This is a genomic window from Streptomyces sp. NPDC008163 (assembly GCF_042956885.1).
Classification (GTDB): Bacteria; Actinomycetota; Actinomycetes; order Streptomycetales; family Streptomycetaceae; genus Streptomyces; species Streptomyces drozdowiczii_A.
Genome location: NZ_JBIBHG010000005.1, coordinates 398,435 through 454,405, shown reverse-complemented (window position 1 = coordinate 454,405; position 55,971 = coordinate 398,435). Strand labels below are relative to the sequence as shown.

At 73.3% G+C, this 55,971-nt stretch carries 53 protein-coding genes and 2 pseudogenes (1 of these 55 running past the window's edge); 41 read left to right on the top strand and 14 right to left on the bottom strand.

Going from position 1 to position 55,971, the window contains the following annotated elements; all coding sequences use genetic code 11:
* The 9 genes from ACFZAT_RS14705 to ACFZAT_RS14665 all read left to right on the top strand — a co-directional run.
* Window positions 1-615, top strand: partial view of a ParA family protein gene (locus ACFZAT_RS14705; protein WP_073968097.1) — the 3' portion only. Its footprint begins 504 nt before the window's first position; 615 of the gene's 1,119 nt are visible here — the last part of the coding sequence; its start codon lies off the left edge, out of view; it ends in the stop codon at window positions 613-615.
* The gene (locus ACFZAT_RS14700) at window positions 612-1,199 is read left to right on the top strand and encodes a hypothetical protein (protein WP_391264293.1); all 588 of its coding nucleotides are present in this window, start codon (window positions 612-614) and stop codon (window positions 1,197-1,199) included. Before ACFZAT_RS14705 ends, ACFZAT_RS14700 begins: the two co-directional genes overlap by 4 nt.
* An 80-nt stretch (window positions 1,200-1,279) precedes the next feature.
* Window positions 1,280-2,239, top strand: a complete 960-nt coding sequence (locus ACFZAT_RS14695) for a segregation/condensation protein A (protein ID WP_391264236.1) — start codon at window positions 1,280-1,282, stop codon at window positions 2,237-2,239.
* The gene (gene scpB / locus ACFZAT_RS14690) at window positions 2,236-2,877 is read left to right on the top strand and encodes an SMC-Scp complex subunit ScpB (protein ID WP_391264233.1); all 642 of its coding nucleotides are present in this window, start codon (window positions 2,236-2,238) and stop codon (window positions 2,875-2,877) included. Before ACFZAT_RS14695 ends, scpB begins: the two co-directional genes overlap by 4 nt.
* Complete coding sequence (locus tag ACFZAT_RS14685; RefSeq protein WP_391264231.1) at window positions 2,877-4,040, top strand: pseudouridine synthase; 1,164 nt, start codon at window positions 2,877-2,879, stop codon at window positions 4,038-4,040. The genes scpB and ACFZAT_RS14685 overlap by 1 nt, the downstream gene beginning before the upstream one ends.
* A gap of 126 nt (window positions 4,041-4,166) precedes the next feature.
* Window positions 4,167-4,820, top strand: coding sequence for a nicotinamide riboside transporter PnuC (gene pnuC / locus ACFZAT_RS14680; protein ID WP_391264228.1), 654 nt, complete (start codon window positions 4,167-4,169; stop codon window positions 4,818-4,820).
* A complete protein-coding gene (locus ACFZAT_RS14675) occupies window positions 4,817-5,896 on the top strand; it encodes an AAA family ATPase (RefSeq protein ID WP_391264226.1) in 1,080 nt (359 codons plus the stop codon). Before pnuC ends, ACFZAT_RS14675 begins: the two co-directional genes overlap by 4 nt.
* Window positions 5,893-6,627, top strand: coding sequence for an NUDIX domain-containing protein (locus tag ACFZAT_RS14670; protein ID WP_391264224.1), 735 nt, complete (start codon window positions 5,893-5,895; stop codon window positions 6,625-6,627). Before ACFZAT_RS14675 ends, ACFZAT_RS14670 begins: the two co-directional genes overlap by 4 nt.
* A complete protein-coding gene (locus ACFZAT_RS14665) occupies window positions 6,624-7,640 on the top strand; it encodes an ADP-ribosylglycohydrolase family protein (RefSeq protein WP_391264222.1) in 1,017 nt (338 codons plus the stop codon). Before ACFZAT_RS14670 ends, ACFZAT_RS14665 begins: the two co-directional genes overlap by 4 nt.
* A gap of 7 nt (window positions 7,641-7,647) precedes the next feature.
* Here the strand turns inward: ACFZAT_RS14665 and ACFZAT_RS14660 are convergent, their stop codons facing one another.
* Entirely contained in the window at window positions 7,648-8,349 is a 702-nt protein-coding gene (locus ACFZAT_RS14660) for a DNA polymerase beta superfamily protein (protein WP_391264220.1), read from the bottom strand.
* 129 nt (window positions 8,350-8,478) lie between these two features.
* Here ACFZAT_RS14660 and aroH point away from each other — a divergent pair, with 129 nt between their 5' ends.
* The 5 genes from aroH to der all read left to right on the top strand — a co-directional run bounded on the left by aroH (window position 8,479) and on the right by der (window position 12,957).
* A complete protein-coding gene (aroH, locus tag ACFZAT_RS14655; protein ID WP_330311449.1) occupies window positions 8,479-8,841 on the top strand; it encodes a chorismate mutase in 363 nt (120 codons plus the stop codon).
* On the top strand, window positions 8,838-9,923 hold the full coding sequence (locus ACFZAT_RS14650) for a prephenate dehydrogenase (protein ID WP_391264217.1): 1,086 nt from the start codon (window positions 8,838-8,840) through the stop codon (window positions 9,921-9,923). The genes aroH and ACFZAT_RS14650 overlap by 4 nt, the downstream gene beginning before the upstream one ends.
* Before the next feature lie 124 nt (window positions 9,924-10,047).
* On the top strand, window positions 10,048-10,764 hold the full coding sequence (gene cmk / locus ACFZAT_RS14645; protein ID WP_391264215.1) for a (d)CMP kinase: 717 nt from the start codon (window positions 10,048-10,050) through the stop codon (window positions 10,762-10,764).
* Entirely contained in the window at window positions 10,761-11,423 is a 663-nt protein-coding gene (locus tag ACFZAT_RS14640; protein WP_391264213.1) for a 1-acyl-sn-glycerol-3-phosphate acyltransferase, read from the top strand. Before cmk ends, ACFZAT_RS14640 begins: the two co-directional genes overlap by 4 nt.
* A gap of 64 nt (window positions 11,424-11,487) precedes the next feature.
* On the top strand, window positions 11,488-12,957 hold the full coding sequence (der, locus tag ACFZAT_RS14635; RefSeq protein ID WP_391264211.1) for a ribosome biogenesis GTPase Der: 1,470 nt from the start codon (window positions 11,488-11,490) through the stop codon (window positions 12,955-12,957).
* Between the two features lie 73 nt (window positions 12,958-13,030).
* Here der and ACFZAT_RS14630 read toward each other — a convergent pair whose 3' ends face one another.
* Window positions 13,031-13,366: a hypothetical protein gene (locus ACFZAT_RS14630; protein WP_391264209.1), complete on the bottom strand. Its 336-nt coding sequence runs from the start codon at window positions 13,364-13,366 to the stop codon at window positions 13,031-13,033.
* Between the two features lie 152 nt (window positions 13,367-13,518).
* Entirely contained in the window at window positions 13,519-14,301 is a 783-nt protein-coding gene (locus ACFZAT_RS14625; protein ID WP_391264207.1) for a hypothetical protein, read from the bottom strand.
* 621 nt (window positions 14,302-14,922) lie between these two features.
* On the opposite strand from ACFZAT_RS14625, the gene ACFZAT_RS14620 reads away from it, so the two are divergent.
* Window positions 14,923-15,138, top strand: a complete 216-nt coding sequence (locus tag ACFZAT_RS14620) for an I78 family peptidase inhibitor (RefSeq protein WP_391264205.1) — start codon at window positions 14,923-14,925, stop codon at window positions 15,136-15,138.
* Window positions 15,139-15,205: 67 nt separating this feature from the next.
* On the opposite strand, the gene ACFZAT_RS14615 is transcribed toward ACFZAT_RS14620, so the two are convergent.
* A complete protein-coding gene (locus ACFZAT_RS14615; protein WP_391264202.1) occupies window positions 15,206-16,231 on the bottom strand; it encodes a phosphatase PAP2 family protein in 1,026 nt (341 codons plus the stop codon).
* 466 nt (window positions 16,232-16,697) lie between these two features.
* Between ACFZAT_RS14615 and ACFZAT_RS14610 the strand changes: the two genes are divergently transcribed.
* Both ACFZAT_RS14610 and ACFZAT_RS14605 read left to right on the top strand, forming a co-directional pair.
* Window positions 16,698-18,422 (top strand): MFS transporter, encoded by a 1,725-nt coding sequence (locus ACFZAT_RS14610; protein WP_391264198.1) that lies wholly within the window; start codon window positions 16,698-16,700, stop codon window positions 18,420-18,422.
* A 39-nt stretch (window positions 18,423-18,461) separates the two neighbouring features.
* On the top strand, window positions 18,462-19,673 hold the full coding sequence (locus tag ACFZAT_RS14605) for an acyl-CoA dehydrogenase family protein (protein WP_391264196.1): 1,212 nt from the start codon (window positions 18,462-18,464) through the stop codon (window positions 19,671-19,673).
* Window positions 19,674-19,688: 15 nt separating this feature from the next.
* Here the strand turns inward: ACFZAT_RS14605 and ACFZAT_RS14600 are convergent, their stop codons facing one another.
* Complete coding sequence (locus ACFZAT_RS14600; protein ID WP_073968076.1) at window positions 19,689-20,132, bottom strand: cell division protein SepF; 444 nt, start codon at window positions 20,130-20,132, stop codon at window positions 19,689-19,691.
* Between the two features lie 365 nt (window positions 20,133-20,497).
* Here ACFZAT_RS14600 and ACFZAT_RS14595 point away from each other — a divergent pair, with 365 nt between their 5' ends.
* The 5 genes and pseudogenes from ACFZAT_RS14595 (at window position 20,498) to ACFZAT_RS14575 (ending at window position 25,882) form a co-directional block, all read left to right on the top strand.
* Window positions 20,498-21,667: a DUF5685 family protein gene (locus tag ACFZAT_RS14595; RefSeq protein ID WP_391264193.1), complete on the top strand. Its 1,170-nt coding sequence runs from the start codon at window positions 20,498-20,500 to the stop codon at window positions 21,665-21,667.
* Between the two features lie 437 nt (window positions 21,668-22,104).
* Entirely contained in the window at window positions 22,105-23,079 is a 975-nt protein-coding gene (locus tag ACFZAT_RS14590) for an LLM class flavin-dependent oxidoreductase (protein WP_391264191.1), read from the top strand.
* Entirely contained in the window at window positions 23,076-23,990 is a 915-nt protein-coding gene (locus ACFZAT_RS14585; protein WP_391264189.1) for an LLM class flavin-dependent oxidoreductase, read from the top strand. The genes ACFZAT_RS14590 and ACFZAT_RS14585 overlap by 4 nt, the downstream gene beginning before the upstream one ends.
* Window positions 23,991-23,995: 5 nt before the next feature.
* A pseudogene (locus ACFZAT_RS14580) lies at window positions 23,996-24,795 on the top strand (DUF1684 domain-containing protein).
* Between the two features lie 187 nt (window positions 24,796-24,982).
* A complete protein-coding gene (locus tag ACFZAT_RS14575; RefSeq protein ID WP_391264187.1) occupies window positions 24,983-25,882 on the top strand; it encodes an alpha-lytic protease prodomain-containing protein in 900 nt (299 codons plus the stop codon).
* 71 nt (window positions 25,883-25,953) lie between these two features.
* Here ACFZAT_RS14575 and ACFZAT_RS14570 read toward each other — a convergent pair whose 3' ends face one another.
* The 3 genes from ACFZAT_RS14570 to ACFZAT_RS14560 form a co-directional block, all read right to left on the bottom strand.
* Window positions 25,954-26,436, bottom strand: a complete 483-nt coding sequence (locus tag ACFZAT_RS14570; RefSeq protein WP_391264184.1) for a phospholipase A2 — start codon at window positions 26,434-26,436, stop codon at window positions 25,954-25,956.
* Between the two features lie 303 nt (window positions 26,437-26,739).
* A complete protein-coding gene (locus tag ACFZAT_RS14565; protein WP_391264182.1) occupies window positions 26,740-27,291 on the bottom strand; it encodes a hypothetical protein in 552 nt (183 codons plus the stop codon).
* Between the two features lie 11 nt (window positions 27,292-27,302).
* A complete protein-coding gene (locus ACFZAT_RS14560; protein WP_391264180.1) occupies window positions 27,303-28,325 on the bottom strand; it encodes a DUF3533 domain-containing protein in 1,023 nt (340 codons plus the stop codon).
* A 130-nt stretch (window positions 28,326-28,455) separates the two neighbouring features.
* Here ACFZAT_RS14560 and ACFZAT_RS14555 point away from each other — a divergent pair, with 130 nt between their 5' ends.
* The 4 genes and pseudogenes from ACFZAT_RS14555 to ACFZAT_RS14540 all read left to right on the top strand — a co-directional run.
* The gene (locus tag ACFZAT_RS14555) at window positions 28,456-31,977 is read left to right on the top strand and encodes a DNA polymerase III subunit alpha (protein ID WP_391264178.1); all 3,522 of its coding nucleotides are present in this window, start codon (window positions 28,456-28,458) and stop codon (window positions 31,975-31,977) included.
* Between the two features lie 14 nt (window positions 31,978-31,991).
* Entirely contained in the window at window positions 31,992-33,014 is a 1,023-nt protein-coding gene (locus ACFZAT_RS14550) for a hypothetical protein (protein ID WP_391264291.1), read from the top strand.
* Between the two features lie 276 nt (window positions 33,015-33,290).
* On the top strand, window positions 33,291-34,184 hold the full coding sequence (locus ACFZAT_RS14545; protein ID WP_391264176.1) for an alpha/beta fold hydrolase: 894 nt from the start codon (window positions 33,291-33,293) through the stop codon (window positions 34,182-34,184).
* Between the two features lie 81 nt (window positions 34,185-34,265).
* Window positions 34,266-35,342 (top strand): annotated as a pseudogene (locus ACFZAT_RS14540) (methyltransferase domain-containing protein); the annotation flags it as partial.
* 30 nt (window positions 35,343-35,372) lie between these two features.
* On the opposite strand, the gene ACFZAT_RS14535 reads toward ACFZAT_RS14540, so the two are convergent.
* Both ACFZAT_RS14535 and ACFZAT_RS14530 read right to left on the bottom strand, forming a co-directional pair.
* Window positions 35,373-35,870 carry a DUF402 domain-containing protein gene (locus ACFZAT_RS14535; protein ID WP_391264174.1) on the bottom strand — a complete coding sequence of 166 codons (498 nt, stop codon included), beginning with the start codon at window positions 35,868-35,870 and terminating at the stop codon, window positions 35,373-35,375.
* Entirely contained in the window at window positions 35,851-36,771 is a 921-nt protein-coding gene (locus ACFZAT_RS14530) for a GNAT family N-acetyltransferase (protein ID WP_391264173.1), read from the bottom strand. The genes ACFZAT_RS14535 and ACFZAT_RS14530 overlap by 20 nt, the downstream gene beginning before the upstream one ends.
* A 69-nt stretch (window positions 36,772-36,840) precedes the next feature.
* Here ACFZAT_RS14530 and ACFZAT_RS14525 point away from each other — a divergent pair, with 69 nt between their 5' ends.
* The 4 genes from ACFZAT_RS14525 (at window position 36,841) to ACFZAT_RS14510 (ending at window position 39,468) form a co-directional block, all read left to right on the top strand.
* A complete protein-coding gene (locus ACFZAT_RS14525; protein ID WP_391264170.1) occupies window positions 36,841-37,215 on the top strand; it encodes a GntR family transcriptional regulator in 375 nt (124 codons plus the stop codon).
* A 193-nt stretch (window positions 37,216-37,408) separates the two neighbouring features.
* On the top strand, window positions 37,409-38,191 hold the full coding sequence (locus tag ACFZAT_RS14520; RefSeq protein ID WP_391264289.1) for a GDSL-type esterase/lipase family protein: 783 nt from the start codon (window positions 37,409-37,411) through the stop codon (window positions 38,189-38,191).
* Window positions 38,192-38,375: 184 nt separating this feature from the next.
* Window positions 38,376-38,639, top strand: coding sequence for a hypothetical protein (locus ACFZAT_RS14515; protein ID WP_026171590.1), 264 nt, complete (start codon window positions 38,376-38,378; stop codon window positions 38,637-38,639).
* Window positions 38,640-38,805: 166 nt separating this feature from the next.
* Window positions 38,806-39,468 (top strand): TetR family transcriptional regulator, encoded by a 663-nt coding sequence (locus ACFZAT_RS14510; RefSeq protein WP_391264168.1) that lies wholly within the window; start codon window positions 38,806-38,808, stop codon window positions 39,466-39,468.
* Here the strand turns inward: ACFZAT_RS14510 and ACFZAT_RS14505 are convergent.
* From ACFZAT_RS14505 to hmgA, 3 genes are all read right to left on the bottom strand, one after another.
* A complete protein-coding gene (locus ACFZAT_RS14505) occupies window positions 39,429-40,718 on the bottom strand; it encodes a type ISP restriction/modification enzyme (protein WP_391264166.1) in 1,290 nt (429 codons plus the stop codon). The genes ACFZAT_RS14510 and ACFZAT_RS14505 overlap by 40 nt on opposite strands.
* Window positions 40,719-40,784: 66 nt before the next feature.
* Window positions 40,785-41,585, bottom strand: a complete 801-nt coding sequence (locus tag ACFZAT_RS14500) for a UTRA domain-containing protein (RefSeq protein WP_391264164.1) — start codon at window positions 41,583-41,585, stop codon at window positions 40,785-40,787.
* Window positions 41,586-41,613: 28 nt separating this feature from the next.
* Window positions 41,614-42,942: a homogentisate 1,2-dioxygenase gene (gene hmgA / locus ACFZAT_RS14495; RefSeq protein ID WP_391264162.1), complete on the bottom strand. Its 1,329-nt coding sequence runs from the start codon at window positions 42,940-42,942 to the stop codon at window positions 41,614-41,616.
* A gap of 119 nt (window positions 42,943-43,061) precedes the next feature.
* On the opposite strand from hmgA, the gene ACFZAT_RS14490 reads away from it, so the two are divergent.
* The 8 genes from ACFZAT_RS14490 to ACFZAT_RS14455 all read left to right on the top strand — a co-directional run bounded on the left by ACFZAT_RS14490 (window position 43,062) and on the right by ACFZAT_RS14455 (window position 53,027).
* Window positions 43,062-45,182: a right-handed parallel beta-helix repeat-containing protein gene (locus ACFZAT_RS14490; RefSeq protein ID WP_391264160.1), complete on the top strand. Its 2,121-nt coding sequence runs from the start codon at window positions 43,062-43,064 to the stop codon at window positions 45,180-45,182.
* Window positions 45,179-45,979, top strand: a complete 801-nt coding sequence (locus tag ACFZAT_RS14485; RefSeq protein ID WP_391264158.1) for a hypothetical protein — start codon at window positions 45,179-45,181, stop codon at window positions 45,977-45,979. Before ACFZAT_RS14490 ends, ACFZAT_RS14485 begins: the two co-directional genes overlap by 4 nt.
* Window positions 45,976-47,286: a hypothetical protein gene (locus ACFZAT_RS14480; protein WP_391264156.1), complete on the top strand. Its 1,311-nt coding sequence runs from the start codon at window positions 45,976-45,978 to the stop codon at window positions 47,284-47,286. The genes ACFZAT_RS14485 and ACFZAT_RS14480 overlap by 4 nt, the downstream gene beginning before the upstream one ends.
* Window positions 47,287-47,319: 33 nt before the next feature.
* Window positions 47,320-47,937, top strand: a complete 618-nt coding sequence (locus ACFZAT_RS14475; protein WP_391264154.1) for a TetR family transcriptional regulator — start codon at window positions 47,320-47,322, stop codon at window positions 47,935-47,937.
* Between the two features lie 137 nt (window positions 47,938-48,074).
* Complete coding sequence (locus ACFZAT_RS14470) at window positions 48,075-49,433, top strand: ATP-binding cassette domain-containing protein (protein ID WP_391264152.1); 1,359 nt, start codon at window positions 48,075-48,077, stop codon at window positions 49,431-49,433.
* A gap of 106 nt (window positions 49,434-49,539) precedes the next feature.
* A complete protein-coding gene (locus ACFZAT_RS14465; protein WP_391264150.1) occupies window positions 49,540-50,934 on the top strand; it encodes an aldehyde dehydrogenase family protein in 1,395 nt (464 codons plus the stop codon).
* A gap of 44 nt (window positions 50,935-50,978) precedes the next feature.
* The gene (locus ACFZAT_RS14460; protein ID WP_391264148.1) at window positions 50,979-52,058 is read left to right on the top strand and encodes a zinc-binding dehydrogenase; all 1,080 of its coding nucleotides are present in this window, start codon (window positions 50,979-50,981) and stop codon (window positions 52,056-52,058) included.
* Between the two features lie 9 nt (window positions 52,059-52,067).
* Entirely contained in the window at window positions 52,068-53,027 is a 960-nt protein-coding gene (locus ACFZAT_RS14455) for a hypothetical protein (RefSeq protein ID WP_391264146.1), read from the top strand.
* Here the strand turns inward: ACFZAT_RS14455 and ACFZAT_RS14450 are convergent.
* On the bottom strand, window positions 53,024-53,689 hold the full coding sequence (locus tag ACFZAT_RS14450; RefSeq protein ID WP_391264144.1) for a TetR/AcrR family transcriptional regulator C-terminal domain-containing protein: 666 nt from the start codon (window positions 53,687-53,689) through the stop codon (window positions 53,024-53,026). The genes ACFZAT_RS14455 and ACFZAT_RS14450 overlap by 4 nt on opposite strands.
* Window positions 53,690-53,753: 64 nt before the next feature.
* On the opposite strand from ACFZAT_RS14450, the gene ACFZAT_RS14445 reads away from it, so the two are divergent.
* The 3 genes from ACFZAT_RS14445 to ACFZAT_RS14435 all read left to right on the top strand — a co-directional run bounded on the left by ACFZAT_RS14445 (window position 53,754) and on the right by ACFZAT_RS14435 (window position 55,964).
* On the top strand, window positions 53,754-54,905 hold the full coding sequence (locus ACFZAT_RS14445; RefSeq protein ID WP_391264143.1) for an acyl-CoA dehydrogenase family protein: 1,152 nt from the start codon (window positions 53,754-53,756) through the stop codon (window positions 54,903-54,905).
* Between the two features lie 59 nt (window positions 54,906-54,964).
* Window positions 54,965-55,255, top strand: coding sequence for a YiaA/YiaB family inner membrane protein (locus ACFZAT_RS14440; protein ID WP_391264141.1), 291 nt, complete (start codon window positions 54,965-54,967; stop codon window positions 55,253-55,255).
* 85 nt (window positions 55,256-55,340) lie between these two features.
* Complete coding sequence (locus ACFZAT_RS14435) at window positions 55,341-55,964, top strand: TetR/AcrR family transcriptional regulator (RefSeq protein ID WP_161207180.1); 624 nt, start codon at window positions 55,341-55,343, stop codon at window positions 55,962-55,964.
* The last annotated feature ends 7 nt before the right edge of the window (window positions 55,965-55,971 follow it).

Sequence of the window (55,971 nt, the reverse complement as noted above, 5' to 3'; positions counted from 1 at the left end):
ATGGAGCTCGACCTCACCGTCTACAACCTGCTCATGGAGCGGGGCATGGCGGCCGACGAGGTCCTGCTGAAGACCGCGGTCCCCAACATGGACCTGCTCCCCAGCAACATCGACCTCTCCGCCGCCGAGGTGCAGCTCGTCAGCGAGGTGGCCCGCGAGTCCACGCTCCAGCGCGCCCTGAAGCCGCTGATGGCCGACTACGACTACATCGTGATCGACTGTCAGCCCTCGCTCGGCCTGCTCACGGTGAACGCGCTGACCGCCGCGCACAAGGTGATAGTCCCGCTCGAGTGCGAGTTCTTCGCGCTGCGCGGGGTGGCGCTGCTCACCGAGACGATCGAGAAGGTCCAGGAGCGGCTGAACCCGGAGCTGGAGCTCGACGGCATCCTCGCCACCATGTACGACTCCCGTACGGTGCACAGCCGCGAGGTCCTGGCGCGGGTGGTCGAGGCGTTCGACGACCACGTCTACCACACGGTCATCGGGCGCACGGTCCGCTTCCCGGAGACCACGGTCGCCGGTGAGCCCATCACCACGTACGCCTCCAACTCGGTCGGTGCCGCCGCCTATCGCCAGCTCGCCAGGGAGGTGCTCGCCCGGTGTCACGCCGAGTGAGTCTGCCCGGGGCCGACGAACTGTTCCGTACGACCGGGGGGATGGGGCTCCAGTCCTCGTCGCCCGCGGAGCGCAGGCGCAAGGCGAACGGCGAGGCCCGCGTCCCGGCTCCGGCCGAGGAGAACGAACCCGGGGTCGAGGCGCCGGGCGAGGCCGCCCCGGACTCCGGCACCGCACCGGCAGCCCGCCCGGAGCACGCGGCGGCCGGCGCCGACGCGGGCGATTCGCGCAGCCGGACCGCCGAGGGCGACCGGGTCGCCGTCGCCGCCCAGGCCGGCCGCCGCCCGCAGCAGCCCGCCGAGCCCACCCCGGCGCCCGTCGTGCAGCAGCAGCGCAGGCGCGGCGGCGGACGCGGTGCGAACCGGCGCCCCAGCGGGCGCGAGCGCCACGACGAGAAGATCACGGTCTACGTCTCCGCCGAGGAGCTGATGGACCTGGAGCACGCGCGCCTCGTCCTGCGCGGCGAGCACGGCCTCGCCGTGGACCGGGGCCGGATCGTCCGCGAGGCGGTCGCCGTCGTCCTGGCGGACCTGGAATCGCGCGGCGACGCGAGCATCCTCGTACGACGGCTGCGCGGCCGCTGACCGGTACGGCGCCGGTAGCCTGCCCGTACGTACGGGCCGCCGCCCGCCGCCGTAGCACGCCCCGCGCACCCTGGAACTCCATGCCGACACCCGACGAGCCCGCCCGCACCGCCCGCCGCCCCCTGGGCCGCGGGCCGGGGGCGGGGGGCGTGCCCGTGGAGGCGCCCGAGCCGGTCCCCGGGGCGCCCGCGCCGGAAGAGGTCCCCGAAGCGGCACCCGCCCCCGACGACGGCCGGTTCACCGTCCGGCTGGCGAACTTCGAGGGCCCCTTCGACCTGCTCCTCCAGCTGATCTCCAAGCACAAGCTGGACGTGACCGAGGTCGCCCTGTCCAAGGTCACCGACGAGTTCATGGCCCACATCCGGGCGATGGGACCCGACTGGGACCTGGACCAGACGACCGAGTTCCTGGTGGTCGCCGCGACCCTCCTCGACCTGAAGGCCGCCCGGCTGCTCCCCGCCGCCGAGGTGGAGGACGAGGCGGACCTCGCGCTCCTGGAGGCCAGGGACCTGCTCTTCGCGCGGCTCCTCCAGTACCGCGCGTACAAGCGCGTCGCCGACATCTTCAGCGGCCGGCTCGACGCGGAGAGCCGCCGCTTCCCCCGTACCGTCGGCCTCGAACCGCACCACGCCGAGCTGCTGCCGGACGTCGTCATCAGCATCGGTGCCGAGGGCTTCGCCCGGCTGGCCGTGAAGGCGATGCAGCCGAAGCCCGCGCCGCAGGTGTACGTCGACCACATCCACGCCCCCCTGGTCAGCGTCCGGGAGCAGGCGGGCATCGTGGTCGCCCGCGTCCGCGAGGCCGGCGAGATCAGCTTCCGGCTGCTCACCGAGGACGCGCCGGACACCCTCACCGTCGTCGCCCGCTTCCTCGCCCTGCTGGAGCTGTACCGGGAGAAGGCGGTCGCCCTGGACCAGGACGTGGCGCTCGGTGAGCTGATGGTGCGGTGGGCCGGTGAGGCGGGGGCCGAGCCCGTAGTGACGGACGAATTCGACCAGGAGGCGCCGGACGCCTCCGCAACCCCCGAGGAGACGCCGTGACGGAACCCACCGGCTCCGCGGTCGCGGACCTCGACCTCAAGCCCGCCCTGGAGGCCGTCCTCATGGTCGTGGACGAGCCCGCCACCGAGGAGCACCTGGCCAAGGTGCTGGAGCGCCCCCGGCGGGCCGTGGCCGCCGCGCTGCGGGAGCTGGCCGACGAGTACACCGCGCAGCGGCGCGGCTTCGACCTCCGGCTCGTCGCGGGCGGCTGGCGGTTCTACACCCGGCCCGAGTACGCGGCGGCGGTCGAGGGCTTCGTCCTGGACGGCCAGCACGCCCGGCTGACCCAGGCGGCCCTCGAGACCCTGGCGGTCGTCGCGTACCGGCAGCCGGTGAGCCGGTCGCGGGTCTCGGCGGTGCGCGGGGTGAACTGTGACGGGGTCATGCGGACCCTGCTCCAGAGGGGCCTGGTCGAGGAGGCGGGCACGGAACCCGAAACAGGTGCGATCCTGTACAGGACGACGAACTACTTTCTGGAGCGGATGGGCCTGCGTGGCCTGGATGAGCTCCCGGAGCTCGCGCCCTTCCTCCCCGAGGCGGACGCGATCGAGGCCGAGACGCCAGAGGGTGTGCCGTCGTTCGATCCGGACGCACCGGACACCCCGGGAACTCACGCAGACGACAAGACGGACTTTTGATGCGAAGCAGTGGCAGGAACAGCGGTAGCGGCGGCGGCAGGAGCGGCGGCAGCGGCGGGGGCCGGAGCGGCAGGAACAACAGCGGCACCGGCAGGAACAGCAACCCGAACGCGCGGACCCCCCGCTCGGAGCGCGAGGACCGCCGGAACGAGGAGCGCCCCCGCAAGCCCAGGCCCGAGGAGCGCCGCTACGACGTGGGCTCCGAGCGGCCCGGCACCGACGGCGGCGCCCGCAAGGGGCGCGGCGCGGCGGCCCGCGGCGGCGCCAAGGGCGGCCCGAAGAGCCCGCAGGGCGGCGGCGCGAAGGGCGGCCCGCGGCGCGGCCCGTACGGCGCCCCGGCGCGCCCGCGCGAGCTGGACGCCAAGATCGAGCAGCGCAACCGCGACCGGTACGCGAACAAGCCCGAGATCAAGACCCCCAAGACGCACCCGGGCGCCGAGCAGGAGGGCGAGCGGCTGCAGAAGGTCCTGGCCCGCGCCGGCATGGGCTCGCGCCGCGCCTGCGAGGAGCTGATCGACCAGAGCAGGGTCGAGGTCAACGGCGAGATCGTCGTCGAGCAGGGCATGCGCGTCGACGTGCACAAGGACGAGATCAAGGTCGACGGGCTCACCGTCGCCACCCAGTCCTACCTGTTCTTCGCGCTGAACAAGCCGGCCGGTGTCGTCGCCTCCATGGAGGACCCGGACGGGCGCCAGTGCCTCGGCGACTACGTCACCAACCGCGAGACGCGGCTCTTCCACGTCGGCCGGCTGGACACCGAGACCGAGGGCATCATCATGCTCACCAACCACGGCGAGCTGGCCCACCGTCTCACCCACCCCAAGTACGGCGTGAAGAAGACCTACCTGGCCGCCATCCAGGGCCCGCTCCCGCGCGACCTGGGCAAGCGGCTCAAGGACGGCATCCAGCTGGAGGACGGCTACGCCCGCGCCGACCACTTCCGCGTGGTGGAGAACACCGGCAAGAACTACCTGGTCGAGGTGACCCTGCACGAGGGCCGCAAGCACATCGTGCGCCGCATGCTGGCCGAGGCGGGCTTCCCCGTCGACCGGCTCGTGCGCACCGGCTTCGGCCCGATCGCGCTCGGCGACCAGAAGTCGGGCTGGCTGCGCCGGCTCACCAACACCGAGGTGGGCATGCTGATGCGCGAGGTCGGCCTGTAGCCCTTCGCCCGCAGCGCTCGAAGGCCCGCGGCCGGTTCCCCGGAATTCTCCGGACGGAACCGGCCGCGGGCCTTTCGCATACCCGGCCGCTCCTTTATAGTCATAGTGACCATTAAGGAGGCGGGCGTGAGTCTCGCGGACATACTCGATCCCTTGCAGCAGCCCCTGGTGACGGTGCTGGACACCCCGGTCAGCTGGACCGAGGTGCTGGGCTTCGGCAGCGGCGCGCTGTGCGTCTGGCTCGTGGCCCGCCAGCACCTCGCCAACTGGCCGATCGGCATCGCCAACAACCTCTTCTTCATCCTGCTGTTCACCCAGTCCGGCCTGTACGCCGACGCCGGACTCCAGATCGTCTTCATCGCCCTCGCCGCCTACGGCTGGTGGACCTGGACCCACGGGGGTGGACCAGGGACGGACCTGCCGGTGCGGCGCACCACGCGCACCGAGTGGGCCTGGCTGCTCGCGGCGGGGGCGGTGGGGACCGCGGGGCTGACCGTCCTGCTGGACCGGGCGACCGACTCGACCGTGCCGTTCTGGGACGCCCTGACGACCGCGCTCTCGCTCGCGGCGACCTACGGACAGTGCCGCAAGCTGGTCGAGTCCTGGTGGCTGTGGATCGCCGCCGACGTCGTGTACATCCCGCTGTACGCGTACAAGGAGCTGTACCTCACCTCGCTGCTGTACGTCGGCTTCCTGACGCTGTGCCTGATCGGCCTGCGCAACTGGCGCCGCGACCTGACCGCAGCCGACCCGCGACGACCCTCGAAGGCCCTGGCATGAAGCGCTACCCGCACGGACTCGTGCTCGGCAAGTTCTACCCGCCGCACGCCGGCCACCACCACCTCGTCCGCACCGCCGCCGCCCGCTGCGAACGGCTCACCGTCCTCGTCTGCGCCGCCTCGGTGGAGTCCGTCCCGCTCGCCGACCGGGTCGACTGGATGCGCCGGGCGCACCCCGACGTGACCGTGGTCGGCGCCGTCGACGACACCCGCATGGACCTCCACGACCCCGCGATCTGGGACGCCCACATGGCCGTCTTCACCACCGCCGTGCCCGAGCGGGTGGACGCCGTCTTCACCTCGGAGTCGTACGGGGACGAACTGGCCCGCCGCTTCGGCGCCGAGTCCGTCTGCGTCGACCCCGGCCGCACCGCGTACCCCGTCTCCGGCACCGCCGTCCGCGCCGACCCGGCGGGCTGCTGGGGCTTCCTCGAAGCGCCGGTGCGGGCGGCGCTCGCCCGCCGCGTCGTCGTCCTCGGCGCGGAGTCCACCGGCACCACCACACTGGCCCGCGCGCTCGCCGCCCACTACCGGCAGCGCGGCGGGATCTGGGCGCACACCGGATACGTGGCCGAGTACGGGCGCGAGTTCAGCGAACGGAAACTGGCCGAGCTGCGCGAGCGGTGGCCCCGGGCCCAGTGGGAGGACGTCACCCTCACCACCCACGACTTCCCGCACATCGCCGAGGTCCAGAACGCCCGGGAGGAGGAGGCCGCCCGCACCGGCTCCCCGGTGCTCTTCTGCGACACGGACTCCTTCGCGACGACCGTCTGGCACGAGCGGTACGTGGGCGGGCGCAACCCCCTGGTCGAGCGCATCGCCGACCGGACCGCCCACCACCTGTGGCTGCTCACCGGCCACGAGGGCGTCGCCTTCGAGGACGACGGGCTGCGCGACGGCGAGGAGCTGCGGCCCTGGATGACCGACCGCTTCCGGGCCGAGCTCACCCGGACCGGCCGGACCTTCATCGAGGTGACCGGCAGCCGTGAGGCGCGCCTCGCCCGCGCGGTCGAGGCCGTCGACGCGCTGCTCGCCGAGGGCTGGGACTTCGCCGCGCCCCTCCCGGAGCACCGGTGAGCGCCGCCGCCCCCGAGGGCTACGACCCGAGCGCCTTCGAGCCGTTCGCGGTCACCGTGGACCTCGCGGTCTTCACGGTCCGCGAGTCCCGGCTGCACGTCCTGCTCGTGGAACGCGGCGCGGAGCCCTACCAGGGCCACTGGGCGCTCCCCGGCGGCTTCCTGCTGCCCCGCGAGTCCGCGGGGGCCGCCGCGCGCCGCGAGCTGGCCGAGGAGACCGGGCTGAGCGACGACACGGTCTCCGGGCTCCACCTGGAGCAGCTGCGCACCTACAGCGACCCGGACCGCGACCCCCGGATGCGTGTCGTCTCCGTCGCCCACACCGCCCTCGTCCCGGACCTGCCCGAGCCGCGCGGCGGCGGTGACGCGGCGGGGGCGCGGTGGTGGGACGCGGCCCGGACGGGCCCGCTCGCCTTCGACCACGACCGCATCCTCGCGGACGCCCGCGACCGGGTCGGCGCCAAGCTGGAGTACACCTGCCTGGCCACCGCGTTCTGCCCGCCGCACTTCACCCTGGGCGAGCTGCAACAGGTCTACGAGACGGTCTGGGGCGTCGAGCTGGACCGCCCCAACTTCCGCCGCAAGGTCCTCGCGACCCCGGGCTTCGTACAGCCCGCCGAAGGCGCCCCCCGCCGCACCGGCGGCCGCGGCAAACCGGCCGCCCTCTACCGCGCGGGCGACGCCACCGCACTGCACCCCCCGCTCCTGCGACCGGAAGGACGGCAAGCATGACGACGACCCGCACGAAGAAGGCCGCGACCGGCGCGCTGACCGGGCTCGCGCTCGGCGACGCGCTGGGATTCCCCACCGAGTTCAACGACGTGCCGTCGATCCTCGCCAAATGCGGGCCCTGGCGGGAGATGGGGCTGCCGGAGCCGGCCTTCGTCACCGACGACACCCAGATGACCCTGGCGCTGGGCCGGGGCCTGCGCACCGCCATGGACCGGGGCCTGCTCACCGGGCTGCGGCTGGCCCGCCCGGTGCGCGAGGAGTACGTCGACTGGTACCACTCGCCCGACAACGACCGCGCCCCCGGCCGCACCTGCCTGGAAGCCTGCGAACTCCTCGACGGCGACCGCCCTTGGCAGGAGGCCAGCCGGACCGGCTCCAAGGGCTGCGGCGCCAACATGCGCGTCGCGCCCATCGGCCTCGCGCCCGGCCTCACCGACGAGCAGCGCTCCGGCGCCGCCCAGCTCCAGTCGGCCCTGACCCACGGCCACCCCACCGCCCTCGCCGCGTCCGACCTGACGGCCCGGGCGGTGCACCTGCTGGCCCATGGGACCGAACCGCTCGGCCTGATCGGCCAGTTGCGCTCGTACGCGTACGAGAACCGCGAGCGCTACCTCGACCGGTGGCTCGGCGACCTCTGGCGCCACACGCACGACGCCTCGCCCGAGGCCTACATCAGCCGGGGCTGGGACGAGTGCCTGGCCGCGCTGGAGACCGTCCAGGACGCCCTGCGCACCCCCTCGCCGGAGACCGACCCCTGCGAGCGGACGGGGGACGGCTGGATCGCCGAGCACGCCCTCGCCACCGCCCTGCACTGCTTCCTGCTCTTCCCGGACGAACCCGTCACCGCCCTGCGCCGCGCCGCCTGCACCCGGGGCGACTCGGACTCCATCGCCTGCCTGACCGGCGCACTGGCCGGCGCCCACCTGGGCCCGGACGCCTGGCCCGCCGCCTGGGTGGAACGCATCGAGTACCGGGACGAGCTGCTGGAGCTCGGGGCGCTCTGGGACGCCTGAGCCGCGCTCAGCCGGCGGACGCCCCTGCCGACGCCCGGCGCGTGCGGACGAGGAAGTCCTCCACGCGGGCCCGGTCCGGCTCGGCGGGCAGCGGGGACGTGGCGGCCGCCTCGTCGTTCTCGGTGGCGAGACGGGTCATGCGGCGTTCCACCTCCGGCCAGGGGACCTCGCCGCGCTTGACCGCGAGGAGGGCTTCGCGGGCATCGCCCACCTCGATCGTCAGTTCGCCGGTGCGCAGCAGGTCCCGGCAGCTCGCCAGCAGGCGCAGCAGGTGCATGGCGTGCTTCCAGCGCGGGGCGCCGTACTGGCGGACGTCCGCCTCCAGCTTGCGGCGCTGGGCCAGGGCATAGCGTACGAAGGAGTCGTGCGCCCGGCGGGAGAGGAAGGCGCCCCGCAGGGCCAGCAGCTCCCGGCCGGTGTCGTCCACGTGATCGACCAGCGGCGAGTGCAGGCACTCCAGCACGTTCGGGTTGGCGCGCAGGGCCAGCTCGCAGAAGCGTTCCAGCTCCCAGGAGAACTGCTCGTCCGCCGGGCCCTCGATGTGCGTGGGCGGCTTCTCGAAGCGCCAGAACAGCGGGGTCGGCGCCAGGAACACGCCCCGCCGGTCGGTGTCGCTGGTCTCGGTGGCGAGACCGAAGGCGCGCGACCCCATCACACAGGAGTACACCGTGTGGCGGCGCACCAGGTCCTCGTCGGTCGGCGTGATCATGCCGGGAGGCTACGCGAGGACCGGGCGCGGGCGCGTCTCATAAAAAGGGCGGGCGGGCACCGGACCCCGGCGCCCCTCTACGCTGATCGCACACGCACGAAGCGGTACGGAACGAGCAAGGAGCACGACGTGGCGGTACGAGCGGTCCGGGGCGCAGTCCAGCTGGACCGGGACGAGACCGGGCACCTGCACGAGCAGGTCGGTGCGCTGCTCACCGCCGTCCTGGAGCGCAACGAACTCGTCGCGGACGACCTGATCAGCATCTGGTTCACGGCCACGCCCGACCTGCACAGCGACTTCCCGGCCGCCGCCGCGCGCTCCATCGGGATCACCGACGTACCGCTGATCTGCGCCCAGGAACTGGACATCGAGGGCGCCATGCCCCGGGTGGTCCGCGTCCTGGCGCACGTCGAGACCTATCTGTCCAAGGCCGAGATCAACCACGTCTACCTCGGCGCCACCGCCGCCCTGCGCAAGGACATCGCCCAGTGAGAACCGCCGTCGTCATCGGTACCGGCCTCGTCGGGACCTCCGCGGCCCTCGCCCTCGCGGGCCGGGGCGTCACCGTCCACCTGGTCGACCACGACCCCGAGTCCGCCAGGACCGCCGCCGCGCTCGGCGCCGGTACGGACGAGCCGGCCGAGGGCCGCGTCGACCTGGCGGTCGTCGCCGTGCCGCCCGCCCACACCGCGACCGTGCTCGCCGCCGCCATGCGCGACGGGGTGGCCCGGGGCTACCTCGACGTCGCCAGCGTCAAGGGCGGCCCGCGCCGCGAGCTGGAGGCGCTGGGGGCCGACCTCACCCCGTACATCGGTACGCACCCCATGGCCGGCAAGGAGCGCTCCGGGCCGCTCGCCGCGACCGCCGACCTCTTCGAGGGGCGGCCCTGGGTGCTCACCCCGACCCGGGAGACCGACACCGAGGTGCTGAACCTCGCCCTGGAGCTGGTCGCGCTCTGCCGGGCCGTCCCGGTCGTCATGGACGCCGACGCCCACGACCGGGCCGTCGCGCTCGTCTCGCACACCCCGCAGCTGATCTCCTCGATGGTCGCGGCGCGGCTCGAGGACGCCGACGAGAGCGCGGTACGGCTGTGCGGGCAGGGGATCAGGGACGTGACCCGGATCGCGGCCTCGGACCCGCGCATGTGGGTCGAGATCCTTTCCGCCAACCCCGGTCCCGTCGCCGACGTCCTCGCGGGCGTCGCCGCCGACCTGGAGGAGACGGTCACCGCGCTGCGCGGGCTCCAGTCCGCCGACGAGGAGAAGCGCCGCGCGGGCACCGAGGGCATCCGCTCCGTCCTGAGCCGGGGCAACGCGGGCCGCGTCCGGGTGCCCGGCAAGCACGGCGCCGCCCCGGCCTCGTACGAGACGGTCGCCGTCCTGATCAGCGACCGGCCCGGCGAGCTGGCCGCCATCTTCGCCGACGCGGGCCGGTCCGGGGTCAACATCGAGGACGTCCGCATCGAGCACGCCAGCGGCCAGCAGGCCGGTCTCGTCCAGCTCATGGTCGAACCCAGCGCAGCCCCCGTCCTGGCGGCGGCCCTCCGCGAGCGGGGCTGGTCGATCCGTCAGTAGGACCGTGGGACAATAGCCGGTCGCACACTTGTCCACAGGGGTGACCGGACCCGTCCCCGCACTCGGTAACCTTGTGCGGGGCGGGTTCACGCGTCCCGTCCAGCCCGCCCCGAGCACCAGGAAGGTGTCCACCACCGTGGAAACCGTAAGCGCCGCCGTCCGGACCGCCCCGGCCGCAGTGATCGTCGCCATCGACGGCCCCTCCGGCACCGGCAAGTCCAGCACCTCCAAGGCCGTCGCCGCCCAGCTCGGCCTCAGCTATCTGGACACCGGCGCCCAGTACCGCGCCATCACCTGGTGGATGCTGAACAACGGCATCGACGTGCACGACCCCGCGCAGGTCGCGACCGCCGCCGCCAAGCCCGTCATCGTCTCCGGCACCGACCCGGCAGGCCCGACGATCACCGTCGACGGCGAGGACGCCTCCGGCCCGATCCGCACCCAGGAGGTCACCTCCAAGGTCAGCGCCGTCAGCGCCGTCCCCGAGGTGCGCACCCTGATCACCGAGCTCCAGCGCTCCATCGCCGCCGAGGCCGAGAAGGGCATCGTGGTCGAGGGCCGCGACATCGGCACCACCGTGCTGCCCGACGCCGACATCAAGATCTTCCTCACCGCGTCGCCGGAGGCCCGTGCCGCCCGCCGCAGCGGCGAGGTCAAGGGCTCCGATCTCGCCGCCACCAGGGAGGCGCTGATCAAGCGGGACGCGGCCGACTCCGGCCGCAAGACCTCCCCGCTCGCCAAGGCGGCCGACGCGGTCGAGGTGGACACCACCGAGCTGACGCTCCAGCAGGTCATCGAGTGCGTCGTCACCCTCGTCGGGGAGAAGCGGGCCGCGAAGTGACCGACGCCACGAGCGCGCCCTCGCCGCGTGGTGCGGCGGTCGGGCGCGGCATCGGGATCGGGCTGATGTACGGGCTCTTCAGGCCCCGCGTCCTCGGTGCCTGGCGGGTCCCGGCCTCGGGACCCGTCATACTCGCGGTGAACCACTCGCACAACATCGACGGGCCGATGCTGATGGGCACCGCGCCCAGGCCCGTCCACTTCCTGATCAAGAAAGAGGCGTTCGTCGGCCCCCTCGACCCGTTCCTGCGCGGAATCGGGCAGCTGGAGGTGGACCGTACGACCGCCGACCGCACCGCCATCACCCGCGCGCTCGGCGTGCTGGAGGACGGCGGGGTGCTCGGGATCTTCCCCGAGGGCACCAGGGGCGAAGGAGACTTCGCCTCGCTGCGTGCCGGGCTCGCGTACTTCGCGGTGCGCAGCGGGGCGCCGATCGTCCCCGTGGCCGTCCTGGGAAGCACCGAGCGCCGCGGACGGTTGATATCGGCACTGCCGCCGCTGCGCAGCCGCGTGGACGTCGTCTTCGGGGACGCTTTCGAAGCGGGCGATGGAAGCGGCAGGCGTACGCGCAAGGCGCTCGACGAGGCCACGCTGCGCATCCAGGCCCGGCTGACCGGCCACCTGGAGCACGCCGGGCGCCTCACCGGGCGCACCGGGTAAGACTTGAGTAGTGGACCGCGCGCTGCGTGGTCCATCGATGATGATGCAAAGAGGAACGGACTTCATGAACGACCAGATTCACTCCGGCGGCTCGGACCACGAGCACGGAGAGCTTGGCGATGCCGAGTACGCGGAGTTCATGGAGCTCGCCGCGCAGGAAGGCTTCGACCCCGAGGAGGTCGAGGGCGCGCTGGACGAGGCCGGTCACGGACCGCTCCCCGTCCTCGCCGTCGTCGGCCGGCCCAACGTCGGCAAGTCGACCCTGGTGAACCGGATCATCGGCCGCCGCGAGGCCGTCGTCCAGGACAAGCCGGGCGTCACCCGCGACCGCGTCACCTACGAGGCCGAGTGGGCCGGCCGCCGCTTCAAGGTCGTCGACACCGGCGGCTGGGAGCAGGACGTCCTCGGCCTCGACGCCTCCGTCGCCGCCCAGGCGGAGTACGCGATCGAGACGGCCGACGCGGTCGTCTTCGTCGTGGACTCCACCGTCGGCGCCACCGACACCGACGAGGCCGTCGTCAAGCTGCTGCGCCGGGCCGGCAAGCCCGTCGTGCTCTGCGCCAACAAGGTCGACGGGCAGAGCGGCGAGGCGGACGCCACCGCCCTGTGGTCGCTCGGTCTCGGCGAACCGCACCCGGTCTCCTCGCTGCACGGCCGCGGCACCGGAGACATGCTCGACGCCGTCCTGGAGGCCCTGCCCGAGGCCCCGCCGCAGTCCTTCGGCACGGCGGTCGGCGGCCCCCGCCGCATCGCGCTCATCGGCCGCCCGAACGTCGGCAAGTCCTCCCTGCTGAACAAGGTGGCCAACGAGGACCGCGTCGTCGTCAACGAGCTGGCCGGCACCACCCGTGACCCGGTGGACGAGCTCATCGAGCTGGGCGGCGTCACCTGGAAGTTCATCGACACGGCCGGCATCCGCCGCCGGGTCCACCTCCAGGAGGGCGCGGACTACTACGCCTCGCTGCGCACCGCCGCCGCCCTGGAGAAGGCCGAGGTCGCGGTCATCCTGATCGACTCCAGCGAGACGATCAGCGTCCAGGACCAGCGCATCGTGACCATGGCCGTGGAGGCGGGCCGCGCCGTCGTGCTCGCCTTCAACAAGTGGGACACGCTGGACGAGGAGCGCCGCTACTACCTGGAGCGCGAGATCGAGACCGAGCTCGCGCAGGTCGCGTGGGCCCCCCGGGTCAACGTCTCGGCCCGCACCGGCCGCCACATGGAGAAGCTGGTCCCGGCGATCGAGACCGCGCTCGACGGCTGGGAGACCCGCGTCCCGACCGGCCGGCTCAACGCCTTCCTGGGCGAGATCGTCGCCGCCCACCCGCACCCGGTCCGGGGTGGCAAGCAGCCCCGCATCCTGTTCGGCACCCAGGCGGGCACCAAGCCGCCGCGCTTCGTGCTCTTCGCCTCCGGCTTCCTGGAGCACGGCTACCGGCGCTTCGTGGAGCGCCGCCTGCGCGAGGAGTTCGGCTTCGAGGGCACCCCGATCCACATCTCGGTCCGGGTCCGCGAGAAGCGGGGCCGCAAGAAGTAACCCCTTCCGTACGACGCAGCCCCGGAGCGCTCGGTCACCGAGCGCTCCGGGGCTGCGTCGTACGGAAGGGTGGTCAGGCGTCCCGGGAGCCGGGCGGCAGGGCCGCGGGCCGGGTGCGCCCCGCGTGCCGGCCCACCCGCTGCCAGCCGCCGAGGCTTCCGGAGCGGGTGCCCGTGCCGGAGCGGTCGCCCGCCGCCGTCACCGTACCGCCGGGCGATGAGTGGCCCGAGTGGCCGCGCATGGGGGCACGTGAGCCGAAGAGGCCGAGGCCGAGGGCCTGGAGGCCCAGACTCTCCTCGCCGGTCCGGTCACCCGGCAACGCCCGGAACGAGCGGCGGTACTCGGAGTACAGCGCGTCGTAGATCGGGGTGTGGGACGGGCCGCCCGAGGGGTCCTGCGCGGGACGCATCGCAGGGATCGGGCTCGGACGCTGGTGGGAGGGGTCGTATGAGTGCACGTAGGTGCCAACGACCTCGTCGGCCGTCGGATGCGGGCCCGCCGGGGAAACACCCGTCGGGCAGACAACTGTTCGCCGCCGGGGCTCCGGACGCGCGGTCACGGTCAGGTCCCGGCCAGCGGCATGGCGGCGGCGACCAGCAGCCCGGCGGCCGACGCCTTCTCCAGCGCGTCGCGCAGCAGGTCCTCGCGGGGCTGCTGGCCGATGGAGCCCGCCGGGGCGGCGTAGACCAGCACGGTCTGCGACTTGTTGGCGGCGGTCCGCCAGCCCTCGGTGACCTGGAGCGGTGCGTGCGCCTGCCACCAGGCGACCGGGGTGCCGCCCCCCGTACCGGGCTGGAGCACGGCGTGCAGCTGGCCCATGGCGAGCAGGATCGACCAGCCGTGCAGCACCTCCGGCACCTGCTCCATGCGGTGGACCGGCTGGAAGCCCTGTTCCAGGAGGAGCTGGAGGAACTGGTCGCCGTCCCGGCCGTCCGTCCCGGGGCGGGCGATCGCGCCGGTCGGCTCGACGACCAGCGCCGGGTGCAGTTCGTCGTCGATCAGGACGAGGCCGCTGGTGATGCCGAGGACGGCCTGCTCGGGGACGACCCGCTCCGGCTCCCCCTGCTCGCCGCCGGTGATGCTGCGGACGGCGCCCTGGAGCTGCTCCTCGGCGACCTGGACGACCTGCGAGGGGATGCAGCTGGCGTGTGCGAAGGCGAGCACGGCGGTCTCGTCGCCGACGAACAGCACCGTGCTGGTGCGCTCCTGCTCGGAGTCGCCGGGGGTGCGGCAGGAGGTGCAGTCGTAACTGCCCGGGGCGTTGTCGCCGACGAGCAGCCGGTCGGCTTCGGCGTCGCCGATCTCGGCGCGTACGTCCTCGCTGACGTCGAGCATGCGCGGCACGGGTGGCTCCTCGAACTCGGTACGTGCGCCGGGCGGTTCCCGGCTCAGAGATGACAACGGGCGAGCCGCTGCCGGGGTCACGCGGGAAGCCGTACGGAATCGGGCCCGGGCGCGCCGCGAGGGCGTGGGATCGCCCGACAAAGGGGGAGAAAACCGCCCGCGCGCACGGGTGTGGAGAGGCGATCGCGGGGTAGACGGGCGATGCGGCGGCTCCCCGCCCGCGCGCCGGAATGCGCGGAACCGGGTTGTCCGCTATACGGTCCCGTGGCCACGGGCGGGCCCGTCCGATGGTATGCCTGTCGGTCCTGGGGATAAGGGTGCGATAAGGGATGGTGAATGGCCGGCGAAGGCCGCCTTTGCGGAACGTTTTCCCGCCGGGAATTCGGCCTCGCCCCCGAGTGGAAATCCCCGCCGTTTTCCCTCCGGTCCGAAGATCGTTCAACGGCCTGTGCGATTACTGTGCGTCCGGTTGTGAATCGCACGTTCGGGTGAAGGGGTCCGCGGGGAACACGTGTCGGGATCCTGTGACACAAGTGTGACCGGTGCGGGACGTGCGGATGCCGTGTGCCCGTGCGCGGCCCCCGCTACCGCCTCCGCGACCGGGCGCCTACGGTGAGAGGTATGGCACCCATACCGACACCTCCCGCCCAGCCCGACGACGCCGCCGGCGCGTATGTGGGGCTCTCCGCAGAGACCGCCGAGCAGCGGGCCCGGGAGCACGGCTGGTCCACCGTACGGGCCCTGGCGCCGGGCACGGTCATCACCATGGAGTTCCAGTCCGGCCGGATCAACTTCGAGGTCGACGGGGGCGTCGTCAGGCGCTGCTGGACCGGCTGAGACCTCCGGCGTACGCGTGAGGGGCCCCGACCACGTCCGGTCGGGGCCCCTCACGCGTACGCCGGGATCAGCCGCCGGCGACCGGCCGGGCCGGAGCCGTGCCCCCGCGCGGCGCGCGGTCCGCGTGCGGCGGACGCCGGCTGCCGGCCGGCGTCACCGGGGACCGCTCGGAACGCACCGCGTGGGCGGTGGCCGGTGCGGGATGGGGGCGCGGGCGGCCGTTCGCGGCCGGTGGGCGCCCGGCCTGGCCGCGGGCCGGGCCCTGTGCCGCCGACTCCTCGGCGGGCTGCTGCGCGGCGGGCTGTACGGCCGGCACGGGTACCGGGGCGTCAGCGTCGGGCGCCGGGGCCACGGGGCGGCTGCCGGGGGCGCCGAGCCGGGCCCGGGCGGCGAAGATCCAGTTCTCGGCGCGGGTGATCAGCGGCTCCACCCAGGGCAGGCCGAGCAGGATCAGCAGGCCCGCCGCCCAGCCGAGGAGCACATCGCTCAGCCAGTGCGTACCGAGGTAGACCGTCGTCAGGCCGACTCCGAGCGAGACGATCGCGGACATGGCCGACAGATAGCGCCTGGCCCTCGGGGTGGCGGCCAGGTAGGCGAGGATTCCCCAGGTCACGACGGCGTTGGCGGTGTGGCCGGAGGGAAATATATCGCCGCCGGCGAAGAGCTCGGCCGACCCGATCCTGGTCGCGTAGTGCGGGCCGAGCCGGCCGAGGCCGATCTTGACCGCGCCCACCGTCAGGTTGAGCAGCAGCAGCGAGGCGCCGAGCGTCAGCAGCGGACGCAGGGTGTGCTGCCGCCAGGAGCGCCAGCCGAGCCAGCAGGCGACCATGACCGCGGTGGGCCCGCGCTGACCGAGGACCACGTAGTAGTCGAGGGCGGCGTGGATTTCGGGCCACTGCTGGTAGGGCCGGAAGAGCATGACCTTCCAGTCCAGGGCCACCAGCCAGGACGACATGAGCACGGCAACGACGATGGCCAGATAGAACGCCAACGTCCCGCCGAAGAGAGCGATGCGGTGACGGCTCATCCGCGGTGTCTCTATCTTCGGCGGTTCCGGCTCCCGGTCCAGCCGGGCGAAGATGTCGGTACGCACCCAATCGACGTTACAGCGAGTGAGTGGGCGCGCCTGTCGATCCGGGCGCTTTGTGATGACGATGTGATGTGGAGTATGTCTCAGCCGCCTGGTTTTTCCAGGGTGTCTGAATAACTCGCCCATTCTTTTCGACCTGTTATGCGATACCTGTTCGACAAGTAATTCACTGACACCGGTGAAGAATTCAGGGGATCTCGAAGTGTGTTTATCCACGGTGCGGCGGAACGGAACGGAGGGTGTCAGTCCGGTTACCGTACGGCTTCGGGCGGGGAGCGTGCGGTGCCGTCGGGCGGCGCGTGCAGTGGCATACGCCACACTCCGCCGGGTCGGACGGTATGAGATCGGCCATGTGTGGCCCCGCCGAACTCGCGTACGCTGACGGATCACTCGCCCGTCGATGCCGGGCCCGGACCACCGCGTCCCGTGGGCCCGCCGAGAGCGAGGGGACCATCTGGGAGGTAGATGCATGACCGGGACGCCCACCGCCCGAATCCGCCTGCGCGCAGCCGCCGACGGTGCCAACCGCTGGGTCGTCCTCGTCGTCCTCTGCCTCAGCCTGCTGCTCGTCGCGCTCGACGCGACCGTGCTGCACGTGGCCGTCCCCGCCGTCACCGAGGACCTGCGGCCCAGCGCCGCCGGGCTGCTGTGGATCGTGGACGCCTACCCGCTCGTCTGCGCCTCGCTGCTGATCCTCTTCGGCACCCTCGGCGACCGGGTCGGACGCCGGCGCGTCCTGCTGCTCGGTTACGCCCTTTTCGGCGTCGCCTCGGCCGTCGCCGCCCTGGCCGACAGCGCGGGTGTGCTCATCGCGGCGCGGGCCCTGCTCGGCGTCGGCGGGGCGATGATCATGCCCGCCACCCTCTCGATCCTGCGCCAGGTCTTCCCCGACCGGCGCGAACGGGCCGTGGCGATCGGCGTCTGGTCCGCCGTGGCCGCCGTCGGCGCCGCCACCGGGCCCGTCATCGGAGGCTTCCTCGTCGAGCACTTCTGGTGGGGCTCGGTCTTCCTGATCAACATCCCGCTGATGGCCCTGATCCTCCCGGTCGGCCGGCTGCTGCTCCCCGAGTCCCGGGGCAACGACGACGGACCCTGGGACGTGCTCGGCGCGCTGATGGCCGCCGCCGGGGTGCTCGGCGTGGTCCTCGGTGTGAAGCGGGCCGGCACCGGTGAGGGGCTGACCGGCCTCGCGACCCTGGTGCCGCTGCTGCTCGGGGCCGTCCTGCTCGCCGCCTTCGTGCGCCGCCAGAAACGGCGCACCCACCCGCTGATCGACATCGGCATGTTCACCAGGCCCGCCTTCTCGACCGCCGTCGGCTGCATCGTCCTGGCGATGCTCGCCCTGGTCGGCCTGGAGCTCGTCGCCGTCCAGTACCTCCAGCTCGTCCTGGGCCTCAGCCCCCTGGAGACCGGCCTCAGGCTGCTGCCGCTCACCTTCGCCGCGATGGCCGCCGGGGCCACCGGCTCCCAGACGCTGCGCCGGATCGGGCCGCGCCGGATGGTCGGCTGGGGCTTCGTCCTGACGGCCGCCTCGGTGCTGACGCTGACCCTGATGGGCCGCGACGACCGGCCCGTCCTGCTGGCCGCCGCCTTCGTGGCCCTCGGGTTCGGCCTCCAGTCCACGCTGTTCGGCGCGTACGAGTCGATGCTCAGTGAAGCCCCCGCCGACCGGGCGGGCGGGGCGGCCGCGATCGGGGAGACCTCCTACCAGCTGGGCGCCGGGATGGGGATAGCGCTCCTCGGCAGCGTGATGAACGCCGCCTATACGCCCGGCCTCGCCGGGCTGCACGCCGAAGGGGTCCCCGCGTCCGCGGCCGCCGGAGCCGCCCACTCGCTCGGCGAGGCCTACCAGGAGGCCGCGTACCTGGGCGGCCCGCTCGGCGCCGTCCTGCGCACCACGGCCCGGGACGCCTTCATCGACGGGCTGCATGTGACGCTGCTGGTCAGCGCGGGGCTCCTGCTGCTCGGGGCGCTGGCCGCGCTGCGGCTGCCCCGGGCGATGGAGTGCGCCCCGAAGCTCTGCGAGCCCCGGGACCCGGCGGAGCGCCTGGACGACGCGCCGCCGCGCGGGGCCGTGGACCGGCTCGACGCGCAGCCCCGGGTGCCCGCGCGGCGCCGGCCGGGCGGGGCGGGCTCCGGACACCCTGGACGCCCGGCACACCGGGTCGTAACGTCGGCACGGCACCGTAACTAACACTGCTAGTTTTCGAGCACCCGCCGGAGGCACACCCTCATGTCCACCGCCCCCACCTCGAAGCTCCCGCCCTTCGACCCCCGCGACCCGATCGGCGTCGACGACCTGCTGGGCCCCGAGGACCTCGCGATCCGCGACACCGTCCGCACCTGGGCCGCCGACCGCGTCCTGCCGCACATCGCCGAGTGGTACGAGAACGGCGAACTGCCCGGCATCCGCGAGCTGGCCCGCGAGCTGGGCGCCCTCGGCGCGCTCGGCATGTCGCTCCAGGGCTACGGCTGCGCCGGCGCGACGGCCGTCCAGTACGGGCTGGCCTGCCTGGAGCTGGAGGCGGCCGACTCCGGCATCCGCTCGCTCGTCTCCGTACAGGGCTCCCTCGCCATGTACGCGATCCACCGCTACGGCTCCGAGGAGCAGAAGCAGCGGTGGCTGCCGGGCATGGCGGCGGGCGAGACCATCGGCTGCTTCGGCCTCACCGAGCCCGACCACGGATCGGACCCGGCCGCCATGCGCACGTACGCCAAGCGCGACGGCGAGGACTGGGTGCTCAGCGGCCGCAAGATGTGGATCACCAACGGCTCGGTCGCCGGTGTCGCGGTCGTCTGGGCGCAGACCGACGAGGGAACGGCCGGCAGCGGCATCCGGGGGTTCGTCGTCCCGGCCGACGCGCCGGGGTTCTCCGCGCCCGAGATCCGGCACAAGTGGTCGCTGCGTGCCTCGGTCACCAGCGAACTCGTCCTGGACGAGGTCCGGCTGCCCGCCGACGCCGTCCTGCCCGGGGTCTCCGGGCTGCGCGGCCCGCTCAGCTGTCTGAGCCACGCCCGCTACGGCATCGTCTGGGGCGCCATGGGCGCGGCCAGGTCCAGCTTCGAGGCGGCCGTCGACTACGCGCGCACCCGGGAGCAGTTCGGGAAACCGATCGGCGGCTTCCAGCTCACCCAGGCCAAGCTGGCCGACATGGCCGTCGAGCTGCACAAGGGCATCCTGCTCGCCCACCACCTGGGGCGGCGGATGGACGCCGGGCGGCTGCGCCCGGAGCAGGTCAGTTTCGGGAAGCTGAACAACGTGCGGGAGGCCATCGAGATCTGCCGCACCTCGCGCACGATCCTCGGTGCCAACGGGATCTCGCTGGAGTACCCGGTGATGCGGCACGCGACCAATCTGGAGTCGGTCCTCACCTACGAGGGGACCGTGGAGATGCACCAGCTGGTCCTGGGGAAGGCGCTCACCGGCCTGGACGCGTTCCGATGAGCGCCCGGAGGGCGGTCAGCTCTGGTTGAAGAAGCCGTCGGCCGGCCGGCCGACGGCTTCGCCGTTCATCACCTGGGTGTCGGCGGGGGTCAGCAGGAAGACGCGGGTGGCGACGCGGTCGATCGACCCGCGCAGTCCGAAGATCAGGCCCGCGGCGAAGTCCACCACGCGCTTGGCGTCGGCGGAGTCCATGGATGTGAGGTTCATGATCACCGGGACGCCGTCCCGGAAGAGCTCGCCGATGGCGCGGGCGTCCCGGAAGCTGTCCGGGGTCACGGTGGCGATCCGGCGGCCCGTCTCCTCGGCGGTCTCGGAGGCCACCCGCACCCGGGGATCGGTCACCCACGCCTGACCGGTACCGGTCCGTGCACCCTCGGCGTACTCGTCGTCGTCGTAGTACCGCTCGTCGTTGTCCTCTACGAGGCCCAGCCAGGCACTCGCCTTGCGCACCGATCCCATGGACGCCTCCTCTCACCGCGGTTCCTTGGTGTTCCGCATCTCTTTCGTATCCCTATGGTCGTCCATGATGCGGATCGTGCGCCAAGGGGATAGGCGGCGCGCAGGGCATTCGTGACGGTACTGGTGCAGAGGATGTGGCGATTCGTCAGGCTTCGTACGGGTAAGGGGGCCTGAAGAAAGAAAATATGAAGTCCGGGCCGTACGGGTGACATGGGGGACGTACGGGTGAACGGGCCGCTCGATACGATGCCGTCGCATCCGCGCCCGAGCGCGGCACACACGCGAACGAAAACCGGGGGACGGCCGTGTTCGGAATAGTCAGGCCCTGTACGCATCGCCTCTCCGAGAGGCTCAAGACCGAGTGGATGGCCCATCTCTGCGGGCTCTGTCTCGCGCTCCGCTCCGACCACGGGCAGTTCGCCCGGGTCGTCACCAACTACGACGGCCTGATCGTCTCGGTCCTGACGGAGGCTCAGGCCGAACGCACCCCCGCGCAGCGCCGCACCGCCGGGCCCTGCCCCCTGCGCTCCATGCGCACCGCGCCCGTCGCGCGCGGCGAGGGCGCCCGGCTGGCCGCCGCCGTCTCGCTGGTGCTCGCCTCGGCGAAGGTACGGGACCACGTCGCCGACCGGGACGGCCTGTTGGCGCGCCGCCCGGTCGCCGCGGCGGCCCGCAAGGTCGCGGCGAGCTGGGACCGGGCCGGGGCGCGCACCGGCGCTCAGCTCGGCTTCGACACCGCCGTCCTGGTCGACGCCGTCGACCGGCAGACCGGCATCGAACTCCTCGCCGGCCCCGGCACCCCGCTGCTGACGGTCACCGAGCCCACCGAGACCGCCACCGCCGCGGCCTTCGCGCACACCGCCGTCCTCGCGGGCAGGCCGGAGAACGCCGAACCGCTCGCCGAGGCCGGACGCCTCTTCGGGCGCCTCGCGCACCTGCTGGACGCCGTGGAGGACCAGGAGGCCGACGCCGCGTCGGGTGCCTGGAACCCGCTCACCGCGACCGGCACCTCGCGCGCCGAGGCCCGGCGGCTGGCCGACGACGCGCTGAAGGGCGTACGGCTGGCGCTGGCGGACGCGGAGTTCACCGACGGCCGGCTCGCCCATGTGCTGCTGACCCACGAGCTGCGGCGCTCGGTGGACCGGGCCTTCGCCACGGACGTCTGCTCCCACCGGTCCGGCGGGCTGCTGACCGTGTCCGGCGAACCGTCAGGAACGGCGCCCGCGGGCTCCTTCGGACCGCCGCCGGGCAATCCGTACGCGCCCACGGGACCGGGCGGACCCTCCGGGCCCCGGCCGCCCGAGCCGCCGCGCGACCGGCGCGGGCTCGTCATGGGCTGCCTGGTGTGGGCCGGGCTCGCCTGCACCTGCCAGATGTGCTGCGGCACCTTCGAGGACCCCTGGTCGCGTCAGCGGCGCGAGGGGCTGTGCAGCCAGTGCGACTGCGGGGACTGCTGCGACGGCTGCGACGCGTGCAGCAACTGCTGCGACTGCTGCAGCTGCTGCGACGGCTGTGACTGCGGGTGTGACTGCTGAGGCAGCGTCACCTGTACGCGGTCACGCGTACGTCCCGCTCCGCGGCAGGGCGGAGCGGGACGGAGCGAGGGGAGGGTGTGCTGCTGGACCGGACGTGCGAGGGCGCGCCTGGACAGGGGTGGGGCGGGCGCGGAGAGCAGGGCGTCGGCTCAACAGGAACAGGACCACACGCGACCGAAGTCGATGTGGGAGCGCTTGACCAGCCACTGCTGCGAATGCATGGCCCCAGTGGAACAGTCGTCCGATGTCCCGTCAACTGCCTTGAGACGTACTGCTCACAGTGTGGACAGGCTTGACAGCCCGCCCCCGGCACCGCTTGTCTCGGGTGGAGGACCGGGCTGAGGGGCCCGTCCGTCCTGCTTCACGCTGCTGCGATTCCGTGTTTTCGCGCCGAGGGCGCGCCCCGTGTTCGATCACCGTATCCACGGAGCCTCCGCATGCCCGCGCGCACATCCGCACCCCGTCCCGCCCTCCGGCCCCTCCACCTGGCCGCCGAGATCGGCGGCCCGCCCCGGTACGACGCCGCCCACCACACCGGCCTCGCCCGGCTCGCGGAGGGCGGCGCGCTCGACTTCGTCACCCTCGGCGACTCCTTCGCCGGACCGGGGCCCGACGCGCTCGCCGTCCTCGCCCGGGTGGCCCCCGCAACCCGCCGCATCGGACTCGTGCCGACGGTCACCGCCACCCACACCGAGCCCTCCCGACTGGCGTCCGCCGTGGCCACCCTGGACTGGGTCAGCCGGGGCCGGGCGGGCTGGCGGGTCGGCGTGTCCGCGACGGAGGCCGAGGCCCGGCTGTTCGGCCGCCACCCCGCCGCGTCCGCCGACGCCCTGTGGGACGGGGCCGGGGAGTGCGCCGAGAGCTGCGCCCGGTGCTGGGACCGCTGGGAACCGCCCCAGGGCCACCCCGTCGTCGTCATCGACGGCACGCCCGAACCGGCCAGGGCGGCCGCCGCCCGCCACGCCGACGTCGTCCTCGTGCGGGCCGCCACCCCCGAGCGGACCGCCGCGATCCGCGACGACGTGCGCCGCCGCGCCGCCGTGCACGGCCGGGACCCCGACGCGCTGCTGGTGTTCGCCGCGCTCACCGTCGACCTCGGCGAGGCCGAGACGGCGCCGGAACCGGGTCTTGCCGACGAGCCGCCCCCGGCCGACCGGGGGACCTACTACCGGGGCGGCCCGGTCGACCTGGCCGCGCTGATCACCCGGTGGTTCCGGGCCGGCGCGGTCGACGGCTTCCACCTCACCCCGATCACCCCCGGGCGCGACCTCGAACGGATCGTCAACGGCACGGTGGCTTTGCTCCAGCACCGCAGCCTGTTCCGGACGTTCTACCCGGGCGGCACCCTGCGCGAGCACCTGGGCCTGGCCCGGCCCGCCCGCCGGTACGCACGGGCCGGAGCGGGCGCATGACGACCGTGCCGCCCCGGCGGATGCACCTCGCCGCGTACGCACCCGGCGCCGGCGAGCGGGCCGGGTTCGCCTCGTACGAAGGGCTCGCGCGCACGGCGGAGCGGGGTCTGTTCGACTTCCTCCTCGTCGCGGAGGAGGAAGCCCGCGGCCCCGACGCGCTCACCGTGCTGGCCGCCCTCGCCGCCGGCACCGAACGGCTCGGCCTCGCCGCGAACACCGCCTTGGGGGAGCCCTGCGAAGCGGCCCGCCGCCTCGCCACCCTCGACCACCTGAGCGCCGGCCGGGCCGCCTGGCACGCGCACCCCCCGGCCGGTGAGCACCCGCGCGCCGCCGAGTTCGCCGCCGCCGCCCGGGCGCTCTGGGACTCCTGGACGCCCGACGGCAGCCCGCGCCCCGTCGCCCATCGCGGGCGGTACTTCGTGGTGGAGGGCGAGTTCACCGTGGAGCGCTGTCCGCAGGGGCATCCCGTCACCGTCCTGGCGGGCGACTCGCCGGAGGACCGGGAACTCGCCGCGTCCACCGCCGACATCGTCCTCGTCCCGCACACCACGTTCGACGCGGCCCGCGCCCGCTACGCGGAGGTGAGGGAGCGGCTCGCGGCCCACGGCCGGGCGCACGAGGAGCTGAAGGTCATGCTCCGCGTCGCCCTGGTCCTCGATGACACCGAGGACACCGACGCGCGGGAACCGTTCACCGGCGGCCCGGACGCCGTCGCCGCGCTGCTCACCGAGTACGTGGCCGAGGGCGCCGCCGACGGCTTCGTCCTCGTGCCGCACGGCCCCGGCGTCCTCGACGACTTCGTGGACCGGGTCGTTCCGCTCCTCCAGGACCGGGGGGCGTTCCGCCGTACGTACACCGGTTCCACGCTGCGGTCGCACCTCGGGATCGCCGCGCCCGTATGGAAGGGTTGACCACCATGAGCACGCACGCACAGCAGCAGGCAGCGCGGGACTGGGAGCGCTGGCACGAGGAGCGGACCGCCACGGTCTCGGCGCCGTACGGTCCGCTCTCCCTCACCGGGACCCACTGGCTCGCGGACTACCCGGAGGGGCGAATTCCGGCCGTCCCGGGCCGGTGGCGGGAGGAGGACGGCGCTCTGGTGCTCGACGCCGCCCCGGAGGACGGGCTGACCGTCGACGGGAAGCCCCTCGCCGGGGAGGTCCGGCTCGGTGCCGACCGGGGTCCGGTCGGTGCGTCCCAGGTCGCGCACGAGGGACGCAGGCTCGTCGTGCTCAGCCGCGAGGGCCTGTGGGCGGTCCGGGTCTTCGATCCCGAATCGCCCGCGCGGCGCGCCTTCCGGGCGATCGAGGCGACCCCGTACGAGCCGCGCTGGGCGGTGCCGGGCACCTTCCGCCGGTATCCGGACGCGCGCACCGTCCGGGTCGAGAACGCCACGGTGTCGAACGCGGGCTGGGGCTCGCCGGGGAGGTCGCCTTCGAGCTGGACGGGGCCGGGCACACGCTTCAGGTCGCCGTCGAGCCGGACGGTTCGCTCTGGGCCGTCTTCGCCGACGCCACCAGCGGAAACAGCAGTTACCGCTTCCGATTCCTGCGGCCCGCCGCACCGGACGCCGACGGCGCGGTGACCGTCGACTTCAACCGTGCGCTGCTGCCGCCGTGCGCCTTCGCCGACCACTTCATCTGCCCCTTCCCGCCGCCGGGCAACACCCTTCCGGTGGCCGTGGCGGCGGGGGAGCGGCAGCGGTCCGACGGCTGAGGGCCGGCGCGAGCTCAGGCCAAAAGGCACCCTTGCGCGAGAAGTTGACGCCTTGAATACTCCCGAGCAGCGCTTGTCAGGGGCACGGCGTATCCGGAATGCGGACGGATCGCCGTGCGCCTGACTGCGCCTCACGGGCCCGACCACCCCACAGGCGGGCCCCCGATTCCCCTCGGGAGGAACGACAGTGAGGATCAAGCGCACCACCCCCCTCAGCGGTACCGCCAGACGCACTCGGGCCGTCGCCATCGCGGCGGGCCTGGTGGCCGTAGGCGCCCTGGCCGCCCCCACCGCCCAGGCGAACTCCACCGGAACGTACAGCGCCAACCAGCTGGCCGCCGCCAGTGACGCCGTCCTGGGTGCCGACATCGCGGGCACCGCGTGGAGCGTCGACCAGAAGACCGGGAAGGTCGTGGTCACGGTCGACAGCACGGTCTCCGCCTCGGAGATCCAGCAGATCAAGGACTCCGCGGGCGGCAACGCGGGCGCCCTGCGCATCGAGCACACCCCGGGCAAGTTCAACAAGCTGCTCGCCGGTGGTGACGCGATCTACGCCCCCGGCTGGCGCTGTTCCCTCGGGTTCAACGTCCACAGCGGCAGCACGTACTACTTCCTGACCGCCGGTCACTGCACCGACGGCAACCCGCCCTGGTACACCAACTCCTCGAACACCACCTACATAGGCCCGACGGTCGGCTCCAGCTTCCCGGGCAACGACTACGGAATCGTGCGCTACGACAACACCTCGCTCGCCCACCCGGGCAAGGTCGGCAGCGTCACCATCACCGGCTCGGCCAACGCCACGGTCGGCATGTCGGTGACCCGCCGGGGCTCCACGACCGGCATCCACAGCGGCACCGTCACCGGGCTCAACGCCACGGTCAACTACGGCAACGGTGATGTCGTCTACGGCATGATCAAGACCAATGTGTGCGCCGAGGGCGGCGACTCGGGCGGTCCGCTCTACTCCGGAAGCAAGGCCGTCGGCCTGACCTCCGGCGGCAGCGGCAACTGCAGCTCCGGCGGCACGACGTTCTTCCAGCCGGTCACCGAGGCGCTGAGCGCGTACGGCGTCACCCTGAACTGACGCCCGGCCCCGTACGGACACATGGCCCCCGGTTCGCCGGGGGCCATGTGCGTGCGGGGTGCGGGCGCCGGTCAGCCTCTGGCGCCCGCCCCGGCCGGTGCCACGCCGAAGATGTCCACCGCGTGGTAGTACGTCCAGGCCGTGGCGTCGCACGAGGTCCGCTTGGCGCCGGAGTACGCGGCGCACACGCGCTTGAGGTCCGCGTAGAGCGCGTTGTCGAGCCGGGCCTTGTTGGCGGAGAACGTGCCGGCGGCCTTGTAGTTGCGGTACCCGAAGTCGTGGCGGGCGCAGGCCGTCTGGAACGGGAAGCCGAAGGGGTTGTCGGGCGAGGTGCTGCAGTAGTCCGTCGACCAGTCGAAGCCGTACGCGGACCAGGCGCCCTTGTTGTTGCGGGCGGAGTTCCACGCGTTGTAGCTGGACGCGCTCGTCTGCGTCCAGGAACTGAGGACCTGGGGCTTGTCCGCGGGGGCCGCCGAGGCGGACGCGACGGGCAGCAGGGCGAGCGGGAGCGAGAGGCCGAGGGTGGCGAGCAGGGTGGCGACGCGACGGCGCATGGGCAACCTCCGTGGGGTGAGGGGCAGTTGGAACGATCTCGCGGGTGCGCGAGATCGCTCCAGCATGCCGCCATGCACCTGCCATGCCTAGGGGGTGTCTTGTCGATCAGGGCCGGATCGGGCCGCGGCGTCTGGTGCGGTGCATCGCAAGGCGCCGGAGCGTCGTGATAGCGGAGCTATTGGGGCGTTTCGGCAACGCCGCGAGGTGCCGTGCCAGGCGCTGCGGACCCGGCCATGATCGGCAAGACGCCCCCTAGGGGCGTGCGGTGGCTGTCCGGTGTCACGCGCCGTGCGGGGTACGCGTCAGCGGGCGCGCCGCCGTCCCAGCAGGCGGGCCTGCTCCTTCTTCAGTTCGGCGAATCCCCGCCGCGCGTACACGGCTATCTCCTGACTGGGGAACGGTACGACCGAGAGGTGCTGGTCATGGCTGCCCCGTGACCACCGGGCGGCCGTGATCTCGTAACCCGAGACATGGGCGCACAGTTGCAGCAGGAGGGGCGGCATCACCGGCTCGCTCAGCAGGTCGGCGTGGGCGAGGACGAGATCGCGCATGGCCCGGATGTTCGGGAGGAAGACGGTCGTGACCCACAGCCGCCATTCGGCGAGTTCCTCCTCGGTGGGCGGCGTCTCATGGGCGAAGGGAGAGCGGCCGTCGGGGCGGGCGTTGCGCTCCAGGAACGCGGTGAAGATGCGGCTGTTGGCCTCGGTGAGGGCGAACAGGGGGCCGTAGAAGTCGCTGAGCTGGCGGTTCACCCGGGCGAGGCGTTCCTGACGCTGCGCGAGGCGCAGTCCGTTGACATAGGTGATGACATAGCCGGCGCACGCGAGCCCGATGGTGACGGCCAGTGTGATCATAGGCGCCGATGCTAATGGAGGGGCGTCTCCGTCGTCGGCCGGTTCCGGCCTCGCCGCATCGCCGTCAGCAGTGTGCCCGCCGTGCCCGCCACCGCCCAGGCGGACAGCACCAGCAGGGGTCCGGTCACCGCGTTGCCGTGGAAGTACGCGATCGAGCGGGCCGTCCAGGTCGAGGCGCCCGGGGGCAGGGCGGGGCCGATCGCGCGCCAGAAGTCCGGGAGCATCGGGAGCGGGAAGGCGCCGCCCGCGCTCGGGTTGCCCGCGATGACCACGATCAGGACGGCCAGGCCGATGCCGATGATGCCGGTCAGCCCCTCCAGGGCGAGGGTGATCATGCCGACCGCGAAGACGGTCAGCGCGCCCAGGCCCGACAGCCCCCAGAAGCTGCCGGGCAGGGCGCCCAGTGCCGGGCCGATGATGAGCGCGCCGCCGATGCCGCCCGCGATCGCGTACAGCGCCATGGCCCCGGTCCGGATCAGCGCGCGCTGCCGGTTGGCGGGGCGGGTTCCCGCGCTGATCGCCAGGATCGAGGCGCACAGATAGCCGCCGACGCACCAGCCCACCGCCAGGTAGAACGCGGACAGCCCGTCGAAGTCCTGGCGCGACGCCGGGGCCACGTCGACGGCGCGCACGGTGCGCCGCTGGGCCGCCTCCGCCTCCTTGGCGATCTTCGTGAGCGAGGTGGCCAGGACGGTGCCCCCGCCGGAGGCGACCAGCACGGTGTCCCGCGTGCCCCGGGGGTCCACGATCAGGGCGCCGTCGATCTCGCGGTCGAGGATCTGCCGGCGGGCGGTGGCCTCGTCGGAGACCGTGCGCGGGTCGAGCGGGCCGCCCGGGAGGCCGTCCAGCCGCTCGACCAGTTCGGCGGACGCCTGCGGGGGTGCGACGACGCCGAAGGGGACGTCCGTCGGCTTCGGGTGGTGCAGCGCCCCGATGTAGGACGCGATGAACAGCAGCTGGAGCGCCAGCACCCCGATGACGAGCAGAGCGGCCCGGGGAGTGACGGCGTTCCGCACCTCGTCGGTGAAAGTCATGCCCCCCACGCTCCGGGCTGACCCTCGCGCGCGCAGTCGGGGCGCGGCCGAACGGCGGAAGCGGAGGGGCGCGTGACCGGGGGAGACCGGGCGGGCAGCGAGTATCGTACGAGTGTTCGAAACTTGGTTTATGGTGGAGAGCGAGGGGGTGGCCAGCGCGTACGAATCGGTTCAGGAGGTGCAGGTGCCAGGGTTCACGCATCTGCATACCGCCTCCGGGTTCTCCCTGCGGTACGGGGCCTCGCACCCGGAGCGGCTGGCGGAGCGCGCCGCCGAGCGCGGCCTGGACGCCCTCGCGCTGACCGACCGCGACACCCTGGCCGGAGCGGTCCGGTTCGCCCGGGCCTGCGAGCGGGAGCGGGTGCGCCCCCTGTTCGGGGCGGACCTCGCGGTGGGGCCGGTGGCGGAGGACGGGCCCGCCCGGCGCCCCCGCACCCCGGCCCGAGGGGGTGTCTTTGTCGATGAATCGGCACCCCGGGTCACCTTCCTCGCCCGTGACGGCGCCCTGGGCTGGGCCGAGCTGTGCCGTCTGGTCACCGCCGCCCACGCCGCCGTCCCCGAGGGCGGCCGGCCTCTGGTCGGCCGGCTCGCCCTGCCCGCCGAAGGGCTCACCGTGCTGCTCGGCCCCGCCTCCGACGTGGGCCGCGCCCTGTCGGCGGGCCGCCCCGACCTGGCCGCCGCCCTCCTCGCCCCCTGGCGCGAGCTGTACGGCGACGGCCTGCGCCTCGAAGCCGTCCACCACGGGCGGACCGGCACCGGGCCCGGTTCGCTGCGGCTCGCCGCCCGTACCGTCGGCCTCGCCGCCGAGCAGGGCGTACGGGCCGTGCTGACCAACGCCGTCCGGTACGCCGACCCGGGGCAGGGTTTGGTCGCCGACGTGCTCGACGCCGCCCGCCGGCTCGTCCCCGTCGACCCGCGCCGCGCCCCCCTCGACAGCGGCGAGCGCTGGCTCAAGGACGCCCGCGCGATGACGGAGGCCGCCGATCGGATCACCTCCGCCGCCGGGCTCGGCGCCGGTGCCGGGGCGCGGCTGCTCGCGGAGACCCGGCACACCGCCGAGGCGTGCGTGGTGGACCCCGGGGGTGACATCGGAATCGGCTCCGTCCACTTCCCCGAACCCGGCCTCGTCGGCGCGGACCGGCGCACCGCCCAGCGGGTGCTGGCCTCCCGCGCCGCCGCCGGCATGGTGCTGCGCGGCTACGACCGCAGGCCCGGGTACTGGGACCGGATGCACCACGAGCTGGACATCATCGCCCACCACGGCTTCGCCTCGTACTTCCTGACGGTCGCCCAGGTGGTGGACGACGTACGCGCGATGAAGGTGCGGGTGGCCGCCCGGGGCTCCGGGGCCGGTTCGCTGGTCAACCACCTCCTGGGCATCGCCCACGCCGACCCGGTCGAGCACGGGCTGCTGATGGAGCGCTTCCTGTCCAAGCGCCGCTTCGTGCTGCCCGACATCGACATCGACGTGGAGTCGGCCCGCCGCCTCGACGTCTACCGCGCGATCATCGACCGCTTCGGCGCCGAGCGGGTCGCCACCGTCGCCATGCCCGAGACCTACCGGGTGCGCCACGCCATCCGCGACGTCGGCGCCGCGCTCTCCATGAACCCGGCCGAGACCGACCGGCTCGCCAAGGCGTTCCCGCACATCCGGGCCCGCGACGCCCGCGCGGCCATGGAGGAACTGCCCGAGCTGCGCGAGGTCGCCAGGACCAGGGAGACGTACGGGAGGCTGTGGGAGCTGGTGGAGGCGCTGGACGCGCTGCCGCGCGGCGTCGCCATGCACCCGTGCGGGGTCCTCCTCTCGGACGCCTCGCTGCTGCGCCGTACCCCCGTCATGCCCACCAGCGGCGAGGGCTTCCCGATGTCCCAGTTCGACAAGGAGGACGTGGAGCACCTGGGGCTGCTCAAGCTGGACGTGCTGGGCGTACGGATGCAGTCGGCGATGGCGCACGCGGTCGCCGAGGTGAAGCGCGCCTCCGGGCGCGAGGTGGACCTGGACGCCGTGGAGCCGGGCGACCCGCGCACGTACCAGCTGATCAGGACGGCCGAGACGCTGGGCTGCTTCCAGATCGAGTCGCCCGGCCAGCGCGATCTGGTCGGCAGGCTCCAGCCGGAGGACTTCCACGACCTGGTGGTCGACATCTCGCTGTTCCGGCCGGGCCCGGTCTCCGCGGACATGGTCCGCCCGTTCATCGAGGCCCGGCACGGCCGCGCCCCGGTCCGCTATCCGCACCCCGACCTGGAGGGCCCGCTGCGCGAGACGTACGGCGTGGTGGTCTTCCACGAGCAGATCATCCAGATGGTCGACATCATGACCGGCTGCGGCCGCGACGAGGCCGACCGGGTCAGGCGCGGGCTCTCCCACCCCGAGTCCCAGCCCCGGATCAGGGTCTGGTTCGCCCAGCACGCGGCGGCGCGCAAGTACGACGCGGAGGTCATCGCGCGCGCCTGGGAGATCATCGAGGCGTTCGGCAGCTACGGCTTCTGCAAGGCGCACGCGGTGGCCTTCGCCGTGCCCACGTACCAGTCGGCCTGGCTGAAGGCGCACCACCCGGCGGCCTTCTACGCCGGGCTGCTCACCCACGACCCCGGGATGTACCCGAAGCGGCTGCTGCTCGCCGACGCCCGGCGGCGCGGGGTGCCCGTGCTGCCGTTGGACGTGAACCGGTCGGCGGCCGCTCATCGAATCGAACTGGTGTCTGATGAAGGGGAGGAGGCGGAGCGCTGGGGGCTGCGGCTCGCGCTCTCCGACGTGCACGGGATCAGTGAGGCCGAGGTCGCCCGGATCGAGGCCGGCCAGCCCTACAGCTCGCTGCTGGACTTCTGGCAGCGGGCCCGCCCGGGAAAGCCGGCCGCCGAACGGCTCGCCCAGGTGGGCGCGCTGGACGCGTTCGGGGCCAACCGGCGCGACCTGCTGCTCCATCTGTCCGAGCTGCACCGCGCCCAGCGCGGCGCGGGCTCCGGCGCGCAGCTCCCGCTCGGCGGCGGACACCGCACCGCCTCCGTCGGCCTCCCCGACCTCAATGAGGCGGAACGGCTCAGCGCCGAGCTGGGCGTGCTGAGCATGGACGTCTCGCGCCATCTGATGAGCGATCACCACGCCTTCCTCAAGGAGCTCGGCGCGGTCTCGGCCAAGCGGCTGCGGGAGGCGAGGCACGGGGAGACCGTGCTGGTCGCGGGCGCCAAGGCGGCAACCCAGACCCCGCCCATCCGCTCCGGCCGCCGGGTCGTCTTCACCACCCTGGACGACGGTACGGGCCTGGTCGACCTGGCCTTCTTCGACGACAGCCACGCCGCCTGCGCGCACACCGTCTTCCACTCCTGGCTGCTCCTTGTGCGCGGGGTGGTGCAGCGGCGCGGGGCGCGCAGCCTGAGCGTGGTCGGCGCGGCCGCCTGGAATCTGGCGGAGCTGGCAGAGCTCCGGCGCACCGGCGGACTCGACGCGGTCGCGGAGCGGCTGGCGCGGGTGCCGGAGCCGGAGGCCGGAGAGGACCCGCCATCGGATGAGGCCCCGCCCGGTGGCGGCGGGCGGCGCATCCGGATGCCCACCGGTTACGAGATGAACCCCTGGGCCGACCTCAAGCCGCCGGGGGAAGGGCTGCCCACCGGCAGGAAGCTGTGGCACCAGAGCCCGGGGAGCGCGGGATGACCGGGGCGGCCGGGATGACCGGGATGACCGGGGCGGCCGAAGCCTCCGGGGCCGATGTCCTCTGCCTGCGGTTCCGTGAAGTCGGCGGCGGCCCTCCGGACGCCGCCGGTTACGCGGGGCTGCTCGCCCTGCTCGGCTCGTTCACCCCGGTCGTGGAGGCGGCCCCGCCGGACGGGGCGCTCGCCGATGTGCGCGGCGCGCTGCGCTACTTCGGGCGGGACGTGACGGGCCTCGCCTCGGTGATCCGGGTCCGCGCGCTGGCCCTGCACGGGGTGGACTGCGCGATCGGGGCCGCCCCGAACCCGATGCTGGCCCGGATGGCGCTGCGGCAGGCGGCGCCCGGGACGACCTTCGTGGTGCCCGCCGACGGGGTGGCCGCCTTCCTCGCGGACCGGCCGGCCGCCGCGCTGGACGGCGTCGGGGCGGCGACGGCCCGGACGCTGTGCGGGTACGGGCTCGACTCCGTCGGCCGGATCGCCGCGGCCCCGCTCGGCACCCTGCAACGGATCACCGGGACGCGGACCGGGCGCGACCTGTGGGAGCGGGCGCACGGCATCGACCGCACCGCCGTCCGGCCGAACTCCGCCGCCCGCTCGGTCGCCGCCGAGCGCACCTTCCCGCGCGACGAGCTGGACCCGGAGCGGCAGCGCCGCGCGCTCATGTCGCTCACCGAGGAGCTGGGGGCGCGGATGCGCGGCGAGGGGCAGGTGTGCCGCGCGCTCGCGGTCTCCGTGCGCTACGCCGACCGCACCGGCTACTCGACGCTGACCCGGAGCCGTACCCTCCGCGAACCGACCGCGCACTCCGCGGAGCTCACCGCGCTCGCGTACCGCATCCACGACTCGTTCGGCCTGCAGCGGGCCCGGGTGCGGGGGATCGGGCTGCGTGCGGAGGGGCTGGGCGAGGCCGGACGGGCGGCCCGGCAGCTGAGCTTCGACCCGGTGGACGAGCGGGCCCGGCGGATCGAGGCGGTCGCGGACCGGCTGCGCGAGCGGTTCGGCCCCCGGGCCGTGATGCCGGGGCGACTGGCGGCCTGAGCGGTGCGCGGGGGCCGCGCGGCCCCGACGCCCGTGGGCCGCTCGCGTGCTCCGGACGGCTCGCGGGCCGGTCGCGCGCCCCGGGAGGCTCGCGTGCCGGTAGCGTGGCCCCGCCGTCCCGCGGCCCCGCGGACTTTTTACCGACGCGTAACTTCCCAGCGAACCCTACTCATGCGTAATTTGGCATGAGCACGCAGAACGTCAGCGGAAACTTGTGGTCCGGGCCGCAGGGTGCACAGACATCGCAACTCCCTTGAGCCGCAAGGAGACCCCACGATGCTGCCCTGGACCCGTGCGCCGCGCTCCCCACGCGCACGCCGGACGCTCGCCGCCCTGCTTCTCGCCGTCGCAGCGGTCGCCACCCCCACGGCTACCGCGGCGGCCGCCCCCGCCGCCGCGACGGCCGCCACCTCGCGCGGCTGGAACGACTACTCCTGCAAGCCCTCCGCCGCCCACCCCCGTCCCGTCGTCCTGGTCCACGGGACCTTCGGGAACTCCGTCGACAACTGGCTCGTCCTCGCCCCCTACCTGGTCAACCGGGGCTACTGCGTCTACTCGCTGGACTACGGCCAGCTGCCCGGCGTGCCGGTCTTCAACGGGCTCGGCCCGATCGACAAGTCGGCGGGCCAGCTCGCCACGTTCGTCGACAAGGTGCTCGCCTCCACCGGCGCCGCCAAGGCGGACATCGTGGGCCACTCGCAGGGCGGCATGATGCCGAACTACTACCTGAAGTTCCTCGGCGGCGCGGCCAAGGTGAACGCCATGATCGGGCTCGCCCCCGACAACCACGGCACCACGCTGCTCGGCCTGACCAAGCTCCTGCCGTACTTCCCCGGCGCCGCGTACCTGCTCAACGCCGGTACGCCCGGACTCGCCGACCAGGTGGCCGGATCGCCCTTCATCAAGAAGCTCAACTCCGTGCCCGACACCGTGCCCGGCGTCCACTACACCGTGATCGCCACCCGGTACGACGAGGTCGTGACCCCGTACCGGACCCAGTTCCTGGACGGGCCGGACGTGCGCAACGTCCTGCTCCAGGACCTGTGCCCGGTCGACCTCTCCGAGCACGTGGCGATCGGGACCATCGACCGGGTCGCCTACCACGAGGTGGCGAACGCCCTGGACCCGTCGCACGCCGGCCCGACCGACTGCGCCTCCGTCATCGGCTAGACCCCGTCACCCCCTGCCCCGGCGAGGTCCCTTCTCGCCGGGGCAGGGGGCGTTGTCAGTGGCGGCTGGCACGATCGGACCATGACGACGACCGACTGGGACTCCCTCGCCGACACCTTCGACCAGGAGGCCGACCACGGGCTGCTCGACCCGGTGGTCCGCGACGCCTGGGCGCGGCGGCTGGAGAGCTGGCTGCCCGCCGGACCCGCCGACGTGCTCGACCTCGGCTGCGGTACGGGGAGCCTCGCCCTGCTCGCGGCCGGGCAGGGCCACCGGCTCACCGCTGTGGACAGCTCGCCGCGCATGGTCGAGCGGGCCCGCGCCAAGCTGGCCGGCACGGGCGCCGAGGTGCTGGTGGGGGACGCGGCCCGGCCGCCCGTCGGCGACCGCGGGTTCGACGTGATCCTCGCCCGGCACGTGGTGTGGCTGCTGCCCGACCCGGCGGCCGTCCTGCGCCACTGGGCGGGGCTGCTGCGCCCCGGCGGCAGGCTGGTCCTGGTGGAGGGCGTGTGGAACGGGACGGGAATCCCCGCCGAACGCCTCACCGCGCTGCTCGCCCCGCTCACCGAGCGCGTCCACCACGAACGGCTCTCCGGCGACCGCGACCTCTGGGGCAAGGACGTGGACGACGAGCGGTACGCGCTGGTCGCCGGGGTGCGCGGGACGCACCGTCACACCGAGGTGATCGACGTGCACCTGATCCTCCGTCGCGGCTCCGAGGTCCTGCTCGCCCGCCGGTCCGGCACGGGGTACGCGGACGGCCTGCTGCACGCCCCGTCCGGCCATGTGGAGGACGGCGAGGACGTGCGGCAGGCGCTGATCCGGGAAGCCGCCGAGGAGATCGGCCTCGCCCTGGACCCGGCGGAGCCGCGCACGGCCCTGGTCATGCAGCACCGCGGCCCGGGCGGCGCCCCCCGCACGGGCTGGTTCTTCGAGGCGGCGTACGACCCCGCCCGGCCCCCGTACAACCGCGAACCGGACAAGTGCTCCGAGCTGGCCTGGTATCCGCTGGACGCCCTGCCCGACGACATGGTCGCGTACTGCCGCGCGGGCCTCGACGGCTATCGGGCGGGGGAGCGCTTCCTGATCCACTGGCACGAGGACGGCGACCCCATCGCATACGAACCGGAGGGCGAGCGGCGGGCGGTGGTGCTGCCCATGAGCGAGAGGTGAGGACGGGCCGGAGGCTCAGGTCAGCAGAGGGGCCAGGCCCTCCGGCGAGCGGGCCAGGCGTTCCAGCTCGTCCAGGGCCGCCAGCGCGGCCTCCGCAGCCTCCGGGTCGCGTCCGGCCAGCCCGCTCGCGGCGAACTCGTCCTCGTCCAGGCGCAGGACCTCCGAGCGGTCGGCCGACACCCACAGGTCGAGGTCCAGGTCCTCCACGACCAGCTCGCCGTCCCGCAGCACCGCCGGGCGGGTCACATCGCAGTACCAGCCCTTGAGTTCGCCCGTGCCGGTGCGGACCTCCTTCACCGCGAACCAGGCGTTCCGCCAGTAGTGCTCGGTGAAGACATCGCCCGGCTCGAAGCGGACGAAGCCGAAGTCCCGGACGCCGGGGGCGGCCCAGGGAGCCTGCACGGTCACCCGGGTGCCGTCGTCGGCGACCAGGGCCGAGGGGTACCTGATCTTGGTCTTCCCGGCCTTGACCAGGACGACGGTCGGGCCGTTGTCAGTCGAGCCTGCGGGCATGGCGTACCTCCGTGGCACAGATCTCGTAGCCGAACCAGCGGTTGACCGCCAGCATCGGACCGTTCCCGGCGTCGTTGCCGGTGTAGGCGTCGGTGTACCCGGCGGCGCGCGCCCGGTGCAGCGAGTCGTTCTTCGCGAGCTTGGCGAGGCCGCGGCCCCGGTGCGCCCGCCGGGTGCCCGTCATCGCGGAGCCGTAGCGGCTCACGCCGTCGGTCCGGGCGGCGCTGAAGGCCGCCACCTCACCGTCGGCCAGCACGACCGAGGTGAGGTGGTGGTCGAGACCGGGGTCGTGCCAGGTCCCCGCGAGCCATTCCGCGTAGTCGTCGAGCCGGGCGGGCGTGTCGCTGGGCTCGTCCGCCGTGGCCTCGGCGTCCGCCTCGAAGAGCGGGCGCGGATCGTCGGCGAAGTCGGCCGCCGTGCGCAGCTCGACCCCGGCCGGCAGCTCCTGACGGGGCGGCAGCGAGCCGTTCGCCAGGTCCAGATGGAGGAAATGGGCGGGCCGGCTCGGTGTGTAGCCGTGCTTCGCGGCGAACGCCATGTTGCCGGGCGCGTCCAGGACCCAGGTGTAGACCGCGCTCGCCCCGGCCAGGGCCAGATACTCCTCGGCGGTCCGCAGCAGCAGCGTGCCCGCGCCCCGGCCGGTGTGCTCCGGGTGGGTGTACGGATTGCAGAACCCCTGCCCCGGCTCGGGGCTCTCATGGGCGAGGCCCACCTGCGCAGTCCCGATGATCTCGCCGCCCTCCTCGGCGACCAGCATCCGGTAACGCCGCCCCGCCGGAGCCCCGGTGAGCTCGGCGACGGTCTGCTCCGGCGTGGTGATCATGTACGGGAGGGCGGCGCGCCGCACCCGCACCCACCCCTCGGCGTCATCGGGCCGGAAGTCGCGTACGAGGACAGTCATGCGCCGGACGCTATCCGCGCCCCGGACCCGTCCGCCTCCCATTTTCCGCCGGTGGGGGACAATCGGCCCGTGACTCTGAAGATCGCCGTGGACCCGGACTCCGGCACCGCCCCGTACGAGCAGTTGCGCACCCAGATCTCCGAACAGGCCCGCTCCGGCGTGCTGCCGGTCGGCTACCGGCTCCCGACGGTACGCGGTTTCGCCGAGGAGCTGGGCCTCGCCGCCAACACGGTAGCCAAGGCGTACCGCGCACTGGAGGCGGACGGCGTCATCGAGACCCGCGGCCGCAACGGCACGTTCGTCGCCGCCGCCGGGGACACCGCCGACCGCAACGCCGCCGCCGCTGCCCGCACGTACGCGGAACAGGCCCGCCGCCTCGGCCTCTCCCGCGCCCGCGCCCTGGAACTCGCCGAGGACGCGGTGCGCGCCGTCTTCACGGACTGAGAACGGACTTCTGCGGTAACTCCTGTGCGCACGAGATGAGTTGACGGGGCCACCGGTCATGAGCACGTCGGCGAAAGCTCACCCGTTCGACTTGGCATGAACACTTCCGGAAAGGGCCTCCGCGCTGCTACCACTGAGTAGGCAGAGATCCTGCCGGTCGCTCAAGGGAGAATCCGTGAAACTGTCCAGACTTGTGGCATTCTCGTCCTCGCTCCTGCTCGGCGCCGTCATCGCCCTGACCGGGGCGGCCACCGCGAACGCCGCACCGTCCGTCGACTACGTCGCCCTGGGGGACTCGTACTCCTCGGGTGTCGGCTCCGGGAGTTACATCAGCTCCAGCGGCGACTGCAAGCGCAGTACTCTCGCCTATCCCTCCCTCTGGGCCTCCGCCCACGCGCCCGCCTCCTTCTCCTTCACGGCCTGCTCCGGGGCGCGTACGGGCGATGTGCTCGCCAATCAGCTCGGACCGCTGAACTCCTCGACCGACCTCGTCTCCATCTCCATCGGCGGCAACGACGCGGGCTTCTCCGACGTCATGACGACCTGTGTGCTCCAGTCGGAGTCCACCTGCCTCAACCGCATCGCCACCGCCCGCAGCTACGTGGACACCACGCTGCCCGGCAAGCTGAACTCGGTGTACGACGCGATCAAGGCCAAGGCCCCCTCCGCCCACGTCGTCGTGCTCGGCTACCCGCGCTTCTACAAGATCGGCGGCAGCTGCGTCGTCGGACTGAGCGACAAGGTGCGCGGCGCCATCAACGGCGCCGCCGACTACCTCAACGCGGCCACCGCCAAGCGTGCCGCCGACCACGGATTCAGCTTCGGTGACGTCACCGGCGCCTTCACCGGGCACGAGATCTGCTCCGGAAGTGCCTGGCTGCACAGCCTCAACTGGCTGAACATCGGTGAGTCGTACCACCCCTTCGCCGCCGGGCAGTCCGGTGGCTACCTGCCGGTCCTGAACGCGCTCGACTAGGGTGATGGCGCGCCCCGCGAGGGGCGCGCCCGTCAACTCGCCCCGGAATCGGGCAGATTCGCCGACGCCTCGTCAACCTCCGTATATGTGTGCGCAATCCCGCTCCCGGGATACACGAGTGTCGGTGGCAGGCGATAGGGTTAACCTGCCCGGGCCGAGTGCCCTCGTACGGGTGGGGAGTGACATGGAACAGATAACGGTGCGCAGCAGGGCGCGCGTGCCTGCCATTACATGCGGGAGCAGCGCGACGAGTTCGCGCCTCGACCGCCATCTCGCGGTGCTGGGCGGTCCCGTCGTGCCGCAGCGCGAGGCGGCGGAAGCGACGCTGCTGATGCGCGAGCTCACCTCGCGCGACGCCGGACACACCCGGCGCAGCAGAAGTGCGCGAGTGTCGCTCTTCGCGCCACTCCGCCGGCTGCGGCGCTCGCTCTTCGGCAGCCGCCACTGACCCGACCGCGGTCCCGAATCGCGCAGCGCGCTGCTGCCCGCTCTTCCGTCATCCCCGGAGCCGGCAGTGGCGCGTCGCCATGTCCGCACCCGGTCACGCGCCGTGTCCGGCGGGCCCGTCTGGGTGCCGAGGTAATTCGGTGCCGAACTACTTCTACACTGTGCCCATGCCCGAGAAGCGAGCCGCGCGTCTGCACCCCGACGAGCGAAGGGCGCAGTTGGTGGCGATTGGCGTGGACATGCTCGCCGATTGTTCCCTGGACGAGCTCTCCACCGATGCCGTGGCCCGGCGGGCCGGGATATCGCGCGGCCTGCTCTTCCACTACTTCGACTCGAAACGCGACTTCTACCGGTCCGTGGTGCGCCAGGAGTGCGAGGACTTCGCCGCCGCCACCGCACCGGACTCCTCGCTGGACCCGGTCGCCTGGATGCGCGCGTTCATCGCCGGTTTCGTCGCGTACGTGACCGGGCGCCGCAAGGTCTACCGCGCCCTCGTCCGGGGCGCCGCAGGCAGCCACCCCGCCGCCGGCGACATCGTGGAGGCCACCCGCACCACTCTCGCCCGCCGGGTCGTGGAGGGCCGGCGCCGCCTCGGAATGGAGCCGTCGCCCCGGCTCACCCTGGCCGCCCGGGCCTGGCTCGCCTTCGCCGAGGAGGCCGTCACCGGCTGGCCGCTGGACGAGCCGGACGCCCTGGACGAGCTCCGCGCCTTCCTGGAGACGGGCTTCGTCCGCCTCCTCGGCAACCTCGACCGGCCGGCCGCCCTGGCCGAATGGACCGGCGCCCCCGCTCACAGCAGCGCGAACTGCCCGTCCGGCCCCTCCTCCTGATGGTCCAGGACCGAGGCGGGCCGCCGCGCCGCCTCCCCGACCGGCAGCACCCCCGCCGCCCGCAGCTCCTCCTCGCCGCTCCCCGGGCCCGCCGCCAGCGCCTCGGCCAGCGCCTCCTGACGGGGCCGCAGCTCGGCGAGGAGCGCGAGGAGCGTCACCAGGTCCAGCAGCTCCGAGGTCCACTCCTGCGGCCAGGCGCGCGGCCGGACCGTGTCGAGCCCCACCGCCTCCGCCCCCGGCGCCCCGCAGGCCGCCGCCCGGCGCTCGAACCACAGATCGAGGACCCGCACCCCGCTCACCCGGAACTCCCACGCACCGGCGGGCACCGGCGAGACGCGGCCGGTGCCCAGCACGAGCGCCCGCTCCTCGGCCTCGTACGCCAGGGACGCCGGGACCGGCGGGACGGCCGCCCGCACATAGGGGCGCTGCCCGCCCGGCAGCCGGGGGCGCTCCGCCCCGCGCGCTCCGCGCAGCTGGAGCCGCAGCAGCTCGCGGCCCAGCTCGACCCCCTCGGCCCAGCGCGCGGCGTCCGGCGGGAGCGGGACCACGCAGCCGGCCGGTGACGGGCGGGCCGCCGCCAGGATCCAGGCGAGCACCGAATCGGCGGTGACCGCGGCCCCGTACCGGGCGCGCAGTACGGGGAGCAGGCCCGGGGCGAGGTTGGGTTCGAGGCCGCCGGGGCGGCGGTACAGCGGGCGGACCCGGCCGGGGCGGCCGGCCGGGGAGTGGCCGTCGGGCAGCAGCGTGGTCACCGAGACCGGCGGGCCCGGGTCGTTCGGCACCCGGCCGTGCTCGACCAGGAAGAGCTGGTGGCCGTCGGCGACCCGCCAGAGCTCGGGCCGGGCCACATCGATCAGCCGGTGGTCGGGCAGCAGCCACTGTTCGTCGTACGGGCCGTGCAGCACGCGCACCGGCTCCGGGCAGGGGCCCGTCTCCCGGGCGAAGCGGCCGGTGGCGCCGGACCGGCCGGGCAGCGCGGCCACGGCGCTCTGCTGCGTACGGGCGCGGGTCGGGGCGAACAGCCGCTCGCGCTCCTCGCCCGAGGCCCGTACGAGGCGGTCCCAGCGGGCCCGCAGGCAGGCCGCGTCCGGGGCGGTCACCCAGGTGCGGCCGGTGCGCAGCGGCCGGACCGACCAGGGCATGAGGTCGTCCAGGAGGGGGCCGCGCGGGCCCTCGCCGGACCCGGCCGCTGCCGGTGCTGCCACCGTGTCGTCCTCCCCGCCTGCCGCGCCCGCCGCCTTCCCCGGCATCGTAACGGCGGCGACGGGGGCGGCGTCAGGGCGCCTTCCCGCGCGGGATCAGTGCGCTTCCACCGGTCAGTGCGCTTCCACGGTCACCGAGAACGAGAACCGGTCGCCGCGGTAGTGGATCCGGGCCACGTCGACCACCCGGCCGCCCTCGTCGTAGGTGATGCCCGTGTAGTAGAGGATCGGGCTCAGCAGCGGGACGCCCAGCAGTTCGGCGGTGGCCGGGTCGGCGAGGCGGGCCTCGACCGTGTCGGTGATCCGGGAGATCGGGACGCCGACCCGGTCCCGCAGCACCTTGGTCATCGGCCACCGGTCGAGGTCCGCCGCGTCCAGGTCCGCCGCGACCTCCGGGTGCACCCAGTTCTGCGCCCAGTTGGTCGGCTCGCCGGTCGTCCCGTCGCACCGCAGCCGCCGGTAGCCGACGACCTCCGCGCAGCCCGGGAAGTGCTCGGCCACCTCGCCCGGGACCGGGACCGGGCCGTGGCCGAGCAGCGTGGAGCGCTCGCCCGACTGCTGGGCCACGATCGCGTCGATCGAGCCGAGCAGCCGGACCGGGGAGCCCCGGCGGGCGTCCGGCTCGATGAACGTGCCGCGCCGCCGGTGCCGGCTGATCAGGCCCTCCGCCTCCAGCTCCTTGAGCGCCTGCCGCATGGTCAGCACACTGACCCCGTAGTGCGCCGCGAGCTGCTCCTCGGTGGGCAGCCGCAGGGTGGCGTCCGGGGCGCGGCCCAGTATGGACGCCCGCAGCGACTGCGAGACCTGGTACCACAGCGGCAGCTTGCGGTTCAGGACCAGCGAGTCGGGCGCGAAGGCGGTGCCCCGGGGCGCGGGGCTGTTCGCAGCGGGCTGCGGCACCTGATCCTCCTGCATGCGTCGTCGCCGGGCCCGGGAGGGCTCGTCACGGCCTGAAGTTGCGGCTCAGACCCTGCCATACGTCGTCGTAGCCCTGCTGAAGGTGGTCCGCCGTCGTGGCCTGCGCGGTCGTGGTGACCGGCCAGCGGGTCTCGAACATGAAGGCGAGGCCGTCGTCGATCTTCTGCGGCTTCAGCTCCGCCGCGCTCGCCTTGTCGAAGGTCTCCCGGTCCGGCCCGTGCGCGGACATCATGTTGTGCAGCGAGCCGCCGCCGGGCACGAAGCCGCCCTTTCCGGCCGTCTTCGCGTCGTACGCGCCCTCGATCAGGCCCATGTACTCGCTCATCACGTTGCGGTGGAAGTACGGCGGGCGGAAGGTGTCCTCGCCGACCAGCCAGCGCGGCGCGAACACCACGAAGTCGACCCCGGCCAGGCCCGGGGTGTCCGAGGGCGAGGTCAGGACCGTGAAGATCGACGGGTCCGGGTGGTCGTAGCTGATCGAGCCGATGACATTGAACCGGTGCAGGTCGTAGACGTACGGGGCGTGGTTGCCGTGCCAGGCGACGACGTCGAGCGGGGAGTGGTCGTAGGTCGCCGTCCAGAGGTTGCCGCAGTACTTGTTGATCACCTCGACCGGGCGCTCCACGTCCTCGTACGCGGCGACCGGGGCGAGGAAGTCCCGAGCGTTGGCGAGGCCGTTGGCGCCGATCGGGCCGAGGTCCGGGAGCGTGAAGGGGCGGCCGTAGTTCTCGCAGACGTAACCCCGGGCGGTCTCGTCCAGCAGTTCGACCCGGAAGCGGACACCGCGCGGGATCAGGGCGACATGGCCGGGCTCGGCGCGCAGCAGGCCCAGTTCGGTGCGCAGCAGCAGACCGCCGTGCTGGGGGACGATCAGCAGCTCGCCGTCGCTGTCGCTGAACACCCGGTCCGTCATCGCCGTGTCGGCGCTGTACAGGTGCACGGCCATGCCGGTGCGCTGCGCCGCGTCGCCGTTGCCGCCGAGGGTCCACAGGCCCGCCACGAAGTCCGTACCGGGCGCGGGCTCGGGGAGCGGGTTCCAGCGCAGCCGGTTCGGGTCGGGCACGGTCTCGGTGAAGGGGGCGGTGCGCAGCGCGCCGTTGTCCGTGCGGACGAACGGGGGGTGGGCCGCCGAGGGGCGGATGCGGTACAGCCAGCTGCGGTGGTTGTGGGCGCGGGGCTCGGTGAACGCGGACCCGCTCAGCTGCTCCGCGTACAGCCCCAACGGGGCGCGCTGCGGCGAGTTGCGCCCGTGCGGGAGCGCTCCCGGCACCGCCTCCGAGCTGTGCTGATTCCCGAAACCGGTGGAGTACTCAAGCCCCTCCGCCGTCTTCCTCGCCTGCTCGATGCCGCCCATGTGCGCTCCCGTCCGAAGGAATCCTATGCACAAACGTAGGAATGGAAGCGTGGCGCGTCAACGGCATTCGTCGTGCAGAAGGGGTTCAAAAAGCTGAACAATGCTCTACTCTCCCGCACATGTCGTGGACACGAAGACTTTTGGCGGTTCTGGCGGTGCTCGCCGCCGCACTGCTCGCGGCCCCCGCTGCCCAGGCCCACGAGGAACGGCCGGTGACCCTGCCCGACGGCACCGGCAGCGTCCCCGTGTACCGCACCGGCGAACCCGACCTCCTGGTCTGCAAGACCGACCGGGCCGACTTCGAGCGCCGGATCTCGGGATTCCCCGAGGCGTTGAAGGCGCGCAACCTCAAGCTCTTCGAGCGGTGCCGCACCTCCGGCTACCGCCACCTCCAGCAGGCGGTCGACGCCGTCGACGGCCCCGGGAAGAACATCGCGATCCTGCCCGGCCTGTACGAAGAGGAGCCCTCCCTCCCCGCACCGGCGGGGGAGTGCGCCCGCCTCAAGGCCCCCGACTCCAAGCTGGGCTACCAGATCCTCAGCTACGCGCAGCAGGCGAAGTGCCCGCACAACCAGAACCTGGTGGCGATACTCGGCAAGAAGGACCTTCAGATCGAGGGCACCGGGGCCGCCCGCACGGACGTCGTCATCGACGCCAAGTACCGCAAGCTCAACGCGATCCGCTCGGACAAGTCCGACGGGATCTACTTCAGGAACTTCACCGCCCAGCGCACCACCTTCAACTCGCTCTACGTCCTCGCCCAGGACGGCTTCGTCATCGACGACGTGCTGACCCGCTGGAACGACGAGTACGGCTTCCTGACCTTCGCCAGCGACCACGGCCTGTACAAGAACTGCGAGTCCTACGGCAACGGCGACTCCGGCATCTACCCCGGCAGCGCCTCCGACATCAACGACGGCTACGGCTACGACGTGCCGCGCTACTCGATCGAGATCACCGGCTGCCGCAGCCACCACAGCATGGTCGGCTACTCGGGCACGGCGGGCGACTCCGTCTACGTCCACGACAACGAGTTCGACCACAACATGGGTGGCGCCTCGATGGACAGCGCCTTTCCCGGCCACCCCGGACTCCCGCAGAACCACGCCCGCTTCGAGCGCAACCTGATCCACGACAACAACGCCGACTACTACCGCTACGTCGCCGACGGCACCTGCGCCGAGCCCCCCGCCGAGCGGGGTTACGAGGACGGCGTCGTCTGCCCGCAGATCTCCATGCCCCCGGGCACCGGCATCATCACCGCCGGCGGCAACTGGAACCGCTACGAGGACAACTGGATCTACGGCCAGAACCGCGCCGCCTTCTTCCTGAGCGCCGTCCCCGCCTTCATCCGGGGCGAGAACGCCCTCGGCAAGCAGACCGACACCTCGCACCACAACCGCTACGCCGGGAACCACCTCGGCAAGGACAGGAACGGCAGGTCCCGCCCCAACGCCACCGACGTCTGGTGGGACGGCCAGGGCGACGGCAACTGCTGGCAGTCCGACGCCGGCGCCTCGACCCCGCGCTCCCTGCCCAGCTGTGGCGCGAAGCGGGGCGATGTCTCCGGTTCCACCGACCGGCTCCTCGGCGAACCGGTCAAGCTCGCCCAGCTGCTGGTCTGCGCCGACTACGACGTACGCGCCCGGCGGCTCCCGGCCGGGTGCGACTGGTACGGGGCACGCGGCATCGCCCGCATCGAGGTCCAGGCCGCCTTGGGCATCGCCGTGGTCCTCGTGCTCGTCGGCGGGGTGCTGTGGTGGCGGAGGCTCCGGACCAGCCGGATCGCCACGGTCGCGTCCGTCCTCGGCGTCATCGGCCTCGGCCTGGACGTGGCCGGGTCCACCATGGGCCTCGCCGCCACCCACGTCCCCGCCGTCGCACTGCTGCTCACCGGGCTCTGGTGGACCGGCATCGGCCTGGCGCTGCGTCCGGCGCGGCCGGTGTTCGGCTGGGTGACCGTGGTCCTGGGCGCGCTGACGCTGCTCGACGCGCTGGACAAGGGCGTGTTCATGATCCCGTGGATTCCGCTCAGCCCGGCGTGGGTACGGGGGCTGCTCGGCCTGGTCTGGGTCGTCTGGGCCGTCGTGGCCGCCGCCCGGCACGGGGAGCGGGACGCGGAGCGCGCCGGGGGCGCGGACGACAGCGGGCCGGACGACGACGCCGCCGCGCCGGAGCCCGTGTCTGCCGCCCCCTCCGCGAAGCCCGACGCCACCGCTTCGGAAGGCGACCCCTCATGACCCGCGCCCGCCCCGTCGCCCGCCCCGCCCTCGCCCTGCTCGCCGCCGCCGTCCTCGTCCTCGGTGCGGGCGCCTGCGGGGGCAGGGCCACCACCCACCACAAGCCCGGCACCAGCCACGCCGAGGACACCGGCAGCAACGGCCGCCTCCTGAAGGCCGACGACGGCGACGGCCACCGGCTCCGCCAGGTCGACGCCGACGGCGCCCCCGAGGTGGACCTCGCCGTCCGGCCCGACTCGGAGGACGGCTGGAACGTCCACCTCACCGTGCGCAACTTCCGCTTCACCCCGGACAGCGTGGGCGGCGGCGCACTCGCCGGACGCGGTCACGCCCGGCTCTTCCTGGACGGCCACCCGCTCGCCCGGGTCTACAGCGCGTGGTTCCACCTGCCCGCATCGCTGCTCCGGGCGGCCGGGGGCGGCACCCGCCTCACCGCGGGGCTGTACGCCGACGACCACACCGCCTGGGCCGTCGGCTCCACCCCGGTCCGGGCCGCCGCCACGCTCGGCGACGCGTCCGCGAGCCCCGACGACGACGCCTTCACGGTCGAGTTGGCCATCAAGGGCGGCAAGGTGAGCCCCGCCCCCGGCCGCACCGAGATCGAGAAGGGCCGCACCGTGCGCCTGCGGGTGCGCAGCGACCGCGACGACGTCCTGCACGTCCACGGCTACGACCAGGAGGCGAAGCTCCCCGCCGGACGGACCGTCACGGTCACCTTCACCGCCGACCGCACCGGCCTCTTCGAGGTCGAGACCCATGAGTCGGACCTCCTGCTGACCCAGCTCGTCGTCCGGTGACGGGCTCCTCCGCCCCCGGTGCCGTGCGCGTCCTCGCCCACGGCATCGGGGCCCAGCACGACCTGCCCCTCTCGCCCTTCTACGCGTTCGCCGGGGCCTTCGCCGCGCTCTTCGTCTCGTTCCTCGCGCTCGGCCTGCTCTGGTCGGACTCGCGGTTCAGCGGCGACACGGCGGGCCGCCCGCTCCCGGCCGCCGTCCAGCGCGCGGCCGACGCCCGCGCCACCCGGCTCGTCCTCCGCACGCTCGGCCTGGCCGGCGCGCTCTCCGTCGTGCTGTGGCTGCTCCTCGGCCCCGCCGACCCGGACCGCAACCCGGCGCCGGGCGCGGTCTACGTCCTCCTGTGGGTCGGGCTCGTCCCCGCCTCGCTGCTCCTCGGGCCCGTCTGGCGCCCGCTCAACCCGCTGCGCACCCTGCACCTCCTCGCCTGCCGGGCGCTCGGCCGCGACCCGGAGACCGGCCGCCCCCTCCCCGTACGCCTCGGCATGTGGCCCGCCGCCACCGGTCTCCTCGCCTTCACCTGGCTGGAACTCGTCGCCCCCGACCCCGCCTCGCCCACCGCCCTGCTGGTGTTCCTCGGCGTCTACGCGGCCGTCCACCTCACCGCTGCGGCGGTCTTCGGCGCCCCCTGGTTCGACCGCGCCGACGCCTTCGAGGTCTACTCCGGCCTCCTCGGCAGGCTCTCCCTCCTCGGCCGCCGCCCCGCCGACGGCCGCCTCGTCGTCCGCTCACCGTTCAACGGGCTCGACGCCACGCCCCGGCTCCCCGGACTCGTCGCCACCGTCTGCGTGATGCTCGGCTCCACCGCGTACGACGGCTTCTCCGACGCGCCGCGCTGGATCACCACCGTGCAGACCTCGGAGCTGGGCCGCACCAGCACCGCCACCCTGGGGCTGCTCGGCGCCGTCGTCCTCGTCGCCACCCTGTACGGGCTCTGCGCCGGTGCCACCCGGCTCGTCTGCGGCACCCTGCCCCACCCGCTCACCGCGTTCGCCCACTCACTGGTGCCGATCGCGCTCGGCTACCTCGTCGCCCACTACTTCACGCTCTTTGCCACCGAGGGCCCGCACACCGTGCGCCTGGCGTTCGGCGCCGACCGGCCCCCGGTGCCCGAACCGCCCCTCGGGCCGGGCGGGGTCGCCACCCTCCAGGTCTTCGCCATCGTCACCGGTCACGTCCTCGGGGTCATAGCCGCGCATGACCGGTCCGTACGGCTCATGCCGCCCCGGCGCGCCGTCATCGGCCAACTCCCGCTGCTCGTCCTGATGATCGCGTACACCGTGGGCGGGCTCGCCCTGCTCATCGCCTGACCGCCGCCATCAGCCCAGGAGGCCCCCTGCATCATGGAAGGCGTGCCCGACACGAACAACCTCCGCCGCGCCCCGGTCCAGCAGCGCAGCGCCGAACGCCTCGCCCGCATCCTCGACGCCTGCGCCGGACTCCTGGACGAGATCGGCTACGAGCAGCTGTCCACCCGGGCCGTCGCCCAGCGGGCCGGGGTGCCGATCGGCTCCGTCTACCGCTTCTTCTCCAACAAGAGGGCCCTGGCCGACGCGCTGGCCCGCCGCAACCTGGACAGCTACGCCGAGCGCATCACCGCCCGGCTCACCGCCATCGAGACCGCCGACTGGCGCGGCGCGATCGACGCCGTGCTGGACGAGTACCTGGCGATGAAGCGCACCGTCCCCGGCTTCGCCCTGGTCGACTTCGGCGCCCCCGCACCCGACGAGGACCCGGCCGACGACGCCAACCAGCGGGTCGCCGGACGGCTCACCGGACTCCTCGCGGGACAGCTGGGCCGGGAGGCCGACGCGGACCTGCTGCGCGCGATCCTGGTCTGCGTGGAGGCGGCCGACGCCCTGCTCAAACTCGCCTTCCGCGGCGACCCGTCCGGCGACGGCGCACTCGTCGCTGAGACCCGCGACCTCATCCACGCCTACCTGGCCCGGAGGCTCGACTGAGCCCCGTGCGGCGGTGAATGCGGCCGGGGCGTACCCAACTTTGCGCGAGTCATTCCCTCACCGGGCGTAGTGGGCTAATTTCGGGCCACTGCTGCCGCTCCCCACCGCTCCATCACCATCCCTCCCGGGCGGAACACATGACTCGCGCCATCACCCTGAACAACGTCAGCAAGGCGTACGGACGGTCCCCGCGCGCCGTCGACCGTCTCTCGCTCTCCATCGACCCGGGCGAGTTCGTCGTCCTGCTGGGCCCCTCCGGCTGCGGCAAGTCGACCGTGCTCCGCATGATCGCCGGTCTGGAGGACACCAGCGAGGGCGAGATCCTGCTCGACGGCGAACCGGCCAACCACCTCACCCCGCGCGAACGCGGCATGGCCATGGTCTTCCAGAACTTCGCGCTGTACCCGACCATGACCAACCGGGCCAACATCGGATTCCCGCTGAAGCTGGAGAACCCGCGCGCCGACCACAACGAGCGCATCGAGAACACGGCCAGGATGCTCGGGATCGAGCGCATCCTGGACCGGCTCCCCGGCCAGCTCTCCGGCGGCGAGCGCCAGCGGGTCGCCATGGGGCGGGCCATCTCGCGCCAGCCCTCCGCCTTCCTCATGGACGAGCCGCTGTCCAACCTCGACGCCAAGCTCCGCAACCACCTGCGCGCCGAGATAGCCCAGCTCACCAAGGAACTCGGCGTCACCACCGTGTACGTGACCCACGACCAGGCCGAGGCCATGTCGCTCGGCCACCGGGTCGCCGTCATGCGCGGCGGGGTTCTCCAGCAGGTCAGCCCGCCGCGCGAGGTGTACGCCCTGCCGGAGAACGTGTTCGTCGCCGCGTTCATCGGGACGCCCCGGATCAACCTCCTCCAGGCCGTGGTGCACGCGCCCCTGGAGGGCCGGATGTCCATCGACCTGGGCCGCCAGCGCCTCCCCCTGCCCGAACCGCTCAGCCCCGACCACCAGCTCCTGCGCATCCAGCAGGGCCGCCCGATCATCGTCGGCCTGCGCTCCGAGGCGGTCCGGATCGCCCCGCCCAGCCACGCCCGCCCCGGCGAGGTCGCGCTCAGCGGCATCGTGGAGCACGTCGAGTACCAGGGCCACGAGGCGCTGGTCCACCTCAACACCGGCTCCCGGCCCGCCGTGGTCCCCGAGCTGGAATCGGCCCGCACCGACCGGGGCCCCGTGCGCAGGCGGCGCGGCGGCCAGGGCGGTACGGGGATGCTGGACCGGATCAGGGAGCGCGCCACCTCCTACGTCGGCGGGTCCGTCGCCGTCCTGGACGCGCCGGAGGCCGACGACCTGCCGCCGGGCATGCACAGCCCGGACCGCCCCGCCGTCACCGCGAGCGACCTGGTGGTGCGGACCGGGCCCGACATGATGCTGCGCACCGGCGGCCAGGTGCCCCTGCTGGTCGACCTCGCGCACCTGTACGTCTTCGACCACCAGGGCCGCCGCATCTGCCCGCTGCCGAAGGACGTACCGGGGCTGGACATGTAGACGGGGGAGCCCGGCACGTGACGGGGGTCTCTGGCGCCTGAAAACTAACAGCGCTAGTTTGGGCTCCGGACGATCCCGTCCGTCACCGCGCCCGGGAGGAACAGCGATGAAGGCCCACGACGGCATGTACATCGGCGGCGCCTGGCGGCGCGCCGCGGGAACGGACACGATCGCGGTCGTGAACCCGGCGGACGAGCAGGTCATCGGCCACGTCCCGGCCGGCACCGCCGAGGACGTCGACGCCGCGGTGCGCGCCGCCCGCGCCGCCTTCCCCGGCTGGGCCGCCACCCCGCCCGCCGAGCGCGCCGCCCGCATCGCCGCGCTCCGCGACGTGCTGGGCGTCCGGGCGGAGGAGATCGCAGAGACGGTCACCGCCGAGCTGGGCGCCCCGCCCGCGCTGGCCGTCTCCGTGCACGCGGGCCTCCCGGTCCTGGTCGCCGGGACGTACGCCGAACTCGCCGCCACGTACTCCTTCGAGGAGCGGCACGGCAACTCGACGGTCTATCTGGAGCCCGTCGGCGTCGTCGGCGCGATCACCCCCTGGAACTACCCGCTGCACCAGATCGTCGCCAAGGTGGCCCCCGCGCTGGCCGCCGGCTGCACGGTCGTCCTCAAGCCCGCCGAGGACACCCCGCTCACCGCGCAGCTCTTCGCCGAGGCGGTCGCCGAGGCCGGGCTGCCCGCGGGCGTCTTCAACCTGGTCACCGGCCTGGGCCCGGTCGCCGGACAGGCCCTCGCCGCGCACGAGGACGTCGACCTCGTCTCCTTCACCGGATCCACCGCGGTCGGGCGGCAGATCGGCGCCACGGCCGGCGCCGCCGTCAAGCGCGTCGCGCTGGAACTGGGCGGCAAGTCCGCCAACGTGATCCTGCCCGGCGCGGACCTCGCCAAGGCGGTCAACGTGGGCGTCGCCAACGTGATGTCCAACTCCGGCCAGACGTGCAGCGCCTGGACTCGGATGCTGGTGGACGCCGAGCGGTACGAGGAGGCCGTGGCGCTCGCGGCGGCGGCCGTCGCCAAGTACGTGCCCGGCGACCGGGTAGGCCCGCTCGTCAACGCCAAGCAGCGGGCCCGGGTGCGCGGTTACATCGAGAAGGGCGTCGAGGAGGGCGCCCGCCTCGTCGCCGGCGGCCCCGAGTCCCCGCTGCCCACCGGCTACTACGTCAGCCCCACGGTCTTCGCCGACGTCACCCCGGAGATGACGATCGCCCAGGAGGAGATCTTCGGCCCCGTCGTCTCGATCCTGAAGTACGAGGACGAGGACGACGCGCTCCGCATCGCCAACGGCACCGTCTACGGGCTCGCGGGCGCCGTCTGGGCAGCCGACGACGAGACCGCCGTGGCCTTCGCCCGCCGGATGGACACCGGGCAGGTCGACATCAACGGCGGCCGGTTCAACCCGCTCGCGCCCTTCGGCGGCTACAAGCAGTCCGGAGTCGGCCGCGAACTCGGCGCGCACGGCCTCGCCGAATACCTCCAGACCAAGTCCCTCCAGTTCTGAGCCCCGTACCGCCCACCCCTCAGCGATCAGCAAGGAGCCAGTCCGTGGTCCGCGCCGCCGTACTGCCCGCCGTCGGAGCTCCGCTGGAGATCACCGACATCGTCCTGCCGGAGCCCGCCCCCGGCCGGGTGCGCGTCCGCCTCGCGGCCGCCGGGGTCTGCCACTCCGACCTCTCGCTGTCCAACGGCACCATGCGGGTGCCCGTCCCCGCCGTCCTCGGCCACGAGGGCGCCGGCACCGTCGTCGCGGTCGGCGAGGGCGTCAGCCATGTCGCCCCGGGCGACGGCGTCGTCCTCAACTGGGCGCCCTCCTGCGGCAGCTGCCACCACTGCGGCATCGGCGAGGTGTGGCTCTGCGTGAACGCCCTGGCCGGTGCGGCCGGCCTGCACGCCCGCACCGCCGACGGCACCGACCTGCACCCCGGGCTGAACGTCGCCGCCTTCGCCGAGGAGACCGTCGTCGCCGGGAACTGCGTGCTGCCCGCCCCGGACGGCATCCCGCTCACCGACGCGGCGCTGCTGGGCTGCGCGGTACTCACCGGCTACGGCGCGGTCCACCACAGCGCCCGGGTCCGCGCGGGGGAGTCCGTCGTGGTGTTCGGCATCGGCGGCGTCGGGCTCGCCGTGCTCCAGTCCGCCCGGATCGCGGGGGCCTCGCAGGTCATCGCGGTCGACGTCTCCGCGGAGAAGGAGGAGCTGGCCCGCCGGGCGGGCGCCACGGACTTCGTCATCGCCTCGGAGACCACGCCCCGGGACATCCGAAAGCTGACCGGTGGTCAGGGCGCGGACGTGGCCGTGGAGTGCGTGGGGCGGGCGGCCACCATCCGCAGCGCCTGGGAGTCCACCCGCAGGGGCGGCCGCACCACGGTCGTCGGCATCGGCGGCAAGGACCAGCAGGTCACCTTCAACGCCCTGGAGATCTTCCACTGGGGCCGCACCCTGACCGGCTGCGTGTACGGGAACAGCGACCCGGCCCGCGATCTGCCGGTGCTGGCGGACCACATCAGGGAGGGCCGCTTCGACCTCTCCATGATGGTCACCGAGCGCATCGGCCTGGACGGCATTCCGGCCGCCTTCGAGCACATGATCGCGGGCAAGGGCGGCCGGGCGCTGGTGGTGTTCTAAGGTGATCGTGTGACTTCCAGGCGCGGTCGGGGCGGGCAGGACCAGAGGGCCGATGACGTACTGCGGGCGCCCCGGCGGGGGTCAGCGGCGGCCGAGCGGACGGAGCCGTCCGCCGCGCTGTCCGGGATGCAGGCCGCCCTGGGCAACGCGGCGGTCGTGCAGATGCTCCGCCGGTCCGGCCACGCCCACGCGCAGGACGGCGCGCCCGTGGTGCAGCGGTACACCGAGGAGAAGGCCGGCACGGTCACCTGGCGCGTCTCCCAGACCGGCAAGTACGCCCTGCGCGGCCCCAAGGGCAGCGACCAGTACGAGCTGTACGTACGCAGCGACGTCGCCCCGCCCCGCTACTGCGAGGTGGCCACGCGGCGTCGGAAGGCGACCATCGGCGAAGCCGAGTACATCCCTTACGCGCCGATGAAGTCCTTCCTTGAGGACTGCTCGCACTCCGCCGAAGAGGTCATGCACGCCCAGGCGTTGCAGATGGGGCAGGACGCCAGCGCGTTCCGGGGCGGCGGCCTGTTCGGGGAAGGCGACGAGCAGAACGTCGAGCGGGCCCGCGCCTACGCCGAGAGCCGCGAGGGGGGCAACCACGACGAGGCCCCCGGCGTCGGAGAGGCGTACTCCATCATCGAGACGGAGTGGGCGCAGGACGTTCCGGTCAACAGCACCGGGTGGCCCTACCACGTCGCGGGCGTCGTCGCGCAGGACGGCGGCGACCGCATCACCGTCGAGCAGACCGCCGGCTCCACGGACGCCGATCCGGCCGTCGGCGTCGCCGGCATCTTCGACATCTACAAGACCGCGTCCGAGATCGGTGAGGAACTCCCCGAGAGCTTCCACGGCCGCCACGGCCGGTCCTTCTCCCAGGGAGCCGTCACGGTGACGCTCGTGCCGGTCAACGTGGGCGGGCTGGCGGCGGACGGAGCCCGCACCTCGGGCAACGAGGCCCGCGAGGCCCGCGCCTCCTAGGGCCTGTCCGGACGCGGCCGGGCGGGCTCCAGCTGCGCGTACTGCGCTTCGAGGCCGTCCACCAGCGCCCGCAGCCCCGTCTCGAAGGCGCCCTCGTCCACCTGCTGCCGCCGCTCCGCCAGCAGGTGCGCCTGGCCCAGGTGCGGGTAGTCGGCGGGGTCGTACGCCGTCTCGTCGTCCACGAACCCCCGGGCGAACGAGCCGAGCGCCGAGCCGGTGATGAAGTAACGCATCAGCGCGCCGATGTACGTGGCCTGTGCCGGCGGCCACCCCGCGCGCACCATGGCCCCGAACACGGCGTCCGCGACCCGCAGACCGGCCGGGCGGCGCCCGGGCCCCTGGGCGAGCACCGGGACGATGTGCGGATGCGCGGCGAGCGCGGCCCGGTAGGAGACCGCCCAGTCGTGCAGCGCGGCCCGCCAGTCCCGCGGATCTGACTCCTCGAACATCGACAGGTCGACCTGCGCCGAGACCGCGTCGGCCACCGCGTCCAGGATCTGGTCCTTGTTGCGGAAGTGGTTGTACAGCGAGGGCCCGCTGACTCCCAGCTCGGCCGCCAGACGCCGGGTCGACACCGCGTCGAGCCCTTCGGCGTCCACGAGGGCGCTCGCCGTCTCGACGATGCGTTCTCTGCTCAGGAGGGGCTTGCGCGGGCGGGCCATGCGGCACATAGTAGGCCCTGCGATCAGAAAACTAGCAGTGCTAATTAAGGCGGAGGGTGCGGCGATGAACCTGGAGCTGAGCGAGGAGCAGGAAGCCGTCCGGCAGCTCGCGCGGGACTTCGTGGCACGCGATGTCACCCCGTACGCGGCCGAGTGGGACCGGTCCGAGAACGTCGACAAGTCGATCGTCAAGAAGCTCGGCGCCCTCGGCTTCCTCGGCCTGACCGTCCCCGAGCAGTACGGCGGCTCGGGCGGCGACCACCTCGCCTACTGCCTGGTGACCGAGGAGCTGGGCCGGGGCGACTCCTCGGTGCGCGGGATCGTCTCGGTCTCGCTCGGCCTGGTCGCCAAGACCGTCGCGGCCTGGGGCGACGAGGAGCAGAAGCGCCGGTGGCTGCCCCGGCTCACCTCGGGTGACGCGGTCGGCTGCTTCGGGCTCACCGAACCCGGCACCGGTTCGGACGCGGGCAGCCTGGCGACCCGGGCCGTGCGGGACGGCGGCGACTACGTGATCAACGGCAGCAAGATGTTCATCACCAACGGCACCTGGGCCGATGTGGTGCTCCTCTTCGCCCGCACCGGCGACACCCCCGGCCACAAGGGCGTCTCCGCCTTCCTGGTCCCCGCCGACACCCCCGGCCTCACCCGCCGCACCATCCACGGCAAGCTCGGACTGCGCGGCCAGGCCACGGCCGAACTGGTCCTGGAGGACGTCCGGGTCCCCGCGAGCGCCCTGCTGGGCCCCGAGGGCAAGGGCTTCTCGATCGCCATGTCCGCCCTGGCCAAGGGGCGGATGTCGGTGGCGGCCGGCTGTGTCGGCATCGCCCAGGCGGCCCTGGACGCGGCCGTCGGATACGCCGGTGAGCGCGAGCAGTTCGGCAGGCCCATCGCGGGCTACCAGCTCGTCCAGGAGCTCATCAGCGACATCTCCGTGGACGTCGAGGCGGCGCGCCTGCTCACCTGGCGGGTCGCCGACCTCATCGACCGGGGCCAGGACTTCGCCACCGCCGCGTCCCGGGCCAAGCTCTTCGCCTCCGAGGCCGCCGTCCGCGCCGCCAACAACGCGCTCCAGGTCTTCGGCGGCTACGGCTACATCGATGAGTACCCGGTCGGCAAGCTGCTCCGGGACGCCCGCGTGATGACGCTCTACGAGGGCACCAGTCAGATCCAGAAGCTGATCATCGGCCGCGCCCTGACCGGGGTTTCGGCGTTCTGAGTATCTTCTGAGTATCCGAACGGATGTGGCGTGCGTCATACCGCCGGATGCTGGGCGCCATGAGTGAGACGACACCGGTCAAACAGCAGACCACCGGCGCCTACTTCGGGCAGGCCGTCGCGTCCTTCGGGATCGCGATGGCCGCGGTGACCCTCGGAATCTACTTCCTCGACGCGGACGCCTGGGTGCGTGCCTTCCTCGCCATCGGCGTCCTGTATCTGGTCACGTCCTGCTTCACGCTGGCCAAGGTCGTCCGGGACCGGCAGGAGGCGGGCCAGCTGGTCAGCCGGGTCGACCAGGCCCGGCTGGAGAAGATCCTCGCCGAGCACGACCCGTTCCAGAAGCTCTGAGGCCCCTCCGCGAAAGGTTTCCCTAAGCGCTTGCTCAGGATCGGGGTATGGTGTGCGTCCTGCTGACTGAGAGGGGCGAGCGACGATGAGCACGGCGCAGGAGACCGACGCCGAGGACCCGCCGTGGGCCGAGGTGACGCCCGAGGCCGCCCGGCGGCTCCTCGTCGCGGCCGTCGACGCCTTCGCCGAGCGCGGGTACCACGCGACGACCACCCGGGACATCGCGGGCCGCGCCGGAATGAGCCCCGCCGCGCTCTACATCCACTACAAGACGAAGGAAGAGCTGCTCCACCGGATCAGCCGGATCGGCCACGACCGGGCCCTGGCCGTGCTGGAGGCCGCCGCCGACGGCGACGGCACGGCCGCCGAACGGCTCGCCACCGCCGTACGCTCCTTCGTCCGCTGGCACGCCGAACGGCACACCACCGCCCGCGTGGTCCAGTACGAGCTGGACGCGCTCGGCGAGGAGCACCGCACCGAGATCATCGCGCTGCGCCGCAGGACCGACGCGGTGGTGCGCCGGATCATCGGCGAGGGCGTCGCCTCCGGCGAGTTCGACGTGCCGGACGTGCCGGGCACCACGCTCGCGGTGCTGTCGCTCTGCATCGACGTGGCGCGCTGGTTCAACGCGCAGGGCAGCCGGACCCCCGACGAGGTCGCCGAGCTGTACGCGGACCTGGTGCTGCGGATGGTCGCCGCCGGGCGCTGAGCACGGC

Bases quoted from the DNA above. Each gene is read 5' to 3' on its own strand.
- ACFZAT_RS14610 (WP_391264198.1), top strand. From the start codon at position 16,698: ATGACCGGGACGCCCACCGCCCGAATCCGCCTGCGCGCAGCCGCCGAC.
- ACFZAT_RS14485 (WP_391264158.1), top strand. From the start codon at position 45,179: ATGACCCGCGCCCGCCCCGTCGCCCGCCCCGCCCTCGCCCTGCTCGCC.
- ACFZAT_RS14445 (WP_391264143.1), top strand. From the start codon at position 53,754: ATGAACCTGGAGCTGAGCGAGGAGCAGGAAGCCGTCCGGCAGCTCGCG.
- ACFZAT_RS14450 (WP_391264144.1), bottom strand. From the start codon at position 53,689: ATGGCCCGCCCGCGCAAGCCCCTCCTGAGCAGAGAACGCATCGTCGAG.
- ACFZAT_RS14660 (WP_391264220.1), bottom strand. From the start codon at position 8,349: ATGATCACGCCGACCGACGAGGACCTGGTGCGCCGCCACACGGTGTAC.
- ACFZAT_RS14510 (WP_391264168.1), top strand. From the start codon at position 38,806: ATGCCCGAGAAGCGAGCCGCGCGTCTGCACCCCGACGAGCGAAGGGCG.
- ACFZAT_RS14545 (WP_391264176.1), top strand. From the start codon at position 33,291: ATGCTGCCCTGGACCCGTGCGCCGCGCTCCCCACGCGCACGCCGGACG.
- ACFZAT_RS14475 (WP_391264154.1), top strand. From the start codon at position 47,320: ATGGAAGGCGTGCCCGACACGAACAACCTCCGCCGCGCCCCGGTCCAG.
- ACFZAT_RS14465 (WP_391264150.1), top strand. From the start codon at position 49,540: ATGAAGGCCCACGACGGCATGTACATCGGCGGCGCCTGGCGGCGCGCC.
- ACFZAT_RS14565 (WP_391264182.1), bottom strand. From the start codon at position 27,291: ATGATCACACTGGCCGTCACCATCGGGCTCGCGTGCGCCGGCTATGTC.
- ACFZAT_RS14470 (WP_391264152.1), top strand. From the start codon at position 48,075: ATGACTCGCGCCATCACCCTGAACAACGTCAGCAAGGCGTACGGACGG.
- ACFZAT_RS14560 (WP_391264180.1), bottom strand. From the start codon at position 28,325: ATGACTTTCACCGACGAGGTGCGGAACGCCGTCACTCCCCGGGCCGCT.
- ACFZAT_RS14665 (WP_391264222.1), top strand. From the start codon at position 6,624: ATGACGACGACCCGCACGAAGAAGGCCGCGACCGGCGCGCTGACCGGG.
- ACFZAT_RS14570 (WP_391264184.1), bottom strand. From the start codon at position 26,436: ATGCGCCGTCGCGTCGCCACCCTGCTCGCCACCCTCGGCCTCTCGCTC.
- ACFZAT_RS14590 (WP_391264191.1), top strand. From the start codon at position 22,105: ATGCCCGCGCGCACATCCGCACCCCGTCCCGCCCTCCGGCCCCTCCAC.
- ACFZAT_RS14600 (WP_073968076.1), bottom strand. From the start codon at position 20,132: ATGGGATCGGTGCGCAAGGCGAGTGCCTGGCTGGGCCTCGTAGAGGAC.
- ACFZAT_RS14620 (WP_391264205.1), top strand. From the start codon at position 14,923: ATGGCACCCATACCGACACCTCCCGCCCAGCCCGACGACGCCGCCGGC.
- ACFZAT_RS14500 (WP_391264164.1), bottom strand. From the start codon at position 41,585: ATGCAGGAGGATCAGGTGCCGCAGCCCGCTGCGAACAGCCCCGCGCCC.
- ACFZAT_RS14435 (WP_161207180.1), top strand. From the start codon at position 55,341: ATGAGCACGGCGCAGGAGACCGACGCCGAGGACCCGCCGTGGGCCGAG.
- ACFZAT_RS14535 (WP_391264174.1), bottom strand. From the start codon at position 35,870: ATGCCCGCAGGCTCGACTGACAACGGCCCGACCGTCGTCCTGGTCAAG.
- der (WP_391264211.1), top strand. From the start codon at position 11,488: ATGAACGACCAGATTCACTCCGGCGGCTCGGACCACGAGCACGGAGAG.
- ACFZAT_RS14515 (WP_026171590.1), top strand. From the start codon at position 38,376: ATGGAACAGATAACGGTGCGCAGCAGGGCGCGCGTGCCTGCCATTACA.
- ACFZAT_RS14440 (WP_391264141.1), top strand. From the start codon at position 54,965: ATGAGTGAGACGACACCGGTCAAACAGCAGACCACCGGCGCCTACTTC.
- ACFZAT_RS14555 (WP_391264178.1), top strand. From the start codon at position 28,456: ATGGTGGAGAGCGAGGGGGTGGCCAGCGCGTACGAATCGGTTCAGGAG.
- ACFZAT_RS14505 (WP_391264166.1), bottom strand. From the start codon at position 40,718: ATGCCGGGGAAGGCGGCGGGCGCGGCAGGCGGGGAGGACGACACGGTG.
- ACFZAT_RS14630 (WP_391264209.1), bottom strand. From the start codon at position 13,366: ATGCGTCCCGCGCAGGACCCCTCGGGCGGCCCGTCCCACACCCCGATC.
- ACFZAT_RS14595 (WP_391264193.1), top strand. From the start codon at position 20,498: ATGGCCCATCTCTGCGGGCTCTGTCTCGCGCTCCGCTCCGACCACGGG.
- ACFZAT_RS14605 (WP_391264196.1), top strand. From the start codon at position 18,462: ATGTCCACCGCCCCCACCTCGAAGCTCCCGCCCTTCGACCCCCGCGAC.
- ACFZAT_RS14675 (WP_391264226.1), top strand. From the start codon at position 4,817: ATGAAGCGCTACCCGCACGGACTCGTGCTCGGCAAGTTCTACCCGCCG.
- ACFZAT_RS14685 (WP_391264231.1), top strand. From the start codon at position 2,877: ATGCGAAGCAGTGGCAGGAACAGCGGTAGCGGCGGCGGCAGGAGCGGC.
- ACFZAT_RS14550 (WP_391264291.1), top strand. From the start codon at position 31,992: ATGACCGGGATGACCGGGGCGGCCGAAGCCTCCGGGGCCGATGTCCTC.
- ACFZAT_RS14585 (WP_391264189.1), top strand. From the start codon at position 23,076: ATGACGACCGTGCCGCCCCGGCGGATGCACCTCGCCGCGTACGCACCC.
- ACFZAT_RS14530 (WP_391264173.1), bottom strand. From the start codon at position 36,771: ATGACTGTCCTCGTACGCGACTTCCGGCCCGATGACGCCGAGGGGTGG.
- ACFZAT_RS14490 (WP_391264160.1), top strand. From the start codon at position 43,062: ATGTCGTGGACACGAAGACTTTTGGCGGTTCTGGCGGTGCTCGCCGCC.
- ACFZAT_RS14695 (WP_391264236.1), top strand. From the start codon at position 1,280: ATGCCGACACCCGACGAGCCCGCCCGCACCGCCCGCCGCCCCCTGGGC.
- hmgA (WP_391264162.1), bottom strand. From the start codon at position 42,942: ATGGGCGGCATCGAGCAGGCGAGGAAGACGGCGGAGGGGCTTGAGTAC.